Annotated in this window: 45 protein-coding genes (2 of these 45 only partly in view); 24 read left to right on the plus strand and 21 right to left on the minus strand. The window is 47.8% G+C overall.

Annotated elements, in window-relative coordinates:
- Positions 1–205: the 5' end (the start) of a class I SAM-dependent RNA methyltransferase gene (locus H6570_05445; GenBank protein ID MCB9318704.1), read on the minus strand. Its footprint begins 944 nt before the window's first position; only the first 205 of its 1,149 coding nucleotides appear in the window; it begins with the start codon at positions 203–205; its stop codon lies beyond the left edge, outside the window.
- Between the two features lie 5 nt (positions 206–210).
- Positions 211–1,857, minus strand: a complete 1,647-nt coding sequence (locus H6570_05450) for an acyl-CoA carboxylase subunit beta (GenBank protein ID MCB9318705.1) — start codon at positions 1,855–1,857, stop codon at positions 211–213.
- 231 nt (positions 1,858–2,088) lie between these two features.
- On the opposite strand from H6570_05450, the gene H6570_05455 reads away from it, so the two are divergent.
- Together H6570_05455 and H6570_05460 are read left to right on the plus strand one after the other, a co-directional pair.
- Positions 2,089–5,307 carry a TonB-dependent receptor gene (locus H6570_05455; protein MCB9318706.1) on the plus strand — a complete coding sequence of 1,073 codons (3,219 nt, stop codon included), beginning with the start codon at positions 2,089–2,091 and terminating at the stop codon, positions 5,305–5,307.
- 27 nt (positions 5,308–5,334) lie between these two features.
- Positions 5,335–7,140 carry a RagB/SusD family nutrient uptake outer membrane protein gene (locus tag H6570_05460; GenBank protein MCB9318707.1) on the plus strand — a complete coding sequence of 602 codons (1,806 nt, stop codon included), beginning with the start codon at positions 5,335–5,337 and terminating at the stop codon, positions 7,138–7,140.
- Positions 7,141–7,211: 71 nt separating this feature from the next.
- On the opposite strand, the gene H6570_05465 is transcribed toward H6570_05460, so the two are convergent.
- Positions 7,212–8,675, minus strand: a complete 1,464-nt coding sequence (locus H6570_05465) for a trypsin-like peptidase domain-containing protein (GenBank protein ID MCB9318708.1) — start codon at positions 8,673–8,675, stop codon at positions 7,212–7,214.
- A gap of 227 nt (positions 8,676–8,902) precedes the next feature.
- Here H6570_05465 and H6570_05470 point away from each other — a divergent pair, with 227 nt between their 5' ends.
- Together H6570_05470 and dapF are read left to right on the plus strand one after the other, a co-directional pair.
- A complete protein-coding gene (locus tag H6570_05470; GenBank protein MCB9318709.1) occupies positions 8,903–9,109 on the plus strand; it encodes a hypothetical protein in 207 nt (68 codons plus the stop codon).
- Positions 9,106–9,891, plus strand: coding sequence for a diaminopimelate epimerase (gene dapF / locus H6570_05475; protein MCB9318710.1), 786 nt, complete (start codon positions 9,106–9,108; stop codon positions 9,889–9,891). The genes H6570_05470 and dapF overlap by 4 nt, the downstream gene beginning before the upstream one ends.
- A gap of 8 nt (positions 9,892–9,899) precedes the next feature.
- Here dapF and H6570_05480 read toward each other — a convergent pair whose 3' ends face one another.
- Positions 9,900–10,220, minus strand: coding sequence for a tetratricopeptide repeat protein (locus tag H6570_05480; GenBank protein ID MCB9318711.1), 321 nt, complete (start codon positions 10,218–10,220; stop codon positions 9,900–9,902).
- 96 nt (positions 10,221–10,316) lie between these two features.
- On the opposite strand from H6570_05480, the gene H6570_05485 reads away from it, so the two are divergent.
- The 3 genes from H6570_05485 (at position 10,317) to H6570_05495 (ending at position 12,774) form a co-directional block, all read left to right on the plus strand.
- Positions 10,317–11,057, plus strand: coding sequence for an electron transfer flavoprotein subunit beta/FixA family protein (locus H6570_05485; protein MCB9318712.1), 741 nt, complete (start codon positions 10,317–10,319; stop codon positions 11,055–11,057).
- A gap of 24 nt (positions 11,058–11,081) precedes the next feature.
- Complete coding sequence (locus H6570_05490; protein ID MCB9318713.1) at positions 11,082–12,044, plus strand: electron transfer flavoprotein subunit alpha/FixB family protein; 963 nt, start codon at positions 11,082–11,084, stop codon at positions 12,042–12,044.
- 139 nt (positions 12,045–12,183) lie between these two features.
- On the plus strand, positions 12,184–12,774 hold the full coding sequence (locus tag H6570_05495; GenBank protein ID MCB9318714.1) for a bifunctional nuclease family protein: 591 nt from the start codon (positions 12,184–12,186) through the stop codon (positions 12,772–12,774).
- 131 nt (positions 12,775–12,905) lie between these two features.
- On the opposite strand, the gene H6570_05500 is transcribed toward H6570_05495, so the two are convergent.
- The 3 genes from H6570_05500 to lepA all read right to left on the minus strand — a co-directional run bounded on the left by H6570_05500 (position 12,906) and on the right by lepA (position 16,888).
- A complete protein-coding gene (locus tag H6570_05500; GenBank protein ID MCB9318715.1) occupies positions 12,906–13,931 on the minus strand; it encodes a threonine aldolase in 1,026 nt (341 codons plus the stop codon).
- 152 nt (positions 13,932–14,083) lie between these two features.
- Positions 14,084–14,875, minus strand: a complete 792-nt coding sequence (locus tag H6570_05505; GenBank protein MCB9318716.1) for a hypothetical protein — start codon at positions 14,873–14,875, stop codon at positions 14,084–14,086.
- A gap of 222 nt (positions 14,876–15,097) precedes the next feature.
- Positions 15,098–16,888 carry an elongation factor 4 gene (lepA, locus tag H6570_05510; GenBank protein MCB9318717.1) on the minus strand — a complete coding sequence of 597 codons (1,791 nt, stop codon included), beginning with the start codon at positions 16,886–16,888 and terminating at the stop codon, positions 15,098–15,100.
- Between the two features lie 135 nt (positions 16,889–17,023).
- On the opposite strand from lepA, the gene H6570_05515 reads away from it, so the two are divergent.
- On the plus strand, positions 17,024–17,389 hold the full coding sequence (locus tag H6570_05515; GenBank protein MCB9318718.1) for a c-type cytochrome: 366 nt from the start codon (positions 17,024–17,026) through the stop codon (positions 17,387–17,389).
- Positions 17,390–17,442: 53 nt separating this feature from the next.
- Positions 17,443–18,066, plus strand: coding sequence for a tetratricopeptide repeat protein (locus H6570_05520; GenBank protein MCB9318719.1), 624 nt, complete (start codon positions 17,443–17,445; stop codon positions 18,064–18,066).
- A gap of 34 nt (positions 18,067–18,100) precedes the next feature.
- Here the strand turns inward: H6570_05520 and H6570_05525 are convergent, their stop codons facing one another.
- Both H6570_05525 and H6570_05530 read right to left on the minus strand, forming a co-directional pair.
- Positions 18,101–18,949 carry a Ku protein gene (locus H6570_05525; GenBank protein ID MCB9318720.1) on the minus strand — a complete coding sequence of 283 codons (849 nt, stop codon included), beginning with the start codon at positions 18,947–18,949 and terminating at the stop codon, positions 18,101–18,103.
- A gap of 174 nt (positions 18,950–19,123) precedes the next feature.
- Positions 19,124–21,442, minus strand: a complete 2,319-nt coding sequence (locus H6570_05530; GenBank protein ID MCB9318721.1) for a hypothetical protein — start codon at positions 21,440–21,442, stop codon at positions 19,124–19,126.
- 59 nt (positions 21,443–21,501) lie between these two features.
- On the opposite strand from H6570_05530, the gene H6570_05535 reads away from it, so the two are divergent.
- Together H6570_05535 and treF are read left to right on the plus strand one after the other, a co-directional pair.
- Entirely contained in the window at positions 21,502–23,742 is a 2,241-nt protein-coding gene (locus H6570_05535; GenBank protein MCB9318722.1) for a TonB-dependent receptor, read from the plus strand.
- A 21-nt stretch (positions 23,743–23,763) separates the two neighbouring features.
- Positions 23,764–25,422, plus strand: a complete 1,659-nt coding sequence (gene treF / locus H6570_05540; GenBank protein ID MCB9318723.1) for an alpha,alpha-trehalase TreF — start codon at positions 23,764–23,766, stop codon at positions 25,420–25,422.
- A gap of 6 nt (positions 25,423–25,428) precedes the next feature.
- Here treF and H6570_05545 read toward each other — a convergent pair whose 3' ends face one another.
- The 4 genes from H6570_05545 to H6570_05560 form a co-directional block, all read right to left on the minus strand.
- The gene (locus H6570_05545) at positions 25,429–27,828 is read right to left on the minus strand and encodes a gliding motility-associated C-terminal domain-containing protein (GenBank protein MCB9318724.1); all 2,400 of its coding nucleotides are present in this window, start codon (positions 27,826–27,828) and stop codon (positions 25,429–25,431) included.
- A gap of 69 nt (positions 27,829–27,897) precedes the next feature.
- A complete protein-coding gene (locus tag H6570_05550; GenBank protein ID MCB9318725.1) occupies positions 27,898–28,287 on the minus strand; it encodes a cytochrome c in 390 nt (129 codons plus the stop codon).
- A complete protein-coding gene (locus H6570_05555; GenBank protein ID MCB9318726.1) occupies positions 28,274–28,888 on the minus strand; it encodes an SCO family protein in 615 nt (204 codons plus the stop codon). Before H6570_05555 ends, H6570_05550 begins: the two co-directional genes overlap by 14 nt.
- A 3-nt stretch (positions 28,889–28,891) precedes the next feature.
- On the minus strand, positions 28,892–29,305 hold the full coding sequence (locus H6570_05560; GenBank protein MCB9318727.1) for a hypothetical protein: 414 nt from the start codon (positions 29,303–29,305) through the stop codon (positions 28,892–28,894).
- A gap of 83 nt (positions 29,306–29,388) precedes the next feature.
- Here H6570_05560 and H6570_05565 point away from each other — a divergent pair, with 83 nt between their 5' ends.
- The gene (locus H6570_05565) at positions 29,389–30,801 is read left to right on the plus strand and encodes a DASH family cryptochrome (protein MCB9318728.1); all 1,413 of its coding nucleotides are present in this window, start codon (positions 29,389–29,391) and stop codon (positions 30,799–30,801) included.
- Here H6570_05565 and H6570_05570 read toward each other — a convergent pair.
- Entirely contained in the window at positions 30,798–31,451 is a 654-nt protein-coding gene (locus H6570_05570) for an ABC transporter ATP-binding protein (GenBank protein MCB9318729.1), read from the minus strand. The two genes, H6570_05565 and H6570_05570, sit on opposite strands and share 4 nt — an antisense overlap.
- Positions 31,452–31,652: 201 nt before the next feature.
- On the opposite strand from H6570_05570, the gene H6570_05575 reads away from it, so the two are divergent.
- The 3 genes from H6570_05575 to ribB are packed head-to-tail and all read left to right on the plus strand — an operon-like array spanning position 31,653 to position 35,169.
- On the plus strand, positions 31,653–32,885 hold the full coding sequence (locus H6570_05575) for a glycosyltransferase (protein ID MCB9318730.1): 1,233 nt from the start codon (positions 31,653–31,655) through the stop codon (positions 32,883–32,885).
- A gap of 30 nt (positions 32,886–32,915) precedes the next feature.
- Positions 32,916–34,076 carry a glycosyltransferase gene (locus tag H6570_05580; GenBank protein ID MCB9318731.1) on the plus strand — a complete coding sequence of 387 codons (1,161 nt, stop codon included), beginning with the start codon at positions 32,916–32,918 and terminating at the stop codon, positions 34,074–34,076.
- Positions 34,051–35,169 (plus strand): 3,4-dihydroxy-2-butanone-4-phosphate synthase, encoded by a 1,119-nt coding sequence (ribB, locus tag H6570_05585; GenBank protein ID MCB9318732.1) that lies wholly within the window; start codon positions 34,051–34,053, stop codon positions 35,167–35,169. The genes H6570_05580 and ribB overlap by 26 nt, the downstream gene beginning before the upstream one ends.
- A gap of 3 nt (positions 35,170–35,172) precedes the next feature.
- On the opposite strand, the gene H6570_05590 is transcribed toward ribB, so the two are convergent.
- Entirely contained in the window at positions 35,173–36,228 is a 1,056-nt protein-coding gene (locus H6570_05590) for a PorP/SprF family type IX secretion system membrane protein (protein MCB9318733.1), read from the minus strand.
- Positions 36,229–36,356: 128 nt separating this feature from the next.
- On the minus strand, positions 36,357–37,907 hold the full coding sequence (locus tag H6570_05595; GenBank protein MCB9318734.1) for a carboxylesterase family protein: 1,551 nt from the start codon (positions 37,905–37,907) through the stop codon (positions 36,357–36,359).
- Positions 37,908–38,088: 181 nt separating this feature from the next.
- Here H6570_05595 and H6570_05600 point away from each other — a divergent pair, with 181 nt between their 5' ends.
- Positions 38,089–40,206 carry a tetratricopeptide repeat protein gene (locus H6570_05600; protein ID MCB9318735.1) on the plus strand — a complete coding sequence of 706 codons (2,118 nt, stop codon included), beginning with the start codon at positions 38,089–38,091 and terminating at the stop codon, positions 40,204–40,206.
- Positions 40,207–40,216: 10 nt separating this feature from the next.
- On the opposite strand, the gene H6570_05605 is transcribed toward H6570_05600, so the two are convergent.
- A complete protein-coding gene (locus H6570_05605) occupies positions 40,217–41,575 on the minus strand; it encodes a pyridoxal-phosphate dependent enzyme (protein ID MCB9318736.1) in 1,359 nt (452 codons plus the stop codon).
- The gene (locus H6570_05610; GenBank protein MCB9318737.1) at positions 41,575–42,528 is read right to left on the minus strand and encodes a LysM peptidoglycan-binding domain-containing protein; all 954 of its coding nucleotides are present in this window, start codon (positions 42,526–42,528) and stop codon (positions 41,575–41,577) included. The genes H6570_05605 and H6570_05610 overlap by 1 nt, the downstream gene beginning before the upstream one ends.
- A gap of 116 nt (positions 42,529–42,644) precedes the next feature.
- On the opposite strand from H6570_05610, the gene kdsB reads away from it, so the two are divergent.
- Entirely contained in the window at positions 42,645–43,403 is a 759-nt protein-coding gene (gene kdsB / locus H6570_05615; protein MCB9318738.1) for a 3-deoxy-manno-octulosonate cytidylyltransferase, read from the plus strand.
- On the opposite strand, the gene H6570_05620 is transcribed toward kdsB, so the two are convergent.
- Positions 43,378–43,944, minus strand: a complete 567-nt coding sequence (locus tag H6570_05620) for a cytidine deaminase (protein ID MCB9318739.1) — start codon at positions 43,942–43,944, stop codon at positions 43,378–43,380. The genes kdsB and H6570_05620 overlap by 26 nt on opposite strands.
- On the opposite strand from H6570_05620, the gene H6570_05625 reads away from it, so the two are divergent.
- Genes H6570_05625 through H6570_05635 form a run of 3 tightly spaced genes read left to right on the plus strand, consistent with a single transcriptional unit; the run spans position 43,943 to position 47,427 of the window.
- Positions 43,943–45,286, plus strand: coding sequence for a saccharopine dehydrogenase NADP-binding domain-containing protein (locus H6570_05625; GenBank protein ID MCB9318740.1), 1,344 nt, complete (start codon positions 43,943–43,945; stop codon positions 45,284–45,286). The two genes, H6570_05620 and H6570_05625, sit on opposite strands and share 2 nt — an antisense overlap.
- Positions 45,273–46,595, plus strand: coding sequence for a hypothetical protein (locus H6570_05630; GenBank protein MCB9318741.1), 1,323 nt, complete (start codon positions 45,273–45,275; stop codon positions 46,593–46,595). The genes H6570_05625 and H6570_05630 overlap by 14 nt, the downstream gene beginning before the upstream one ends.
- On the plus strand, positions 46,588–47,427 hold the full coding sequence (locus H6570_05635; GenBank protein MCB9318742.1) for a peptide chain release factor N(5)-glutamine methyltransferase: 840 nt from the start codon (positions 46,588–46,590) through the stop codon (positions 47,425–47,427). Before H6570_05630 ends, H6570_05635 begins: the two co-directional genes overlap by 8 nt.
- On the opposite strand, the gene H6570_05640 is transcribed toward H6570_05635, so the two are convergent.
- Together H6570_05640 and H6570_05645 are read right to left on the minus strand one after the other, a co-directional pair.
- Positions 47,424–47,792, minus strand: coding sequence for a translation initiation factor (locus H6570_05640; GenBank protein ID MCB9318743.1), 369 nt, complete (start codon positions 47,790–47,792; stop codon positions 47,424–47,426). The genes H6570_05635 and H6570_05640 overlap by 4 nt on opposite strands.
- Entirely contained in the window at positions 47,779–48,843 is a 1,065-nt protein-coding gene (locus H6570_05645; protein ID MCB9318744.1) for a beta-lactamase family protein, read from the minus strand. Before H6570_05645 ends, H6570_05640 begins: the two co-directional genes overlap by 14 nt.
- A gap of 176 nt (positions 48,844–49,019) precedes the next feature.
- Here H6570_05645 and H6570_05650 point away from each other — a divergent pair, with 176 nt between their 5' ends.
- The 4 genes from H6570_05650 to H6570_05665 all read left to right on the plus strand — a co-directional run.
- Positions 49,020–49,817 (plus strand): queuosine precursor transporter, encoded by a 798-nt coding sequence (locus tag H6570_05650; protein MCB9318745.1) that lies wholly within the window; start codon positions 49,020–49,022, stop codon positions 49,815–49,817.
- 6 nt (positions 49,818–49,823) lie between these two features.
- A complete protein-coding gene (locus H6570_05655) occupies positions 49,824–50,750 on the plus strand; it encodes an amidinotransferase (GenBank protein ID MCB9318746.1) in 927 nt (308 codons plus the stop codon).
- Positions 50,751–50,947: 197 nt separating this feature from the next.
- On the plus strand, positions 50,948–54,220 hold the full coding sequence (locus H6570_05660) for a TonB-dependent receptor (protein MCB9318747.1): 3,273 nt from the start codon (positions 50,948–50,950) through the stop codon (positions 54,218–54,220).
- 806 nt (positions 54,221–55,026) lie between these two features.
- Positions 55,027–57,671 carry the 5' portion of a TonB-dependent receptor gene (locus H6570_05665; protein ID MCB9318748.1) on the plus strand. It continues 580 nt past the right edge of the window, so only the first 2,645 of its 3,225 coding nucleotides appear in the window; its start codon is at positions 55,027–55,029; its stop codon lies beyond the right edge, outside the window.

The raw sequence follows: 57,671 nt of genomic DNA on the forward strand, positions 1-57,671 counted from the left end.
GCTGGCGCAGGGTGCCGGCTAATATCGTTTCCAGGATGGAAATAGCAGTATAAAGCCGGTAGTTGGCTTCGTATAGGAAACGTTCCGGAGCTTCCACCTGGACGGCCCGGGTACGAACCTCCACGTTAGGATAACCCAGTTCTACGATCTCTTTGGCACAAACATCCTCGAGTCCGGCCAGTGTTTTTACGGTATATACTGGCATATCGGTCAGGTCTGAAAAACTCCCACGTTAAATGGTTTAACATTAGCCTGATTGGCTGCTTCTATCCCGGCGGAGATCCATTTCCGTGTCTCCAGCGGGTTGATGATGGCATCTACCCACAAACGGGCGCCGGCATAATAAGCCGTTGTCTGCCGGTCATAACGTTCTGAAATAGTGCGGAACAATTCAGTTTCTTCTTCGGAAGTTGTCTTTTCTCCGTGTGACTTCATGGATGCCACCTGAATCTGAGTCAGGACTTTCGCGGCCTGTTCTCCACCCATTACGGCGATTTTAGCGGAGGGCCAGGCTACGATCAATCTCGGATCGTATGCTTTTCCACACATGGCATAATTTCCTGCTCCGTAAGAATTTCCCATCACGATGCTGATTTTCGGGACGGTACTATTAGCTACAGCATTCACCATCTTGGCTCCATCCTTGATGATACCGCCTTGTTCAGATCGTTTGCCCACCATAAAGCCGGTCACATCATGCAGGAAAATCAGGGGGATCTTCTTCTGATTGCAGACCAGGATGAACCGGGCCGCTTTATCCGCTGAATCGGAGTAAATCACTCCACCAACCTGCATTTCCCCATTGGAAGCCTTTACCACTTCGCGGTTGTTGGCAACAATCCCGACAGCCCAGCCATCGATCCGGGCATAGGCACAGATCATTGTCTTACCGTAATTTTCTTTGTATAAGGTCAATTCAGACCGGTCTACCAACCGTTTTAAAAGTTCAATGGTCCGGTAGGGCTTGTTGTGATTTTCAGGGAACAGACCCAGGATCTCAGTTTCTGGAAATTCCGGAGCGACCGGTTCAATGCGGTCAAATCCTGCTTTTGGGCGTTCTCCAAATTGGGACACCAGTTTTTTAATAGTATCCAGGCATTCGCGGTCATTAGCTGCTTTAAAATCCACGATCCCGCTGATTGCCGTTTGCGTGTCGGCCCCGCCCAGGGTTTCTGCGTCAATATCTTCACCGATGGCGGCTTTCACCAGGTAAGGGCCGGCGAGAAAAATAGATCCGGTCTCAGCCACGATCAGGGACTCATCACTCATGATGGGGAGGTAAGCGCCCCCGGCTACACAGCTGCCCATAATCGCTGCAATCTGAGGAATCCCTTCGGAGGACATCCGCGCATTGTTGCGGAAAATTCGTCCAAAATGTTCCTTATCCGGGAAGATCTCGTCCTGCATGGGGAGAAATACCCCTGCACTGTCTACCAGGTAGATGATGGGCAGATGATTCTCATAGGCTATCTCCTGAGCCCGCAGGTTCTTCTTGCCGGTCATCGGAAACCAGGCCCCGGCTTTCACCGTAGCATCATTGGCAACAATCACACACTGTCTGCCGGAAACCCTGCCGATACCCACGACTACTCCGGCAGCAGGACATCCACCGTGTTCTTCATACATTTCATAGGCAGCAAAGGCTCCAATTTCCAGGAAATCAGTGGCATCATCCAAGAGAAAGTTGATCCGCTCCCGTGCGGTCATTTTACCTTTTAGATGTTCTTTTTCAATTTTTGACTTACCACCACCTTCATAGATTAGCTCCAGTCTTTTTTCCATCTGCCTGACGGCCAACTTCATCGCATCTTCATTCTGATTGAAGGCCAGGTCATTGATCACGGACTTGTTACTCATCTATGCTGTCTTGATTTGACGGCTGAAAAGATACTAAGAATTGTAGCACTATCGGCTTTCTCGCTTAAAGGGCTTGTAATTTACAAAGGTTCACAGAAGTCGAATTAATAATTAATTCATATTAAGATCACAGGGTGTTTACGCAGGTTCCAGAATTTTGCGGCAAAGCTCACCAGGTTTATTAGTTATTTTGTAATATGTAAATATCTTTATTACACATAAATAGTCTGTATGATCATACCATTACACACCATTAAGCACTTTCTGAGGCTTGGTGTTCTGCTATTTGTCCCGATGTTGCTGCACGCTCAAAACATTAAGGTGAGTGGGGTGGTGCTGGACGATGAAACGGCTACGCCTCTTCCCGGGGTTACCATTAATCTGAAGTCGACCAATACCGGGGTCATTACGGAAGCGGATGGGACCTTTCAAATGGATGTCCCCACCGATGCTATCCTGATTTTTTCCTACATCGGGATGAAATCCCAGGAAATTGCGGTCAATGGCAGAGCCTATCTCGAAGTGCGCTTGCTGACCGACGCGGTGAACCTTTCCGAGGTCATCGTGGTCGGATATGGAACCCAGAAAAAGGCGAACTTGTCCGGGGCCGTCGATCAGATCAATACCGAGCAGCTGGAAAACCGGCCGATCAGTAATCTATCCCAGGGGTTGCAGGGTTTGGTACCCAATTTCAATGTGGATTTTACTGGTGGCGAGCCGGGAGCCGCAGCTCAGTTCAACATTCGCGGATTTACTTCGATCAATGGAGGTAGCCCATTATTTGTAGTCGATGGTGTGCCTTATGACGATGGCGAATTGAATGTGCTGAATCCCAGCGACATCGCTTCCATTTCGGTTCTGAAAGATGCCTCGTCAGCGGCCATTTATGGTGCGCGCGGCGCCTTTGGGGTTGTCCTGATCACGACCAAAACCGGCAAGCAGGACAAGATCTCCTATTCCAATTATCTATCGGTGGCCAGTCCGACCGTTCTGCCGCATCCGGTCACTGACCCTTACATCTTCCTGCGCATTGCCGAACTATCTACCAATAATACGCCCTGGGATTACAACAACTATTCGGATGAAGAATACCTGTGGGCCAAACAAAGATCCAACGATCCTTCGGTTGAATCGGTACGCCTGGATCCGAACAATCCCAATCAATACGTGTACATGGGAAGTGAAGACTGGAATGATTATTTCTTCAAACGCAACTCATTTTCCCAATCCCACAATGTCTCTTTCAGTGGTTCTAAAGACCGCTTCAACTATTACATCTCAGGGAATATTTCCGGTGAAGATGGGTTGAATAAGCTGGTGACCGATAACTGGAGCCGTAAAGCATTACGCAGCCGTCTGGGATTTACTCCCAGAAAATGGCTTGACATTGAAAACAATACCAACATTTATCAGACCGACCGGGATGCTCCGGCCTATTCATTACCCAATGTTTATGACCTGAGACCTGTTGATGTGGCGACCAACCCGGACGGATCCTGGGCCAACACAGACGCCGGTCGTACGGCTGCCCGGATCGTAGACGGAGGAAGGTATACTGAAGCCACTTACGGTTTTCAAACCATGAACCGTGCCAATGTCAGACTTTTTGACGGCTTGCTGACACTCACCGGCGATGCAACCTTTAAACGCATTTTTGGTAAAATACATCAGGATGGCAGGCCTTATTCAATAGGTTATGGCCCCTCGGATGTGCGGTTGGAAGGTGGAGAAGGTTACGCACTGGAGCGCAGAAGCTCGGATGCCTATAATGCCTATAATTTTTATGCTACCCTGAATAAGACGGTGGACATCCACCAGTTTCAGGCGATCCTGGGGTACAACCAGGAAAGCTATGTGGAGGATGAAGCACAGGCCCGGCGTGACAGGCTGATTGTCGGATCGCTGCCCTACATTGGTGTGGCATCCGGTGAACAGACCGTCGCTGTAGAGTACGTGGATTGGGCAGTGCGGGGTATTTTTGGCCGGCTGAACTACATCCTGGACAACAAATATATTTTTGAGTTTAACGGACGATATGATGGTACATCCCGCTTCCCGAGTAATAATCGCTGGGGATTCTTTCCATCCGTATCCGCTGCCTGGATTGTAAGTGAAGAAGACTTTTTCAGTTCAATCTCCGGAATTGTTTCTACCCTGAAATTACGGGCTTCTTACGGTTCCCTGGGTAATCAATCCGTCGACGAATACGGATACATCCTGAATCTGCCATCTGGAACTACAAGTTACCTGATCGATGGCGATTATCAGCGTTACATTGGCACACCCGGGTTAAGTGTGGACCCCAATAATTATTCATGGGAAGTGGTTCAGACAACCAATGGCGGACTGGAATTTGGCCTCTTCAAGGATCGCATCTTTACCACCTTTGATTATTACATACGTAATACCAAAGGGATGCTTGCACCGGGAGGAGAATTGCCCGCAGTACTCGGGACTGCGGTTCCTGCCGGCAATGTGGCTGACCTGCAAACCAAAGGATGGGAATTAAGCATACAATTGCGTAATAAATTACAAATCGGTAATAAACCACTTGACTACCAAATAGCTTTGACAGTGGGAGATAGTAAATCCGAGATCACCCGGTATCCGAACGACGAACTTCTGTTCAGCGGGGCCTATTATCCCGGACAACAGATCGGAGAAATCTGGGGACTGCAAAGTGATGGTTTGTTTAAATCGGTGGATGAGATCAACCAGCTGGATGAAACCAACATCATTCCCTGGGGTGCACTGGCTATCGTACCCGGTTGGCCAAAATACATTGATCAGGACGGAAGCAAAACCATTGAAAAAGGGATTTCTGTCAACGATCCCAAAGATTATGTGATCATTGGCAATTCACAACCCCGGTACCGTTTTGGAGCAGACATCAATGCCAGCTGGAATGGTTTTGATGCAAGGGTCTATTTTCAGGGTGTCGGTAAGCGGGATTATTATCCCATTCATTACTTGTTTTGGGGATTGTACCAACAACCTTATGCGAATGTTTATCCGCAATTGCTGGACTTCTACCGGCCCTCTGACGACAGTGAAAGTGACCGTTCACAACATTCACAAGCCTATCTGGATGCCGGCCTGGACCGCGCCAATACGGATTCTGAATACCCCATTCTGCAGGCCTGGTTGGCTGACTACCGGGTGGATAATGGTTTGGCTATTCCGCAGACCAGGTATCTGTTGAATGCCGCCTATATCCGCCTGAAGAACATCACTGTAGGCTACACCCTGCCTGCATCTTTGACGAATCGGGTAGGAGTCAGCCGGTTGCGCATCTTCCTGAGCGGGGAGAATATTTGGGAGTCTTCCCAGGTTTCCAAAACCGTGGACCCGGAAGCCATAGCGACTGCTTATTCCAATGGAGGCGCCTGGGCCGGATATGCCTATCCTTTCCAGCGCAGGTATTCAGTAGGTATCAACCTGGACTTTTAATCGATTACCCATATCAAAATAAGAACCATGAAAAAAGGATTATATATTTCAATCACTATTCTACTCATCCTGGTATCTGCTTGCCAGAAAGACTTTCTTGACCGGGTACCGCAGGATTCAATTTCTACGGAGGTGTTTTTCAAAACTGAGGAAGACCTCAAGTTGTATACCAATGGGTTGTTGTCCATCCCAAATGCCTGGGGACTCTATCTTGCAGACCAGGGGTCCGACAATGCGGCCACCACCGGTGCCGTTGAAATCAAGACCATCATGACCGGAAATCCCACCTCTCAAAACCTGACCAGCGGATGGGACTGGAGCAGACTGCGTTCCATCAACTTTTTCCTGGACAATTACGAGCGGGCAGCGGTCAATTCTTCGGTCAAAGATCATTATGCCGGCATTGCGCGCCTATACCGAGCTCAGTTTTATTTTGATAAAATAAAAAGGTATTCGAATGTGCCCTGGTACGATCATGTCCTGAGTACGGCCGATGAAGATGAACTTTACAAGACCCAGGACCCCCGCGAAATGGTGGTAGCCAATATGATGGATGACCTTCAGTTTGCTGCCGATCACATGTGGGAAGAAGTACCTACCGGGACGCCAGGCAAGTGGGTGGCCGTTTTCATGCAGGCCCGGATAGCATTGTATGAAGGTACTTTTCGCAAATACCATCCGGAGCTTAACTTACAGGGAACAGCCAATGAATTGCTGACCATGGCCCGGGATGCTGCTAAGAAGATCATGGATTCGGGCTTGTTTTCGATCTATTCAACCGGCGACCCAGCCAAAGACTATTACCAATTGTTCGTTAGTGGAGATCTGTCGGGTAATCCGGAAGTAATCCTGTCGAACATTTACGATTATTCGAAGTCCCGAAATGCCGGCTATCGCTATGAAATTCAGGATTACGAACAGAGCCCGTCCAGGGATCTGATCCAGAGCTACCTTATGGCAGATGGCTCGCGGTTTACCGATCTCAGTGGTTATCAAACCATGCAATTCGTACAGGAGTTTCAAAACCGTGATCCCCGGTTAAGTCAAACCATGGCTTATCCCGGGTGGATCAACTATGCCGACCGGCAAAGCACTCCAAACATCCAGGAGCTGAATAAGAACTTTACCGGTTATACCATGATCAAAGGCTTTGTCAACTCAACCGAACAAGCCGAATACGAAAGTGTGGATCTGCCGGTTTTGCGCTATGCCGAAGTTTTATTAACCTATGCGGAAGCATCTGCAGAATTAGGCACGCTTTCTCAATCCGATCTTGATAATACGGTCAATGTACTGAGGGACAGGGTAGGGATGCCTCACCTGGATATGGCTATCGCCAATGGCAATCCGGATCCATTCCTGGTTTCCAAATATCCTGATGTGTCCGGTAACAACAAGGGAGTGGTCCTTGAGATACGCAGGGAAAGACGTATCGAGTTTGCGCTCGAAGGGCGGCGCTTCGATGACCTGATGCGCTGGCATGCCGGTAAACTACTGGAGGTCAAACCGGTAGGTATGTATTTTCCCGGGTTGGGAAAGTATGACCTGACCGGCGATGGTGTACCGGATATAATCCTCATTAGCCAATCGGAGTCAATCCCGGACGCAGACCAGAAGGAGACAAATTCGCTGGGGATGAAGCTGGTTTACTACAAGGCAGGATTTATTGATGATGATGTCACCGTCTTTCTGGAAAATGGATCGGATGGTGGCCAAATCGTAACAGAAAAACTGGACCGGGTGTTCTCAGAGCCCCGGGATTACTACCGGCCGATACCCTTCAGTGAGACTTTGTTGAACCCCAATCTGGTTCAGCCATTTGGTTGGAACTGATCCATGGATTTTAAATAAAAAAGGCAGGCATCCCGACGGGATGCCTGCCTTTTTTATTGCGGAGTTCAGTATTAGTTTTTCCAGATCTGGTAGGTATATTCTCCTTTTGCGAATTCGTAAAATCCGTCGATGGATACCAGCCCTTCCGCATTTTGGAGTGCGCTTTTCAACTCATCGGCATTGCTTACCTTGACTCCGTTTACGCCGGTGATAACGTATTCTTTCTGCATGTTGGCACGGGAAATCGGAGATCCGGCTTCGATTTCAGTTACCCGTATTCCTTCTTTTCCAAGTCTTTTCTTCTCGGAGTCTGAAAGATCTTTGACAGTAATGCCCATTTCATCGAATATCGAGCTTTCCACCAGGGTATTGTTAACTACACGGGCATTCATATTTTTCAGGAGTATCTTACTTTTTACTTTTTTCTTATCGTGGACATACTCTACTTCCACCAGATCGCCAGGTCTCATCCGTCCAATCTGGTCCTGTAGCACTGAAATGGTGGGTGTTTTGATCCCATTAACTGCAACGATTACATCCCCGGATACCAGTCCGGCTTCCTCTGCTCCACTTTTTGGATTGACACCATAGACGAATACACCTTCGGCATTTTCCAGTCCCAGGTTCTCTGCCAGATCGGTAACGCGCCGGAAATTCAGGTCCTGAGCGAGGCCCATATCTACATTGCGGATCTGGACACCCAGAAGTCCTCGCTGCACCGAACCGTATTCACGTAAGTCACTGATCACCTTTTGGGCGAGAATACCCGGTATAGCGAATGAATAACCTTCGTATTTGCCGCTGAGGGTGACTATCGCGGTATTGATTCCGATCAATTCACCATTGGTATTGATCAGGGCGCCTCCGGAGTTACCCGGATTCACAGCAGCATCGGTCTGAATAAAAGCTTCGATCCGGTATTGGTCGGATATCAGATTGAGGTCCCGTCCTTTGGCACTCACGATACCGGCGGTAACTGTAGACTGCAGTCCCAGCGGATTCCCTACTGCCATTACCCACTCACCGATCTGAAGTGAATCGGAATTACCGAAAGTCAAAAATGGAAGTTCATTTTCCGTGACCTTAACCAGGGCCAGGTCGGTGGTCGGATCGGTACCGATTACCCGGGCATCGTATTGCCGGTTATCGTTTAAGGTAATATTGATTTCTTTGGCATTTTCGATGACGTGATTATTGGTAACGATGTAACCATCTGAAGATACGATGACGCCTGAACCGGATGATCTGGAGAGGCTTCCCCACCGGTCATTGGTCTGCTGGATGGCTTTGATGGATACTACGGCGGGAAGGGCATAATTTGCTGCTGCCGTGAAATCATTGGGTGTTGAAGCCCGGTAATTCCGCTGGACGGTGCCGGAAAGCAGGATGTCGTTGATACCAACCTGATTGGTGGTAGGCTGTGCAACCTCTTTGACGACAACTTGCTGGGGCTTGGCAATGAAATTGCTGTAAACCACCACACCGATCAGCGCTCCCAGCAGTGAAGCCAGTATTAGTTGCAGTGTGTTTTTCATAAGCACAAGAATTCGGATGTTATCGAATCACAGTGTCGGAGGGCTTTGGGCGCTCCATAGTTTGGTTCTCTTTATCTATTTTCGCGACAAATAGCGGTCCAATAAATAAAAATAAGGGCTTTGACCATGAAACGAAAGGGCATTTTAACCTTTTAAATCATTTTTAACGAAAATTAAGGGCACAATTTTAGGTTGGCCTGTTAGCTTTCTTGAAATTTCATCAGATCATGAAAAAATGGAATGACCGCCTTAATGAGATTGAATCTTCCGAGAAGGAGTACATTGGAAATTTCTTCGGCTGGCGTTTTTCAATCATTTCAGCAACCCTCATTGTACTTTTGCTTTTGCTCATGTTGTGGAGTAAACAGCGTAATGAGCGTATGGGCATTAATCCCGTGCAGGATAGCATCACCATAGTAAATCCGGAACGATGAATATTCCATTTACCAAATACCACGGCACAGGAAATGATTTTGTCATGATCGACCAAACCCGGCATCAATGGCTCGGAACCGGAGATCAGGCGCTGGTAGCTATGCTGTGTGATCGCCATTTTGGCATCGGTGCGGATGGATTGATTTTGCTTGAACCCGGGGCCTCCGGCGATTTTGAGATGCTCTATTTTAATGCGGATGGTGGTGTTGGATCGTTGTGTGGCAACGGATCCCGGTGTACCGTGCATTTTGCCCGTGCCTGTGGATTGCCACTGCTAACAAATACCTTTCTGGCTGCTGACGGGATGCACGAATTCCGGATCGATGATCGAGGCTGGATTGGGATTCATATGGCGGACCTGGAGGTAGAACCAGGAACTGGCGATGATTATATTCTCGACACAGGGTCACCGCACTTTGTTCAGTTTTGCCGCGATCTGTCCCATGTAAACATACTTGAGGATGGTAAGGCAATCCGTTATCAGCCGCGATTTCCTTATGGGATCAATGTCAATTTTGTCCATTGGGATCAGCACACCCTGCAGGTTAAGACCTATGAGCGGGGTGTCGAAGCTATGACGTTATCCTGTGGTACCGGCGCTACAGCCAGCGCTCTCGCTCTGGCTCTTCACGAAGGATTGCAGGGAGAACAGGTTATTCCGGTGGAGGTGCCGGGAGGATCGCTGGAAATTCATTTCGATCGACTGGGTTCAAATCAATTTTCGGACATCTGGCTCTGGGGACCGGCTAGTCCGGTTTACAGCGGTACCTTTCCAGTCTAAATACTGCGTCATAAATCCAGGCTGGCATTGGTCCGGGCATTCATCAATTCACTCAGCGCATGGTGATCACCGGTGGCACGAGCTCTGGCAATACCCAGATCGAAGCATTCTATAGCCAGCTGCGGTTCACCTGATTCTGCCAGTAACTGGCCCCGGTGAAAATATACTCCCAGATAATCCGGGTCTTTTTGCAGGGTCTTTTCATAATAAGCAAGTGCTTCATCCACATCGTTGTGGGTCTCGTATTCTTTGGCCAGAGCGAAGAGAATAAACGGCTCATCCGGTTGGGATTCAAGCAACTCCAGAAGCTGTTCCAGGCGTGTAGGCATGTGCAATTAAATTCGTTTTTTGACTTTGAGTCAACTTTCTCTTGGATATGAAGTTATAGCATTATATTTGCCATAGCTGCATTTGAATTCAAGACTATGAAGATACTTGTTTGTGTGAGTAAAACGCCTGAAACAACTGCAAAGATCGCTTTCAGCGCGGATGGCAAAGCATTCGCTTCAGCAGGGGTTAATTTCATCATGAACCCATACGATGAATGGTATGCCCTGGTGCGGGCACTGGAAGTCAAAGAACAACTCGGTGGAGAAGTGGTTATCCTCAGCGTTGGTCTTGCCGATAATGATACTATACTGCGCAAAGGGCTAGCCATAGGTGCGGATAAGGCCATTCGGATCGATGCAGAACCGGTTTCTTCTGGAATGGTAAGCGCTCAGATCGCAGCTTATGCCCGGAACCAGGCGTTTGACCTGGTCTTCCTCGGTAAGGAGACCATCGATTACAATGGTTCTGAAGTAGGAAGCATGCTGGGAGAGTTGTTATCAGTACCATTTATCTCTTACGCCAGTAAGCTGGAAATGCAGGGCAACACGGCTACCATTTACCGTGACATTGAGGGCGGGGAAGAGATCCTCGAAGTGGATACACCTTTTGTGCTCAGCGCTGCAAAAGGGTTGGCAGAGCAGCGTATTCCCAACATGCGTGGTATTATGATGGCGAAGTCAAAACCCCTGGAAGTTATTGCTGCGCAGCCATATGAACCAAAGGTTGAGGTCGTGTCGTTTTCATTGCCACCAGCTAAAAGCGGTGTCCATCTAGTCGATCCGGATAACATGGATGAACTGGTCCGGCTATTGCATGAGGAGGCTAAAGTAATCTGATCATACGCTCATAAAATCATCAATATGAATGTCTTAGTCCTGGCCGAGCACCAACAAGGCAACTTTAAAAAATCTGCTTTTGAATCCATCACCTATGGCAGGCTGGTGGCGGCATCCTCAGGCGGCAAAGCCACGATCCTGGTCCTGGGGCCAGCAGCCGACCTGAGTTCGCTGGCACCTTATGGTATAGCCCATGTGATCCAACTGACAGATGCGTCACTGGCTACCCTGGACAGTCAGCTGTATACCGAAGCAATTGCATCTGTTATGCAACAGACCGGAGCGGATTTATTAATCTTATCCAATTCGTCCACGGGTAAACAGATAGCCGGGGGACTGGCTGTTCGCTTACGGGCTGGTCTGGTGTCCGGTGTGAATGCATTACCCCAGTCGGGTGAAGGCTTCATCGTTGGTAAAAACGTCTTTTCCGGAAAAGCGAATGAATTATTGGAGATTAAGAGTCCGATAAAAATCATTACCCTGATGTCTAATTCCGTTCCGGTTTCCACTCAGCCGGTATCCCTGGAGATAGAATCGAAGTCCCTCGGACTGCAGTCTGGAAAAGTCCGGGTAAAAAAAGTGGAGCGTGTGGAAGGAACCGTTCCGCTGCCTGAAGCCGAGCGCGTTGTATCGGCCGGCCGGGGGATGAAAGGCCCTGAAAACTGGGGTATCGTGGAGGACCTTGCCACAGTCCTGCAAGCTACTACAGCTTGCTCACGACCGGTAGCGGACTCCGGTTGGCGTCCTCATCATGAGCATGTGGGGCAAACGGGATTGGCCATCAGGCCCAATTTGTATATAGCTGTTGGTATATCAGGAGCGATTCAGCACCTGGCGGGAGTCAATAACTCCAAAACGATCGTTGTCATCAACAAAGATCCGGAGGCTCCCTTTTTTAAGGCGGCAGATTATGGCGTGGTAGGTGATCTTTTCGAAGTGGTGCCCAAGCTGACCGCCGCTGTGAAGAAATTCAAAGCAAGTCATTAGTTTAGGATCATGCTCTGCTTCAGGTTGTCTAAGGAGGAAAGATTTTTGGATTCATACCAGAAGGTAGAATCCTAAATTAGAATCTATTTCGTTTCTTTGCTGTTTATTGTAAAGCAGTTAATCGGGACTAATGACGGATATGACAAAAATCGAATTGGATATTGTCGCTATTTCGCATAGTGTATCCCAATCCCATAATTACGCGGTAGTTTTAAGCGAGATCAATGGCAATCGACGCCTTCCCATCGTGATCGGGGGCTTTGAAGCACAGGCCATTGCAGTAGCCATGGAACGAATGGCTCCAAATCGTCCGCTCACACATGACCTGTTTAAAAATACCCTTGAAACATTTGATGTCGGGTTGCAGGAAGTGATCATTTCCAATTTACTGGATGGTATCTTTTATGCCCGGCTGATCTGTGAGCGTAACGGAGAGATCTACGAAATCGATAGCCGTACTTCGGATGCAATTGCTCTGGCTGTACGTTTCAATTGCCCCATTTATACCTACGAATTCATAATGGAATCAGCAGGTGTTGTTTTGGATGGAGACAAGGAAGAAGGGGAAACTCGGCCGGAACCCAAGATGCGTAAGGATATCAACTCATTCTCACGCTATTCACTGGATGACCTGAATGATATGCTGACCGAAGTGCTTGCCGACGAAGATTACGAGAAAGCAGCTAAAATCCGTGATGAAATAAACCGGAGGAAGGTTGAAGGCGATTGATATCGCGTGACTTTATCCAAATAATCTGAAATAAGACTTCCCGGTTGACAACCGGAATCTCAACTCAGTTTTGACTGTGATTTTTGCCATTCAGAACTTTCGAACGGGCTTCATGCATCCGGAATGGCGACTCAGAATGTTTTGAGTACTGCCAAAGTTTCTGCCAACATCTCCTCTGTAAAATCCAAATGCGTCACAAATCGCACGGTAGCCGGGCCCAGAGCGACCGCTTTAATGCGATGACTTAATAATTTTTGGAGGAATTTATCCGCGTTGTTTTCCTTCAAATGGAATACGATGATGTTGGTATGGACAGGTTCCACACGGTCCACGATTTCCATAGTCTCTAATATTTTCCCTAATTGTTTTGCTCTGCGGTGGTCTTCTTTCAAACGCTTCACATGGTGATCCAGTGCATAGATCCCGGCGGCAGCCAAATAGCCAGCCTGACGCATGCCGCCACCCATCACCTTGCGGTAACGCCGGGCTTGTTTGATGAAATCCCGGTCACCGATCAGTACCGAACCAACCGGCGCCCCCAATCCCTTGGAAAGGCAGACGGAAATGCTGTCAAACAGGTCACCAACCGACTTCGTGGAATCGCCGGTTTCGGCCAGGACATTAAAAATGCGTGCGCCATCCAGATGGAACTTCATCCCGGCATCCCGGGTTGCACGGGACAGGGCTTCCATTTCGTGGAGGGTGTAATACGACCCACCTGCCTTATTGCATGAATTCTCGATGACCACCAGGGCGGAATGGGGGAGGTAATCCTGATCCGGCCGCACCGCAGGTTTGATCTGATCCGGATCCAGTTTGCCATTTTTCCCCGACAACAACTGGATGGCAATTCTTGAATTGTAGGCATATCCCCCTACCTCGTATTGATAAATGTGAGAAGATTGTTCACAGATCACCTCATCCAATGCCCTGGTGTGTACCTTGATGGCAATCTGGTTGGTCATGGTGCCGGATGGACAGAAAAGAGCGGCTTCCTTTCCAAAAAGGCTGGCTGCTTTCGCCTGCAGAGCATTGACCGTAGGGTCCTCACTGAATACATCATCGCCAACTTCGGCATTAAACATAGCCTGAAGCATGCCCGGGGTAGGTTTGGTAACGGTGTCAGACATCAGGTTTATCCATTCAGCGCCATCCATGATTTATGCATTATTTGATTTCGCACTGAAGGTACAAATGCTGACAGGCAAAAAAAGGTGCCAGGCACATTTTGTTGCCGCCAAGATATTTGGGTGGAAATAAACTGAATGAAAAACCAATGCGGTCAGGCAATGCTTGTCATCCCGAAAGGTTAGTACCAGGTCTTACCCTGGGAATTGACAAGATGTAGGCTGATGGCACCCGGATAAGCCTGGTGAAGCTTGTTAACCCAACCACTGATCTCTTCATCGGAAAGCTCCTCCACGAAAATGAATGCTTTCGAGACTGGCAGGTTTTTGTCGAGTCCCGGCAGGGTAATGGTCGTCCTGTTTTCCATCACGAAATGACCGTAATTACCACTTTTGATGTTCGCTTCTTTGTTCATCCCTCCGAGTTCCTGGACCAGCAGATCGGCATCCGAGCTGTATTTTGCATTGGAAAAAGCCACGTATCCCCAAATCAGATCGTCGGGCACGCGCAACATTTCAGTCCGCTCAATGACGAAACCCAGTGGTTTTTGACATTCAAAGAGGTACCGGTCAGGTGTAACAGTCAAGGTGCCATCACTGTACAAGTCTGAAGCTACCCGCACTTTAAGGTCATAAGTGCCAGGGGTCAGGACGTCAATGGTAATCAGGGTATCCTGGATCTTCATCTCTTCGGTACAAGGCTCATCGGCACTCCACTGATTGATATTAAATGATATGGTTCTGCCATTTCGGAACGCGTTGTTGTGGATGATGGCCTTGCAGTTTTGTTCCTTAAGCGTAGCAACCCGTATCTGGATGGGCTTGTAGGGTGCGTCGAGTTTTTCAACCAGATCAAGGTTAAACTCCGGTTCTACATTGTCGACTATGGTGACGTCATCTCTGAACCAGGAACAGCCGGTTGAAAATACCAGAAAGCACAAAACAATGAACCCGATGGGTAAAAGGTGCCTCATATATTTTGGAAATAATTTGTGTCTAACCCTAAAACGAGTGAAACGAAATGATGCTGCTTCTTAAGCAGGAAATTTTATTGAGTTGATGAATAAATGGGTTACTGAGGTAGTAATTGGATTAGTTAATGGGAAGAACCAGAATACCATAAAACCATAAAACCACAATACCATAAAACCACAATACCACAAAACCACACAATACCACCTTCAACCGCAAACACGTTATTCCAGCTTCAACACATCCAGGAAGGCCTTTTGAGGTACTTCGACGCTACCGATCTGCCGCATCTTTTTCTTTCCTTTCTTCTGCTTTTCGAGCAACTTGCGCTTCCGGCTGATGTCACCACCGTAGCATTTGGCGGTTACGTCCTTACGCAGTGCGGAGATGGTCTCCCGGGCGATGATCTTAGCGCCGATGGCAGCCTGAATGGCAATCATGAATTGTTGTCGGGGTAACAGATCTTTCAGCCGGGCACAGATCTTGCGTCCGAATGCGTATGCTTTGTCCCGGTGAACCAGCGCGGATAGGGCATCAACATTCTCATTATTTAGCTTGATATCCAATTTGACCAGATCCGACTGGCGATAATTAATCGGCGTATAGTCGAAAGAGGCATAGCCTCGCGAAATGGATTTGAGCCGGTCATAAAAGTCGAACACGATTTCTGCCAGCGGCAATTCAAATGTCAGTTCCACCCGGTCCTGAGTCAGGTAATGCTGTTTGGTCAGAGTACCTCTTTTTTCCAGGCACAGAGTCATGATCACTCCGATGTATTCTGGTTTCGTGATAATCTGTGCTTCGATATAGGGCTCCTCCACATAGTCCAAAACACTGGAATCCGGCAGATCATTTGGCGTGTGAATCACAATCTTTTCCCCTCTGGTATTGTACGCGTAATAGGAAACGTTTGGGATGGTGGTTATGACTTCCTGGTCAAATTCCCGGCTTAATCGTTCCTGCACGATTTCCAGGTGGAGCATGCCCAGGAATCCGCAACGGAATCCAAAGCCCAGCGCTGCAGATGTCTCCGGTTCAAAGACCAGGGAAGCATCGTTGAGCTGCAGCTTCTCCAAACTGTCCCGAAGATCTTCGTAATCCTCATTTTCAATGGGAAATATACCCGCGAAAACCATTGGCTTGACATCTTCAAAACCTTTGATGGCATCTTTACAGGGATTTTCCACTTTGGTGATGGTATCGCCGACTTTGATCTCACGGGATTCCTTGATCCCCGTAATGATGTAACCTACGTTACCGGCCTCCAGTTCTTCTTTAGGCTCAGGGGTGAATCGCAATACACCCACTTCATCCGCCTGGTATTGTTTGCCAGTATTGACAAACCGTACCTGGTCTCCTTTACGTAGTGTCCCATTGAGGATCCTGAAGTAGGCGATGACGCCTCGAAATGAATTGAAAACGGAGTCGAAAATCAAGGCTTGCAACGGTGCTTCCGGATTTCCTTTGGGTGCCGGAATGCGTTCGACAATAGCGTTGAGGATTTCCTGTACGCCCTGACCGGTTTTTCCACTCGCCAGCAGGATTTCATCTTTACCACAGCCGATCAGTTCGATGATCTGATCCGATACCTCATCGATCATGGCGCTTTCCATATCTATTTTGTTCAGGATCGGTATGATTTCCAGATCATGTCCGATGGCCAGATAGAGGTTGGATATGGTTTGCGCCTGGATACCTTGCGTTGCATCGACCAGTAACAGCGCTCCTTCACATGCTGCTATCGATCTGGATACTTCGTATGAAAAATCCACGTGTCCAGGGGTGTCGATGAGATTCAGCGTATAGGTTTCTCCATCCGTATGGTTGTAATACAATTGGATGGCATGAGACTTTATAGTGATGCCACGTTCGCGTTCAAGATCCATGTCATCCAATGCCTGAGCCTGCATATCCCGCGTGGAGATGGTCTGGGTCACTTCCAGCAACCGGTCAGATAGGGTGCTTTTGCCGTGATCGATATGCGCGATGACACAAAAATTGCGGATCTTCTTCATAGGGTGTAAATATACGCCATAAAAACAATGCCTTATGATGGCTGCGGTTAAATCAACTTTAAGTTAAATTGAGCGCAAAAGTAAGGATTTCGGCAATTATGAAGAAGCTTACTTTTACTATCTGAATAACATCATATGGCACGCAGAAGTATGTATAATTGGTTATTGCCCACAAGTATGCCTGTTCTCGTTTTTATTTTTTTGGTCATCCTGGCCCTGGGTTGTGTTTCCGCATTGCCTGCCGTAGACCTGGAACGTGCAACTGCCGGGCGGCAGGTTTACGAACAATACAATTGTTTGCAGTGCCATGGTTATGATGGAAACGATAAGATGGACTTGAAAAAAGCATTGCATAAAAAAGGCTTGGAAGATCTGAAAGCTTGGATACTGGATCCCGGAAAGTTTAAGCCGGGCACCGAGATGCCTGCTTACGGAGGTGTTTTGAGTGATCGCGAACTGGAGGATGTGATTCAATACCTGCGCCAACTTGCCGGGCAGTGAGTTTATGAATCCCTCGTCTGAAATCTAACCACTAAAAACCCTATTTTTGCTTCATGGCCAAGATCATTAACTATCAACCCAATCAGTGGCCCGGACGTAAAGTCGGATTTCGAAAAGCCAATAAAACAAAGGCCGAGCAACAGGAAGCGGAAGGCCAGCTCAATTTATTTCAGGCGACGGACCCCGATGAAGCTATTGAGACCCCGCAGGTTTCTAAATTGCGTAAGCTGACATCCCATCGTACGCCTTTTGAAGAAGCGCTTTTTCTGGATGAGATGGGTGACCCCAGAGCCGAAGCCCGGTATCTTGATGCCATTGCTGCCAACAGTTCCAGTGCAGATGCCATTTGCAATATGGGAATTATATATGCTGGCAAAGGAGAAACGGCCAAAGCGATCGGTGCTTTCACCAAAGCCTTAAGTCTTCAGCCCAGGCATTTGGAAGCACATTACAATCTGGCTAACGTCTATTTCGATGCAAGTAATTACGATCTGGCGATCGTCCATTATGAGGTTGCCCTTGAAATTGATCCGGACTTTGGTGATGCCTGGTTTAATTTAACCATTGCATTCCTGGCTACCAAAATGCATAAAAAAGCCATGGACGCCTATCTACAATACCGGAGATTGGTTCCTGCGGATCAGGAAGATTTACTTAGTGGATATTTGAAACAATAGTACCAATCAAGTTTCAAGGTATTGCGGACTCCGTTCAGGATATCTTGCGGATTTTCTCCTCCTGTTTTTCTTCTTTAGCTTCACCAGTGGCTTTTTTCATTGGTTTCATCTGAGACTTTGCCTGACTGATACTGGCTTGAAGTGCGGCCATAATATCCACAACCGGAGCATCTTCCTCGACGCGGGCGATGACTTCCTTTCCGGCTATCTTGGCGTCAATGATTTCCATAAGAGCTTCCCGGTAGCGATCTTTTAATTCCAGATCGGCAAAAGGTTTGGTCATGGTGTCAACCAGTGTATTGGCAAGATTAAGCTGTGCTTCGTCAATTTTTACATCGCCAATTTGTGGCACCTGATTCATAGACCGTAGTTCCTCCGGATACCGCAATTTATACAGTAACAGGCCGGACTCAAATGGTGCTATCAGGACCACATTTTCACGATCCCTCAACACCACGCGGCCGATACCCATCTTGTTCGACTTGCGCAATGTTTCCATGAGAAGTCCGTAGGCTTGCTGGGCAACCTCTCCATCAGGTCCTGCAAAGTAAGGAGCGTCAAAGAGTGTGTGATGAACTTCAGAAGCATCCACAAAGGCTTCGATGTCAATGACTTTTGTGCTTTTGAGTTTTATTTTGTCAAAGTCTTCGTCCTGCATGATCACAAAATGATCAGGCTCGTATTCATACCCTTTCACGATGTCCTGTGTTTTTACAACCTCACCACATTGTTTACATTTCTTATCGTAGCCGATTGCGCCGTTGTCTTCCTTATGCAACTGTTTGAACGAGATGGTAGCAGAAGACTCTAAGGCACTATATATGCGGATGGGGATGGTCACCAGGGAGAACCGGATATAACCTTTCCAGATGGCTCGAAGCATAATATGATATTTTTTGATTATGTATCAATTATTGTGCCTCTTTGAGTTAATTATGTGTTCAGGTGTTTAAGTGCTTAGGTGTTTACGTATTTCGTGTTCCCGTTTCAAACCCAAACCTTACAACTGATAACCCAAATCCCAAATCCCCAATCTTAAATCTTAAATTTCTACCGCTTACCTGTCTTCCATCAGGCTCTTGAACACGGGCTCTCTTAATGTGCCCTGATCGGTGATGGAGGCATATTCGACCTCGCAGATTAGTTCCGGTTTCACCCAGGTACTAACCTTATCATCCGGTGTAGGGGTATCAAATGGTTTTGACACGATGGTTAAGGTATCAAGCCTTTCGCGCAGGTATTGCATAAAGTCGGTGTCGAAACCAGTACCCACTTTGCCCCTGTATACCCAACCCTGGTCCTGCTTTTGCAGCAGGTGAAGTGCTCCAAACACGGATGCTCTTTCTCCCTGTCCTTCTGTGAAACCCGCGATGTAACATTCCATGGTATCGCGAAACTTGAGTTTATACCAGTCGGAAGAACGTTTGCCCTGATAGTAAAAACTGTCAGCCCTTTTCGCCATAATACCTTCGAGTCCCATTTTCTGGGCAGCATCGTAAAGGGCAGCGCCATCCTCCACATCGGAACTGAACCGGAAGGGAGACCCTGATTTGATCAGGTCCTGCAACCAGGCTCGCCTCCGTGCCAATGGCTCCTGCGTAATACTTCGGCCATCCAGGTAGAGGGCGTCAAAAAGATAGCAAACGACAGGTGCTGATTTGGAAAGTCGCTCAATCTTGCCGGCATGAGATTGATGCAACCTGCTGATGACCTGCTTGAAGACCGGTCTGCCCACCTCATCAAGACGAACGATCTCTGCATCAAGGACAGCATTGGATGCTTTCAGGTAGGAGAGGGATGACACTAATTCGGGAAACTGTTGGGTCAATTCACGCCCGCTCCGGCTAAGGATACGTATTGAGCCCTCATAAATAAGTATCAGTGCCCTGATACCGTCCCATTTAACTTCAAAACGGAAATCTGATCCGGTTGGGATCCTGGTGGTTTGTTCCGCAAGCATGACCTGCCAGGTGCTTTCAAACGGATGATGTAATGCTGGCGAAACCCTTTCGAGTAGCCACTCTTTTTCTTTCATATGGTGGATGCGGTATTCAGCTTCCCAGCGTGAACCGGTGAGTTGAAAGTAGAATCCATCTTTTTTATCCTTAGTCTTCCGATATTGGCCGGAAGCGAATATCCACATGGAACCGGCACCGTACTGACCCTTTGGAATTTCACCTTCAAAGGTCAGGTAGGCCAGGGGATGCGGCTCGGTCTCCACTGCGAGGCGTTTGATGCCCGGTTCCGGTGGTAATCCACGGGGGACCGCCCAGGACCTCAATACGCCATCTTCCTCCAGCCGCAGGTCGTAATGCAGCGTAGTGGCATGGTGACGGTGAACTACAAAAGCGTGTCCTGTTCCGGAGGTGACTGCGGGAGGTGGCTCGGGCGTATTGGAAAAATCACGTTTGGCAGCATATTCTTCCAACTGCTCCGGAGTCTTGTGTTTTACACCGTCCGGATTGAAGGGCGTTGTCGTTTTTTGCACCCGATGTGTATGGATAGACACCGCCTGGCTGTGCATACCTTCCCAGGCATCCCCATTTGTTTCCACATGATCCAACGCCTCCCTCAGAAAAAAACTCTGAGAAGATCCGATATCCCCTAATGTTTCCCAGCTAACTGGCATGGATACCGGTGCCCCCGGCTTGCCCCGCAGGCTGTATGCACCTACCACTGTTTGCGTTTCCCGGTTACGGTATATATCGATTAACAACTTTTGCTCACGCTTATCCTTACGCAGCTGCAGCGTCCCGAGTTGCGGATATTTTTTGATGAAGCTTTCGGAAAGATCTTTCGCCGCCTGGAATACTTCTCCATGGGTGTTGGACGGTGCAATTGGGCAGAAGAGATGCAGGCCCTTGCCTCCACTGGTCTTCACAAACGGGTGGTAATCAAATTCCAGCAGGTGTTCCTTGAGCAGGTAGGCAATTTGTTTCACTTGTTCGAAGGTCATATCGGGTGCCGGGTCAAGGTCAAAAACCATCAGGTCGGGATGCTCCGGGTCCTGTTTGGTGAATTCCATGATGTGCATTTCCAGACAGGCAAGATTGGCCAGCCAGACCAGGGATGCTGCATTGGTAAGGAAAATGTAGTCCTTCTTTTCCTCCTTGCCCAGACGGATTGATTCTATCCAGTCCGGTGCCCAGGATGGGCGGTCTTTCTGGAAGAATTCGTGGCTGGCAATTCCATCCGGGTACCGGACAAGCGAAAGGGGACGGTATTTGTTGTGCCGGAGAAAATATGGTGCAATTTTCAGGTAATACTGGATGACCTCGGCTTTGATGATCTGTTGGTCAGGAAAGAGGACTTTCTCCAGGTTGGACAGTTTAATACGGTGTCCATCGATTTCCACAACTTGCGTATTACCCGCCATACCTTAAAGGTAGTAATCATCGTTGGTTTGCATGGGAAGGTTTAACTTTGCCAACACGTATGCATCCAGGCTTAAAGTTTTGTTTTTGGATTCTTTTTCTGGCAGGGACTTCTGCCTCGGCCCAAAGCGGGATCATCAGAGGTCATGTGATTGATCGCGAGTCAGGGGAAGCATTGTCTTTTGCCCTGGTTCAGCTCAATCGCCAGGCTACAACCACCGACGACGAAGGTTATTTCAGTTTTTCCCATTTGAAGGATACCCTGTACGAACTTTCAGTCCAATATCTCGGATATCAGACCCTTACCCAATCCATTGACCTCGCGGCCGGTGAAGTATGGTATCAGAAGATCCGGTTAAACAGCGATGCCATCAATCTGGGGACTGTAGAAGTAACCGGAAGCAATCAACAAATTCCCGTTTCATCACTAGGGAATTATTGGATCACACCGGATCGTATCCAGCAAATGCCCTCTTTAGGGCAGGGAGACCTGGCTCAATTTCTGACCCAATTACCCGGTGTCATCACAACCGGTGACCAGGGAGGACAATTGTATATTCAAGGCGGTGATCCCCATCAGAATTTATTGATCATTGATGGGATACCGGTTGTTAATGCATTCCATTCACTGAGTGCTTTTTCGGTTGTTCCGGCTGATGCCATTCAACAAGTGACCTTATATGGATCAGCCTATCCCGCCAATTTTGGGGGCCGGTTATCTTCAGTCATGGATTTGCGTTTGCGGGAAGGAGCCAGCAAGCCGCTGGAAGGGATGGTCGGTGTTGACCCGCTATCAGCTCAGGTAAGGTTGCAGGGAAGGATTTATGCCAGAGGGGACCAGCAATGGACCTGGCTGGTTGCGGGGAGAGAAGCGCTCTGGCCTTACTTAAAGGATGCCATTCCGGCTACCTACCGTGATGCCCTGGACTTTAAATTCCGGGATATCACCATGAAAACGACCTGGCAGGGGGAGAATGGATCCAAGTTATCCTTTACCTCTTTACAGATCAGTGACGAGGTGCCATTGGCTGCCAACACCTCAGTAAGCTGGCAAAACCAGGGTTATGGCATGCAGTTCCGGGTACTGCCCCTCCAATCGGACTACCTGATTGGTGGGAGTGTGGGATACAGCGATTACCGTCTGAACTTTCTGGAGGAAGGAGTACCCCGTTCTACCGGTTACAAGCAAGCCAATGCTCAGCTATGGTTTGCCAACGGTCATGCGGAAAATAGACTGGAATATGGGATTGCTTTGAATGCTATCCGCAGTGATCTCACCTTTAAAAACTACCGGAACATTACCTTTAACCGCAGCGATAATGCCTCAGAGTTGGCTGTTTACGGTCTTTATGACCGATCCTGGCAGCACTGGCGGATTGAGCCCGGACTGCGACTGCATTACCACGCTTCGGTCTCCTACCTTTCCTTGGAACCCCGGATTCTGGTGCAGTGGAAGCCGTTACCTCAGTGGCAATGGACCCTTGCCGGAGGGAGGTACAGTCAAAATCTGGTGACTGCCCGGTCCAATCAGGACGTGGTTCATTTTTTCCAGGCTTTCATTACCGGTCCGGAAGGCCTGCTGTATAATAATTCAGGGGAAACAGTACCCTACAATGTACAGACGGCATGGCATGCAGGCACCGGATTGCAATGGCAGCACAATGGCCTCACCCTCAAGTCGGAAGTGTATCTGAAGTGGTTTGATCAATTGATAGAAATAAACCGGGATAAGCGCAAGGTGGCAGATCCTGATTTTGCCACCGAACAGGGGTTGAGCTATGGGGTATCTTTGGCTGCTGAATGGACAAACCGCCACTGGAACATGGGAGGCCATTATACCTATGCGCATGCGAACCGGACCATAAGTGGTGGCTGGTTACCCGCAATATTTGACCGGCGACACCAGGCCAACATCCTCTTGCGGTGGTCCTCAGGCGATCCGGGATGGTATGCTAGCATTCGCGGACAGGTGGGCAGTGGATTTCCATTTACCCGTACTGCCGGGTTTTATCCGATGTTGAATTGGGAAGACGGCCTGTTTACGGACGTGGCCGATGCCGGAAACACCATTGCAGTCCTGTATGAGAAACCCCTTTTTCAGGGAAGGCTACCGGATTATCTCAGGTGGGATGTCCAGCTGGGTAAACAATGGAAATATAGCTGGGGAGGGCAACTGGATGTTGCGCTTTCTTGTATCAATGTATTCAATCGGAAAAATATATTTTACTTTGACCGCATCCATTATCAGCGGGTGGATCAATTGCCTGTTTTGCCCTTGATCGTGGTGCAGTTTCATTGGTAATCAAGTACTTAATGTTCAATGATGAAGCATTTGTCAAAAATCATGTACCTGGCTGTTGCAGGAATTCTGATCGTTGCCTGCCAGCAGGATGCCGGTAAAAAGTCTGAAGTTCCGGAGACTACACCAACCATTTTATCTCCTCCGACCGCCCAGGATGCTCCTGATCTGGTGGAAGGAGCCCTATTCCATGATGTAGAGATGGCGCATCTTTATCCGGATTCCAAGACTTTTGCAGACGCAGGTCCGAAAGGAAACATCGAAGAAATTATTCGAAAATACGACCATGAGCGTCCACTTGACGGAGATAAGTTAAAGGCATTTGTTGAAGGGAATTTCAACCTCCCTGCATCAAAGGCAACGGATTATCAGTCGGATAAAGGACAGGATCTGGGCGAGCACCTGAAAAGTCTTTGGCCGATCCTGACCCGGCAGCCGGAGCCACAGCAGCCGGGATCGCTGATTGCCCTGCCTAAGCCCTATGTGGTGCCCGGAGGACGTTTCCGGGAAATCTATTATTGGGATAGTTATTTCACCATGCTTGGATTGTCAGTCTCTGACCGATGGGATCTCATCAGGGATATGATAGAAAATTTTGCATTTCTGATTGATACTTACGGTTTCATCCCGAATGGAAGCCGCACGTACTTCTTGACCCGGTCACAACCTCCATTTTTTTCATTAATGGTATCCCTGCTGGCTTCTAATGACGGGCCAGAAGTATATAAAAAGTATTATCCCGAGTTGTTGAAAGAATACCTTTTCTGGACGGATGGCATTGACAAGATACCGACGCCGATGACTGCTTACCGTCGTGTGGTCCGTGCCCACAATATGGGCGTCCTCAACCGTTATTGGGACGATAGTCCGCGTCCCAGACCCGAATCTTACCGCGAAGATGTTGAGTTGGCGAAAAATAGTGCGGATGCTGACACGGTCCTTTATCGAAATATCCGGGCAGCTTGTGAATCGGGCTGGGATTTCAGTTCCCGTTGGATGCGGGACGGAGCAAGGGATCTGAGTAGCCTTGTGACCACAGAGATCATTCCTGTTGACCTCAATGCTTTACTTTATCATCTGGAAAAGGTATTGGCGTTAGGCGCAGAACAATTGGGAGACCCTGAAGCCGTGTCCTATTACCAGCAGCGGATGCAGTACCGTGAAGATGAATTGCGGAAACTCTGCTGGGACAATATCAATGGTTATTTCATCGATTATTGGTGGGCACAAAAACGACCCGCCGGCAGCCCTTCACTGGCCGGGGTCTATCCCTTGTATATGGGGATAGCCACGCAGGAGGAAGCAGAGAAAACAGCAAAATTCCTGGAACGGTTATTCCTAAAACCGGGAGGCCTGATGACAACCCTGCTCAATACCGGTCAGCAATGGGATTCACCAAACGGATGGGCGCCCTTACAATGGATGGCTATTGTCGGATTAAGAAATTATAACCTGGATGACCTTGCCGACGCCATAAAAGAGCGCTGGATGCGGGTCAATCAGGACGTCTATCGCAATACGGGGAAGATGACCGAAAAATACATCGTTACCGACCTGACCGGAGAACAGGCCGGGGGCGGAGAATATCCAAATCAGGATGGCTTCGGCTGGACCAACGGCGTATGGCTCGCCCTGCAAGCAAATCTGGATTTGCGGTGGGGATCGGTAGAGGGTCCCAAATAAATCGATTCAACGGATCAGGATAACCGTCCCGTTCCGTTGATCAATGGAACCGTCGATCAATTTGAATTTCATGATGTAAGCGTAGGTATCCGAGGGAGCTTTTTGACCTCCCTGAGTGCCATCCCAGCCATCAGGACTATTTCCCTGATAAACCAATTGACCGAAACGGTTGAATATCAGCATGTCATCCAGTTCGGCGCCACGCAGGTTAACCGGCCGAAAGCGGTCATTCAATCCATCTCCATCAGGCGTAAATGCGTTGGGAATATCCACATGATATTTGGGAATAACCCACCGGATGGAAACGATGGCAGCTCCCGGGCATCCGTTGGGATCGGTGAAACTGACCATGTAGGTTTTTGTACCTTCTTTGTCTTCTGATACCTGGATGCTTTTTCCCGAACCAATGTTTTGATTTCCCTGGGTCCAGCTAAAATCGGTGATTCTGGGATCGGTCTCAACGGTCAGGTTTATGATCGATTTGACATAGGCACTGTCACTAAGCGGGTCCACTACAATTTGTGCGCCTGTGGGAGGGAAATTACTCATCGTTGCACTGCCACTCTGGGGACAACCCAATTTGGTTCCCTTGATGGAAGCGTTGATATCCATGGAAACCATGTATTTGGGCATATCGCACTGCTTGCAAAGATTGATGGGATCTCCGCTCCATTCATTCTTACCGATCATGAAGTCCGGATCATTCAGCTCCGGGGCGGAAAGTTGTACCATTTCGCCGGGGCAGACGACCGTATCCATCGGGAAGATGTCGATGATCGTATCGATGGAAGGGATCTCCAGGAAGTCCTCCTGCATACAAGCATGATTGACGGTCTTCCGTGTATAGGTAATGGTGTCAGGCTGAGCCACAAGGCGCAGGTTGAGGAACATATTTTCATCCATGGCAATACCCTGATCCGGTGTCCAGGTGAATGCGATATCCGGGTATTTAGCCTGGTCATACGATGGAGAAATCAATACAATGTCGTCTCCTTCACAATAGGGAGATTTGGGAGGTACCGCCCAGATGGTATCTATTTTGGGTAATGAATCTACGCGAACATAGATGGAATCGAATGCTACACAACCGGTAGCATTGGAGGATATTTTTAAGATGTAGGTCGTGGACACTTCGGGCATAAAGCGAATGGAGCTGCTGCCGTTGTAAATCACCGTGCTGTCACTGGGAGAAACTGTTATTGTCAGGTTGAAATCAGATGCGTTCAGGTTAACTACCCGGTCATCTCCGAGACAAATTTCAACAGTATCTTCAGCATTCAACTGAATGTCGATGGGTATGATGTTGATGGTGACCATATTGGTGTCGGCACAATAACCACGCGCAGAGGTTGAGATGACCTGGTAAGTAGTGGTGTCTTCCGGCCGGGCAACCGGGCTGGCAGAAGTGGAGTCATCAAGATAGGTGCCGGGTTTCCACTCGTAATCGGTGGTTTTATCCAGGGTAGGATAGGCCAGCAGGTATGCCTCGCCCTGACAAATTGATGTGTCGCCTCCGGTGAGTAATGCCGGTGAAAATGGATCTACCTGAATCGAGACCGTATCGGATATGGTGCAGTTAGCCAATGGGATCAAGGCAATATAGGCGATATCCTGGCTGGGTGTGACCATGATTTCACTCGCTGAAGGATCAGCAATACCATCCGATGGTTCCCAGTGGAATGCAGGGCCGCTCCCAATTCCATCAACGGTGGCTTTGAGTCGTACGGAAGTTCCTTCGCATATCTGGGTCGGATCCAATGCTTCAGCGGTAATCGTTTGTGCGGAAACATTTAATTCCAGGGTGTCCGCAGAGATACAGGTTCCGGTTGTTCCGGTCACAATAATTCGATCTGAAGAGCCTGTTGTCGCAATGACTGAGGCCGATGCGGGATCGTCAAACGTGGTGGAATTTCCAGACCATTGATAGGAAACGGAATTACTCGCGGAGAGAGAAACCGGAATACTGGCGCATATAAACAGCGGGTTGGTCTCATTGATCTGAACCTTCAGATCCCCGGTCTCCAGTACTGGTATGGTCATTTGTTGCAGTGCATTTCCGTTGAGGCTGAAAACAAGCATTATTTCTTCCTGTTCGATTGCTTCATCCGGAATCCCTGAAAGTGTAAAACATTTTTCGCCTTCTCCCGGGATGAAACTGATGTGATCAGGCAGGCTGGTGGTATAATCCGAGATGTTGGTCGCTGTGCCTCCGAATGATACATCAATGGTAACCGGTGAAGTAATAGGTTGTGTCAGTTGAAGGCAGATGGTATCGGGAATGGTCGCGCATCCTTCGGTCAACCCTGCAGCCCCGATACTGGAAACATAGCGCACCGCGAGATCTTGCGATGCCAGATTCAAACTGAAGCATAAGGACAAAAATAGAGGGAGGATGAATTGCTTCATATGGTTCCGATTATAGATGCGTTCAAATTTTGCAGCGTAATATAGAACTAAAACGTAAGATATTAACAATTATTGACAAGCCTTAACGGCCTTCACAACCTCTTGCTCACTGACAAAACGGGGATCCACCGTCCATTGCTTTTTTACATAATTGATCAAATTGGCTATCTGGGTTTCCGTCAGGGTATTGAATGATGGCATAGCTACAAATGATTTGGTGGTATCGACAGTTTGTCTGCCATTATACAGCAGGCATGCGAGGTCCTGATAAGGGCCGCGGATTACCGGTGACTCATTGATGGCGGGAATGATACCCTGCAAACCGCTACCATCCGCCATATGGCAATTAACGCAATGTTCGGCATACAATGATTCCCCTTCTTCCGGGACACCGCAATTCCAGGAAAGTGCCACCAGGCTGATAATCAGAATGAAATTTGCACGATTATTCGCCGCCATTATCCAATAACCATTGCACATCTTCCATAAATCGGTCTACTTCTTTGGGGTCTGTGCCATTACAGAAAGAGCGCACATGAGCATTTTTATCGACCAGGATCAGTCGGCCACTGTGGTCAAATCCGCCGGGAGCATCCGGATCCTCCAAAACAATGCTTACATAATCTTTGGATATGGCATGTAATTCATCCTTGGGTCCTGTCAGAAAGACCCAACGATTCGGATCTGCTTCAAGATTTTGGGCATATAAGTGCAGGCGTTCCGGCGTGTCTCTTTTCGGATCAATGGTAAACGAGACCAGGAGCAGGTCCGGATAGTTATCAAAGCGGTCGTATAGCCTTAGCTCCTGCTTTTTAACAATGGGACAAATGGAAGGGCAGGACGTGAAAAAGAAATCAGCGATCGTAACCTTACCCAGCAGGTCTTTATTGGTCACAACCTGGCTATCCTGGTTGATGAATGAGAAATCCCGGATCACCGGATAGATGGTGTCTCCGTCTGATGTGGTTTCAATATTGCCAATGATGGGCAATGGTTTTTTTTCCTGACAACCGGAAGCCATGACGGCGATCGCCAGGGTAATGAACACTAAATATCTCATGAATTATTTTTTATACTGGTCTACCAATTTCTGAGCGGATTCCATACTGGAAGTCATGGCTTCACCTACCACCTTTATGGACTCCTTTTTATCGTCAAGGTAACGCAGGGCTTCACTTTTATCGGTTCCAGCCTCCGGCTTCTTGAACTGATTCATCCACTCCCACATACCTTCTTCTGCATCTCCCAGTTGTTTGAGGCATGACTGCAAAGAATCAAGGCCGGACTGGCTGATGGTGCTGTCTTTGACAATTTCCTGAAGGGTCATTTCAAGCCCGCTCATGGTACTCATCTGCGGCATCACTTCATCGTGCAGAGCCAATACCTGTGCATAGGCATTCTCTATGGCATGATCTTCCTGGCAACTGAAAACTGCCATTAAAAGAAACAATACCCCAATTTGGTATCCTGTTTTCATGGTCCTGGTAATTTGCTGCAATTTTAAAACAAATTGTATTAAAGCAGGTTGATTAGATAGCACGGTTTCTATACTTCCCGGGTATGAAAAGAGCATTGGTGTGGTTTAGACAAGATTTGCGCTTACACGATAATGAGGCGCTCCAGGATGCCTTGGAGTCGGCTGACGAGGTATTCGGAGTGTACGTATTTGACACCCGGAATTTTAAGGGAAAAACCAGGTTTGGCTTCCCCAAGACTGGGGAACATCGTGCCCGGTTCATTATCCAGGCCGTAGCCGATCTTAGAAATCAGTTGCAAAAATTAGGCTCGGATCTGGTTGTCCGGACAGGCCATCCGGAAAATGAACTCTTCGATCTGGCCAAGGCATTGAAAACCAATTGGGTCTTTTGTAACCGGGAACGGACCCGGGAAGAAGTGCTGGTTCAGGATGCCCTTGAACAGCGTCTGTGGTCTATAGGACAGGAAGTGCGCTATTCGCGGGGGAAGATGCTCTATTATACGGCGGACCTGCCCTTTCCGGTCACGCACGCACCCGATGCATTTACCCAGTTTCGGAAAGAAACCGAACCCATTACCCCCGTGCGCAAGCCCTTGCCTGACATGGTTCAGGATCTCCCTCCTCTGCCTGCTCATCTGGAAGCCGGCACTTTACCTCAATTTAGTGATTTTCATCTGTCCGAAACTCCGGGGACATTTCTTCCGGGCGGTGAATCGGCGGCACTGGAACGCTTAAATCATTACCTGTGGGAGACACGATCGATTGATCATTACAAGGAAAGTCATAATATATTCGACGGGGTGGACGCATCGAGCCACTTCTCTGCCTATCTTTCACAAGGATGTCTGTCGCCAAAGACTGTCTACTGGAAGGTGAAAGAATATGAATCCGCTTTTGGATCGAGCGCCTCAACAGAGGCATTAATCCATGAGTTGCTGTGGAGGGACTACTACCGCTTGATGGCCAAGAAACATGGCAACCTGATTTTTCAGCAACAGGGAATCCGTGGCCATCGGGTGTCTGGTTTGCGGGACTGGGAATTGCTACATCAATGGATCTCCGGCAAAACAGGTATTCCGGTTGTCGATGCAAACATGCGGTATTTCCGGCAGTTTGGATTTATGTCCGATCGCGGTCGTCAGCTGGTATCCGGTTTCCTGGTCCATGACTTGAAGCTGGATTGGCTGCTGGGCGCTGAATATTTCGAATCCCAGTTAATTGACTACGATCCCTGTTCAAATTATGGAAATTGGCAGCAGGTCGCCGGCATTGGGCCAGATTTGCGGGAAGAGCGCAGTTTTAATTTATACAGCCAGGCAAAGCGGTATGATCCCCGGGGCGATTTTGTGCGGGACTGGGTACCGGAACTGGCCCGTCTGGAAGGCGCAACCATCCATCTTCCCGATCAGGCTGACCAGGAGGTCCTACGTGGGGCAGGGATTCGCCTGGGGATCACTTATCCATTTCCATTGATTGAAACCGACCGCTGGATCTAGTCCAGGATCTTGCCATCCTGCATGGTCAGAACCCGGTCACAAAGCTCTGCGAGTTCCATATTATGGGTTACAATGATAAAGGTCTGTCCAAGGTCATGGGCAAGCTGACGGATCAGGGCGTGAATATCTCTGGAAGAGAGGGTATCCAGGTTGCCTGTAGGCTCATCGGCCAGGATGATATCAGGATTGTTGATCAAGGCGCGAGCGATGGCCACACGCTGCTGTTCACCTCCCGAAAGCTGAGCCGGTTTGTGGTCAAGACGATCCTCTAAACCAAGGTAGGTTAACATTTCCCTTGCCCTAGCTTCGGTTTTTGAACGGTCAGCCTGGTGAATAAGCGCCGGTATGCAGACATTTTCAAGGGCGGTGAATTCGTCAAGCAAATGATGAAACTGGAAGATGAAGCCTATTTTTTCATTCCGGAATCTTGCCAAATCATTCTTGACCAGTTTTAGGATGTTTTGCTGCCCGATGATGATCTCTCCGGATGTTGCCCGGTCAAGAGTACCGAGGAGGTGTAGCAAGGTACTCTTGCCAGCGCCTGATTTACCGACAATAGCAATGAGCTCACCTTTGCGAATAGTCAGGTCCACACCTTTCAACACATGCAATTCACCATAAAACTTCTGTACATCCTGTGCCTGGACAATGATCTCTGCTTCCTGCATATACTTGGGTGGATAATTGTGATCCGACTGTAAATAAAATAAAATTTAATGCGTTATTTAAACGATTCAACGATTCAGGTGGTCTTTATGGGAGAGAAGGCCAGAAGAGTTTTGCAATAAACGACAAGGATTTGGTACATTGCTCCTATCTTTGTTATCACAGGCCGGTCCGAAACCATCCATATGAAGATTCTTCAAGTCTGTAAAAAGTTTCCATATCCTCTTAAAGACGGAGAATCTATCGCCAATACGTACATCAGCCGGGCACTTCAGCAAAAAGGATGTTCCATTACCCTGCTGGCTATGAATACCAGCAAGCATTATGTAGACCTGCAACAGTTACCGGAAGATTTTGACCACTATACCCAGATTGAAACGGTATACATCGATAACAACATCTCATACATTGAGGCATTTAAACATCTGATTCTCAATAAGTCTTACAATGTAGAACGATTTATTTCCGCTGCCTTCAAAGAAAAACTGGTGCAGCTATTACAGGATCAGGAGTACGATGTTATCCAGCTGGAGACTGCTTATTTGTGTCCTTATATCCCGGCGATCAGGGCGAATTCAAAAGGATTGATCGTCATGCGTGCCCATAATGTGGAATACGAGATTTGGGAGCGAATGTCGGATAACTATGCGTTTGGGCTCAGAAAATGGTATTTCCGGCACATCAGCAAGCAGTTAAAACGCTTTGAGAAAGCCTACCTGGAAGATTATGATCTGCTGGTAACGTTCACCGAGCGGGATTTGCAGCAATACCGTAAAATGGGTTATCACGACGGGGTTCATTTATCGCCGATAGGGTTGAATCTTGAACATTATTCCGGGGGCCGCAGGTTGGCGGATCAGCCAAACAGGCGTATCGGATTTATTGGGGCATTGGATTGGATGCCCAACCAGGAGGGGCTGTTTTGGTTTATGCAGGGGATCTGGCCGAAGGTGGAGGCAAGCATGCCCGAAGTTGAATTGCACATCGCCGGAAGGAATACACCTGGCGAAGTGAAATCACTGGGCAATGACAAAGTTATCGTTCACGGTGAGGTTTCAGATGCACTTGAATACATGCGTCAATTCCCGTTATTGATCGTCCCATTGTGCTCTGGCGGAGGGATGCGCGTTAAGATCCTTGAAGGCATGGCACTTGGCAAACTGGTAATCACGACTTCCCTGGGGGCCGAAGGCATACAGGCAACCAATGGCAAAGAGATCGTAATAGCGGATGATCCTCAGGAATTTGCTTCTGCCATACAGTACTACCTGAACCATCCGGAAGATCTAAAAGATATAGGCGAAGCTGCCCGTCAGTTCGTAGAAACCCATTTTAATAATGAACGCATCGCCCTGGAACTTCTGGAAATTTATCGTCAGGAAGTGATTAAGCACACGGTGGCTGATGTGCACACCTAAAGAGATTGCTACCTTTGCGCGGTGAAAATTTTGATCGTAGCACCTCGCATACCCTTTCCCATCGAAAAAGGCGATAAGCTTCGACTATTTCATCAGATCCAGTTTCTAAGCCAACATCATGAGATCATCCTGATCGGACTCACCGAATCTCCGGATGATGACCTTTCGCCATTGAAGCAATGGTGTAGTGCGGTGCATCCCATCCAGCTAAAGAAATGGCAGATTGTCTTAAATCTGGTTCGTGCTCCGGGACGGGGATTGCCGATACAGGTGGGTTATTTCTACAGCAGGCATATCAAATCTCAGATTCAACAGATCATTTTCAAACACAATCCGGATGTTATCTATACGCAGCTGATTCGCTCCGCTATGTATACCCGCAATTTACCTTTTCCGAAGGTGATTGACTTTATGGATTGTTTTTCTCTGAACACGGAAAGACGCGCTAAGCAGTCTTCCCTTGCCGAACGATGGTTTTGGCATTGGGAGAGCAGACAAGTACGGCGTTTTGAAAAACATTGTTTTTTTGATTACGATGCCCAGGTCATCATTTCTGAATTCGACCGCCTGGCCATGCCTTTGCATGCAAAACACCGCATGCAGGTTATTCCTAACGGGATTGATACCGCCTATTACCAGCCTCGTCCTTCGGTTACTAAACGGGTGGATGTGTTGTTTGCCGGAAATATGGGGTATTACCCCAACATCAAGGCTGCACAATACCTGATCGGGGAAATCAAACCCTTAATTACTAATAAAATGAGGTGGCAGATCGCCGGAGCCCGCCCGGACCCAAAAGTGAAACGACTTGCGGCGCCGGACATTGAAGTGACCGGTTGGATAGAAGATATCCGTTCTTCCTATGCCGAAGCAAGACTATTTGTGGCGCCGATATGGGAAGGGGCAGGACTGCAAAACAAGATCCTGGAAGCGATGTCAATGGGGTTACCCACCATCACAACACCCACCGTCAATAATTCCATTCAGGGCATACCGGGACAGCACCTGATGGTAGCACAAAACCCCGCAGAATTCAGGGATGCTATCCGGACCTTATTAGAAGATGAAGCGTATTACCTGCAAATAGCAGAAAATGGACGTAATTTTGTGCGGAACCATTATCAGTGGAACTTGTTTAATGAACAACTTGAAAACTTGTTAGTGCATGTCGGTCAGTCTAACGAATCATGAGATTCTTTTAAATACAGTGGAGGAAGCAATAGCAGATATCAAAGCTGGCAAGGTGGTGATCGTCGTGGATGATGAAGACCGTGAAAATGAAGGGGATTTCATCTGTGCCGCGCAATGTGTGACACCGGAAATTATCAATTTTATGGCGACGCATGGACGTGGTCTGATCTGTGCACCGCTGGATGAAAGAAGGGTGGAAGAACTGGGTTTGCCCATGATGGTACAGGATAACACGGCATTGCATGAGACGGCATTTACCGTTTCTATTGATCTCATTGGCCATGGATGTACGACTGGAATTTCTGCACACGACCGCGCTTCCTGTGTGCGAGCCCTGGTCGACCCGAAAGTAAAGTCGGAGGATTTCGCCCGTCCCGGACATATATTTCCGCTTAAAGCCAAGACTGGCGGGGTATTGCGCCGAACCGGGCACACTGAGGCCGCCATCGATCTGGCCCGGCTGGCAGGATTTTACCCGGCTGGCGTTCTGGTCGAAATACTCAATGAAGATGGGACAATGGCCCGGCTACCCCAGCTGATTGAAATTGCCGCCAGGCATGACCTCAAAGTGATTTCGATCAAAGACCTGGTTTCTTACCGGATGCGGCATGAACGCATCGTGAATGAAGTATATTCAACTCATCTCGATACCCAGTTCGGACAACTTGAAGTTAAAGTATTTAACCAGATTACCACCGGAGACACTCACCTGGCTGTCATTCGAGGCAATATCAAAAACCATGAGCCGGTATTGGTGCGGGTACACTCCTCTATGGGAACAGGCGATTTGCTGGCTAACTTGCTGGATGACAACAGCCAGGTAATGCAGAAAGCCATGGATCGCATCGTGGAGGAAGGAACCGGAGTCATCTTGTTCATGCGCCATGGTGATGGAGAATCCATCATCAACCAATTGAAGAATTGGACCGGGCAGACCGTTCCGCACGGCGCTCCCCAACGAGACTTTGGCATCGGTGCCCAGATACTTCGTGAGCTGAATATTTGCAAGATCAAATTACTGAGCCGTCATCCGCGCAAACGCATTGGATTAGAGGGATATGGACTGGAAATTGTAGAAGTGGTTCAGTTATAAGCACTAGAACTCGGGGCAATAGATCCCGTCACTATCCGTGTTCCCGATAACGATGAGTGAAAACTCAATGGAACCCCGTTGACCGAATGCAGAAGCGATTCCGCTGATGTTTGTATCATAGCTTAAACCTACCAATACTGCACCCAGCTTCAAACCTCCAAAAGCAGTCAGGCTTTCAGCTCCAAATTTTTCCATTTGATTGGTAAATCGTGTCCAGGCTCCCAGGTACAAAACCCGTGAACGGTCAGAAGTCAGGTCAAATAAAAACTGACTACCTGCCTGTAACGCCCGATGTGGACCCTGATTGATGTAGGATACCCTGGGGGATATGGCAAATCCGTCTCCTGCCGGCATTTCAGCCTGGGCGTAACCGGTCAACCGGGTAAAAAGGTTGACTTTGTTTGGTATAACGGCGGCATCATCCAGCTGGCGGAAGAACGAGATGTTAGTCGTTGCAAAGTGGTGCATCGCAAGTCCTGTGACGAATTTAATCCCGTCAGTGGGCGATCTTCCCAGATTAAGGCCCACTGCATAATCGCTGTATCCATAATTATTTTCAGCTGCGGGCTCCTGAGTAGGGTTTGAGTATCCGGAACCTTCTAAAAACTGATCTCCAAAACGCAGGTAGTCGTAATTGACATTTTTCTGGACGATACCTGCCTGGAAGCCCAGAGAAAGAACAAGCTGGCTGGGCACATCGAGTGTCTTGTGATAGGCGCCGAAAAGGGAGATCTGGTTGGTGTTAAAATCAAATCCTCCCAATTTGTCGGCAAAAAACTGGACGCCGGCACCAACCCGATCATTGCTGAAGAAGGATTTACCTTTGAGTTTTACATTGACATCTGCGCTCAGCGCAAAGCTGGAAAAAGGATTTTCCAAAGCCATGGGCCATTGAGAACGGTAAGTCACTGACGTCCGGTAATCTCCCAGGAAAATTCCCGTCAGCGCAGGGTTTGAATACATGGGATTAGCAAATTGCTGGGAGAAATAACGGTCCTGGCCCTTTACGGAACTAAAACACACGAGCAAAACAATCGTCAAGCCGGCGAATCGTTGCATGTACACAGTTTATTGAATAACGATTTCAAACAGATCATATTGGCATAAAGGTATTCAATTTCCATGCTCAACTTTCCTGCGTACCGACGAAAGTGTTCAGAATGGCCCGATATCTGGCGGTTAAAGCCTCAGTGGTTTTGATAATAGTTTTCCCAAAATTGAATCTGCGGCAGGGTAGGGAGCGGTTCGCTGTGGCTGACCGTATCAATAATCATGGTTAGGTTGGATTTGGTTTCAAACGCAGGCCAGTCCGGCAGATTTTCACCATTAGGATTACCAGTACGCACGAAATTGACCCAATAAGATGAAAGCAGGTTGGCAATTTCATGGTCTATTGCTTTCCAGGGCCGGTCTACCGTATTCAGATTATCGTAGGCATAAACTATTTCACCGCTATGGAAGGCGCCAAAGGCCGTACTTGCATCATAAGCCGGCAAGCTGCGGTTGAAGTTGTATACGTAAGCCGGCTGGCCGTTGGCTGAATGCATCCTGGCCCAGGTGTACACCTGAACCCCAAACGATTCATCCCGGTTTATGGCTTTTTGGACGGCATCCGATTGCGCTTGTGAGTTATTAGGGTACACCTCCCAAAGTTGAGATACTTCTTCACCAAAACGCTTTTCCATCGTGGACCGGAATGCATCCTGATTAGCTGGTGGCCCCATGATGACGTCATTCCCATTCCATCCGGCTAGCAAGGCAAATTTGTTTTCCTTCGCAGCCTGATAAATATCCATTACGGTGCCGGGTAGAACATAACCATCGGATATGGGCCAGGAAATACTGCGGTAGGTCGAAAGGATTTGTTCGGCCGGCAAATTGCGCAATGCTTCCAGATCGGCTGCCTGCATCGTGCGGGCATATTCCAATCCTGCATTTTCCGCGGACTTAAGGTCAGCAGGCCCTCGTCTGGGATTTGAATAAAAATTCGCTCCGCTTTCACCGATAGCACGGATAAACAGGCCTTTAGCCATGGGAGAAGCCGTTAAAAAATTAACAGCGAAAGAACCTGCGGACTGACCGGCGATGGTTACCTGGCTCGGATCGCCACCAAACGCAGTAATGTTGTCTTGCACCCACTTCAGTGCGGCGATCATATCCAGCAGGGCGTAGTTTCCGGAGGCACCGTACCCTGATTCAGCCGTAAGTTCCGGATGTGCAAAAAATCCAAAGCTTCCGACGCGATAGTTGATGCTGACGAATACAATCCCTTTCTGGGCCATGGCGGTACCGTCGTAGATGGCGCACCCGGTGCCACCGGATTGAAATCCTCCACCATAAATATAGACCAGTACCGGCCTTTTTTCATTGGGGTCTTTGGCTCCGGTCCAGACATTCAGGTAAAGGCAGTCCTCACTTATGGGGCTTTCAGGAATCAGGAATTCTCTGGACCAGTACATGAAAGGCACAGGTTTGGATTGCATCGGGCTCGGCCCAAATGAGGTGCATGCACGCACACCTTGCCAGGGGATGACCGGCTGGGGAGCACGCCACCGGTTATTGCCAACCGGCGGGGCGGCGAATGGAATACCTTTGTAAGTATGAACCTGAGCCTGGTCAAGGTATTCACCGGAAATTAGCCCTCCGGTGACCGCAACAGGATCCTGAACCATCACATTTTCCCGGCAATTGCCGAAGAAAAGAAGAAAGCTGAAGATCAATTGAAAATAGGTTGTCATAGACATATGCATTGGATAACAAAGTACATTCTTAATTTCGGAAATGGATTGAAATTGACAGGAAGGAATTAATTTATACGGGTGAAGTCGACAAATCCCGGATAAATCGATAAATCAATTTAATTTGGATAGTCTTAACCTCCAAATGATCTAAAAAGAATCGATGGGTGCCCAATCTAAAATGCCATCCAGGCGCAAATCCAGTTCGAAAAACCAGGTATTAATCTTAAAGCTGCCCTGGCTGGAATCAAGAGAACAACAAATTGCCTGGATCCTGTTGGGATTGATGTATCTGACTTACGTCATTTGGGGCTTGTCCAGCAGCGCGACCTGGGATGAAGATTGTCCAACCCGTTATTTCAATGCCCTTGCTGCAATCCATGACCCCTCTCAGTTTATTTCTTTCTGGAACCGGCCGCTGTTCATCGTTCTTTTTTTCCTTCCGGTGCATTTAGGAAAGGCGATTATACCGATCATGATGTCGGCCATTTCCGGAGCGGGAGCTTATTTTTTGTACAAAAGCAGCAAGTTGCTAAAATGGAATTTTGCCTTTATGGCTATTCCTTTTCTGATGCTTCAACCGTACTTTCTTGGAGTGGGGAGGGATGCGATGACAGAACCCTTGGCTGCAACCATTATCAGTGCAGGCATTTATCTGGCCCTTGAAAAGAAATGGTTGCTTTTTGCCCTTGTCGGCGCATTACTTCCTCTGGCGCGTGCAGAGATGTCCGTTTTACTGATTCTTTGGGCATGGGTCCTTTTAATGAACAAGCAATGGAAAATGATACCCCTTCTCGGAGCAGGAGTACTGCTCTGGGATCTTGCAGGCTGGGTTATCGAAGGAGATCCGCTCTATGTCGTTAATACGGTCCTGCATGGTGCCCCGGATGAGAACCGGTATGGTCATCAACCGGCGGATACTTACCTAAGGAGATACTTTTACGTAATTGGTCCTACCATTTTCTTTTTCTTTCTTCTGGGCATCCTGGGAAGAATAAAAAGCAAATCAGTCAGCTGGCTGATTGATGGTCAATTTTATCTTGGTTTTTTGGTCTATACCCTTTTTGCGTGGAAGGTGAACCTGGGTCAGTCTGCAGGATTTTTAAGGAATCTGATTCCCATTTCACCACTATCCGCGATGATCGCTTTATGGGGATTGAACGAATGGATGCTTGGTATGACCGGTAACCTAAAAAAAACCAATTGGACGCTTATCCGGGCAGGTGCTGTAATCAGCTTAATACTAACCGGATTTTTCTTCAGAAATCACATCAGACTGCACCATTTGGTGGAAGATAAACTGGATTATTTTAATCTGCCCATTGTCGGAATTTTAACACTGGTTACTTTTATCGGGCCACTATTTCTCCGCAAGAAGGACAATAATAAATGGTACCTGGTTGTTCTGCTCGGGCTCACGTTTACACTGCTGGCTTCTCACACGTTGATAACTGAAAACCCTCAGGCCAACTCCAATCTCGAGCGTCAGATGATGGAAAAAGTGGTTAATATCTATAAAGAATTGGGATTTGAAAGTGCCCCTATGACATTCGCTTCACATGGGTGGTTTTACTGGACAGCTGGTTATAATCGCAATGATTCCAAATTCTCACTGATGAAACTCGAGGAAATTGAGAAGGCGCCTGAAGGAAGCATTTGTATCTGGGAAAGTCATTTTTCAAACCGGCTGGGTTCCAATGTGCCGGAAGGCAAGCTTGAAGGGAATAAGAATTTTGTGCTACTGGCGAAAGTATTTTCACAGGATATCAATAACCAGGCACTCATTTTTGTCAAAACAGATGGTAAAGAGCCAGCTGAAAAGGTTATTGATGATGCGATTGCCAAGCATCCGGATATCGCTGAACTGTATGTCAGAAGAATGGAGCTGAATGAAAGGAAAGGATTCTTGGATCAGGCGAGGGCCGATCTGATTCAGGCCAGTAAAGCCGAACCAGAAAATAGTTATGTAACCTGGTTGATGGCCAGTGAACTGCGTAATCAGAATAAAAATGACCTTGCCTTAAATCTTTTGAATCAGCTCATCGAGGCAAATAATAACAATTACAACGCACTGATGATGAAAGGCAAATTGTTAAATACAACACAGGATTACAAATCGGCAGTTGAAGTCTTTAATGCCATGATTAAACTGAATGCCAATCAGCCAGACCCGTACATTGAACGTGGGTTAAGTTATACTCAGCTGGGCAAGAACAGTCAGGCTTGTAATTCTTTCAAAACGGCACTTAAGCTCAAATCCAGCCGCGCTCAATCTTACATTGATCAGTATTGCAAGTAAGACCACGGTATCACACCGCGTGGATCAGGTCGTACTGGGTGATGATATTATAGCCACCCTGACCATCCTCAACCAGCACTGCCGGCGTTTCGCGGGTGATGTAGCGGTGCAGTTCTTTTAATTTAATGGTACGGTCCACCAGCGGGAAAGGAGGACCCATGATACCGGATACCGGCTCATCTGCATGCTTCATCGGATTGTCCAGCAGGTATTTCAGGATGGCGGTCTCAGTAATGGATCCGATGACTTTGCCTTCCTGCATAACCGGAACCTGAGAAATATCAGCAGATTTCATCATTTCAAAGATGTCTCGCACCCGGTCTGATTCCTTCACAGCGATAAATTCATCACCTTTTTTAGTGCCGAGGATGTCTCGTACGGACTTTTCATGATCCAGGAAGCCTCGATCACGCATCCAGTCGTCATTGAAGATTTTAGCCACATAACGACTGCCGTGATCATGAAAGATGATTACCACCACATCGTCAGCAGTGAGCTGATCAGCCATTTGCAGCAATCCAGCCAGCGCAGATCCTGCTGAATATCCCAACAGCAAACCTTCTTCCCGGGCTAACCGCCGCGCTGCCAGAGCGCCATCTTTGTCGGTGACTTTTTCAAAATGATCGATCAGACTAAAGTCGACATTCTTAGGAAGGATGTCTTCTCCGATGCCTTCGGTGATGTAGGGGTAGATCTCCTTTTCGTCGAATATCCCGGTTTCCTTATATTTCTTGAATACCGAGCCGTATGTGTCAATACCCCACACTTTGATGTTGGGATTTTTCTCTTTCAGGAATTTGGCGGTACCGGAAACAGTACCTCCCGTGCCAACACCAACGACAAGATGGGTGATCTTTCCTTCGGTCTGATCCCAGATCTCCGGTCCGGTCGATTCATAGTGGGCCTGAGTATTCGCTAAATTATCGTACTGATTACACCAGAATGAGTTGGGAATTTCTTTACTCAGCTTGTCGGCCACGGAATAATAGGAGCGCGGGTCATCCGGTGTGACATTGGTCGGGCATACGATAACTTCTGCACCCAACGCTTTCAGCATGTCGATTTTCTCTTTCGACTGTTTATCGTTGGTGGTAAATATACAATGGTAGCCTTTGACCACCCCGGCGAGGGCCAGGCCCATGCCCGTGTTCCCGCTGGTGCATTCGATGATGGTCCCGCCGGGTTTTAGCAATCCCTGCGCTTCGGCAACTTCGATCATCTTCAGCGCCATCCGGTCTTTGATGGAATGGCCCGGATTATAGGTTTCCACTTTGCCGAGCACGAGAGCTGGTATATCCTTGACAACCTTGTTTAGTTTGATCATCGGGGTGTTGCCGATGGTTTCAAGGACATTCTGGCAATAGTGCATTATTTTACGATTTGGGGCGCAAGATATTTAACTTTTACGAAAAATTTGGAGTCCACCGCCCCGAGGAGGTTGGCAACTCCGGGGGATACGATAATGCATACATTGTTCGGATAAACGGCTTCGGGCATATTGGCAATAACCTTGGCATATACCGTCTTGTTGATCATTGGATTGGTGATCTGAACAGTAGAGCCGATGGGAGCATCACGCATCATCGCATATAGGTCGCTCTTCTGACGGATGTCTTTATTCCAGAGGGCTACTCCCCTTTGCTCGTCGTAAGCATAGGAGATCTTGGGAGTAGTAAAGGCGTCCTCCAATTCGGTAACCTCCTCACGGATGGAAGGTTTTTCGCTCGGTAGTCCGGTTGACTCATCGATCGATAATGGCTTGCTGGCGGAAAGAATAGGGGCTGACTCCTGATTTTCAATAGACTGATTAACTAAAATCGGTTTGTTCACGGGATTAACAGAAGCCGCCCCCTGAATGCTGATGTATCCTACGAGTAGTTTTTGATTGATGGATAATGTATTGTCTTCGAGGTGGTTAAGTGCCCGGATAGTTTCAATGCTCTGGTTGAAGTATCTTCTGGCAATCCGGAATAAATTGTCAGAACTGCGGACCGAATAAAACACCGGAACGTATTCATTGGGATTGCCATCGCGCGTGGTGACCAGCAGGTGCTCATCCAATGCAACAATGACGGTATCGTGTACCGCCAATACCCGGTTGCGCAACCAGGGGTTGTAGTCATAGATTTGATAGACATCCAATCCATAGAACCGAGCGAGTGAATAAAGCGTTTGCTTTGCTTCAACAATGTGGTTGAAGACCTTTTGATCATCGGGTGCAATATGCACGATTATGGTATCCTTAAGCGTGAGGTAACTGGTTGGGTTGCCGGTTGCCCAGGACCACTGAGCCCATAACAGAAGCGGTAAAATCCAGCGCATAGGTTCTATTTCTAACAAAAATATGTTAAAAAAATGTAATATGTAAATAATTGGAACATTTTTTAACATTCAGACCTTTTACAGATACCTTTGACCTTCCTGGAATACGCTGATTTATGGCAATTGTTATCATACCGGCCCGATTGAATTCTTCCAGGCTACCCGAAAAAGTCATTCTGGACCTGGAGGGTAAGCCGGTCCTTCAGCATGTATACGACCGGGTACGTAAAAGTAAATCAATCGACCGGGTTATCATCGCTACCGACGATGAGAAAGTGGTCCGCGTTGCATCCGGTTTCACCGATCAGATTGTGATGACTTCACCCCATCATCCCAGTGGAACGGATCGTATTGCTGAAGTTGCCGGTGGTCTTCATGTTGCTTCGGATACCATCATCATCAATGTCCAGGGCGATGAACCTTTCATTGAGCCCGATGCGATTGATGCATTGGTGAGCGAGATGACGTCCCATCGCTGGCAGCTTGCGACACTGATCCACCGGTTAACCCTCCCGGAACAATTGGTTAACCCCAATCTGGTAAAATGTGTCCGCGGAGAAAAAGGACAGGCATTGTATTTCAGCAGGGCTGCAATTCCTTTCCTCAGGGATATACCATTCGAACAATGGATTGATCAGCAAGCTCACTTCCGTCATATCGGTGTCTATGGATTCCGCAAGGATGTGTTGTTGTCGCTGGCCGGGCTTCCGCCGGTGACTATTGAGATGCAGGAGAAACTGGAACAATTGCGCTGGTTATCCCATGGCTACACCATTCATGTGGTGGAAACAACTTATGAACCCATAGGAATCGATACGGCTGAGGATTTGCTGGCTGCAAGTATCCGGCTCAGGAAAGCAACACATCTCCACTGAAATAAAAAGGTAGTAAGATCTGAACACTTTCAATCCGCATGACAGGACCTGCCTCACCCTGAAGCAGCAATTTGATTGTTTTTTTTTGCTGATGTTCCACCTCGATCAACAATTGGCGGCAAGCCCCGCACGGAGTGACCGGTTGAAGGATGGGGTGATCTGCTTTTTTAGCCCGGATGGCAATCAGCTCAATGGATTCATGCGGATAACGGGCTTTCGCAAAGTGGACTGCAACCCGTTCTGCACAGGAACCTACCGGGAAAGATGCATTTTCCTGATTGCTGCCGCTGATAACCTCACCATTTTTTAATAATACGGCAGCGCCAACTGCAAAATGACTGTACGGTGAATAACTGGTTTCTGTAGCCTTCCAGGCTTGTCCCAGCAAGTCCCTTTCCTCTCTGCTCAATTCATCAGGATCTGAAATGAGAGTGTACTGATACTGTAAGGTTTTTTCTTTCAATCGCAGGGCTTGAGGTTTGGAAAATAGAGAATAAAACGCAAAATGGATATTTTTGCAGCCGAAATCAATACATTTCATGGTAAAGATTACAGTGATAGGTGCAGGGAGATCGTCGACGGCGCTGATCGATTATTTGTTGAAACAAGCCGAATCTCATCCGTGGACCATCCAGGTGGTTGACCGGGAATACGACCTGGCATTGAAGAAGATAGCTGGCCATCCGAAAGGGGAAGCCATCAGACTATCGGTTCTCAATCCTGAAGAACTGGACCTGTTGATCAAGAACAGCAACCTGGTCATATCACTCTTGCCTCCCAATTTGCATTATCAGGTTGCCCTACTGGGTATCCGTAATCATTGTCCGGTACTTACAGCGTCCTACCATACCAAGGAGATGTGGGGGCTGGATCAGGAGGCTCGCAAAGCAGGCGTACTCATCATGGGAGAGCTGGGCCTCGATCCCGGCATCGACCACATGTCGGCAATGCAAATGATCGATGCCATAAAAGAAAAAGGGGGGACGATCCGGTCCTTTGATTCGGTGACGGGTGGACTGATGGAAACGGATGCAGTCGCCGGGAATCCCTGGCGTTATAAGATCACCTGGAATCCCCGTAACATCGTTCTTGCTGGCCAGGGTACCGCCCAGTACCTGGATTCTGGTGCCATCCGCTGTGTGCCCTACTATTCCATTTTTGAACATACCAAAGGGTGGGACCTTGGACCTGCAGGTATGTTTGACTCCTACCCGAACCGGGATTCGTTGCAGTATATCGGACTTTACGGACTGGAAGGAATAGACCGGATTTACCGTGGGACCTTGCGCTATACAGGATTTTGCCGAGATTGGCACTGTCTGGTCCGCCTGGGACTGACAGAAGATAAGACCAGTTTACACCAATTAGGAGGAGCTACCTGGGCTTCCTACGTACGGCGTTTTGTTCCGGATTCTGGGCTGGGATTAGCCGGAGATGTTGCTGAATTTCTCGGAGTGACAGAGCAGGACGAACGCATGGCGGCTTTAAAATGGCTTGGTTTATTCGGTGAGGGGCAATTGCCCGTTGAATCCGGCACTCCGGCGGACATCTTACAGGTATTGCTTTTGGATCGATGGTCTATACAAAAAGGAGATCATGACCGTATCCTGATGCACCACCAGATCGACTATGAGCTGGACAATCACCGATACCGGAGAACTTCCACTATGGACGTACGGGGTGATAATGATGAACGGACCGCTATGAGCAAAACGGTTGGCCTTCCTCTCGGCATTTTGGCAAAAAACATCCTTACGGGCACTGTTTTCCCCAGCGGGGTGCACATCCCGGTCCGGCGGGACTTTTATGAACCGATCCTGCAGGAACTCGCGGTAGCTGGAATTGGCTTTGACGAAACACAGGTTGCTCTTGAGGAGGATTGATAAATGGTACCACTGGTTAAACAATCCGGTGCTTGCTTTGCAGGGTTACCAGGCCAGCCAGCAGATCCTTAGTCTGGCATTTAGCATTTTGCTGGCCAAAGTTTTACAGGACACCGCCCAGATCGGATTCTTTGAGATGCTGGTTTTTCTGGCATTTCTGCTGACTTATTTTTGGATGACCGGAGTAAGTCAGTCTTTTATGAGGAGTACCGACGCAGAAGATCCCGACCGCTATGGCAAATGGCTGTTTACTTATCTTTTTATGATGGCCCTGAATGTCCTGGTTTTCGGGTTGTTGTACCTGGGCCGTGGTCGTTTTCTGCCTTTTTTGCTCGGACAAACCCATGTTCCTTACCTGGCAGAATATTCCCTCTACCTGCTATTGACCATACCCACACTGGCTTTACCGTTGCTCTGGGTCCTGGAACGAAAGGCATGGCACATCTGGTGGTTTGCAGCAGGCTCCTGGCTGCTTAAGTTTTTGGCGATGGCCATTCCGTTGCTCCTGGGCTGGGGGCTGCAGTCGGGTATCCGCTGGCTGATTGGGGCCGGTTTTTTGATGCAACTATCCCTATTGACTGTATTATGGAAACGGAGATTTGCTATTAAAAAATGGAGATGGTTCCGGTTGATCGGGCAGGGTAGTTTGCCACTTATTCTCTATGCCTTGATCGGGGCATTGGCGATGGCGATTGATTCGGTATTAATTGGCCGGTATTACGCAGACGAACGCATTTTTGCCATATTCCGCTATGGATCAAAAGAACTCCCTTTTGTCGGAGCCCTGGTGGGTGCCTTGATCCAATCGGTCTTGCCCCTTTATTACCGTGATGAACAGTCAGGAAACCATGCTCTTCGTGAGGGGAGTCTAAAACTGATCCATGTCTTGTTTCCACTTTGCATAGTACTGGTGTGGATCAATCCATGGCTTTTTCCGCAATTGTTCTCTTCAGCTTTTGCGGAAAGTGCATTTTTATTCAATATTTATCTCCTAACCCTGGTCCCGAGGTTGTGGCTGGTGCATACCGTTTTCATTGCCAGGCACCAACATCGCGCTATGGTATTGATTTCGGCTTCGGAGCTGGTAATCAATGTTGTGGTCAGCATTCTGGCGATGCAATGGATGGGTATGTTCGGCGTAGCAGTCGGTACGGTGGTAGCCTATCTGTACGAGAAAGTTATGATGAGTATCGTAATTGGGAGGCAGGGAGTTGCCCTGAACTCCATTGTTCCTACCAGGCTATTCACGGGATATAGCCTGTTATTGATCACTTCGGTCGTGGCCGTTTGGATGCTTTGGCATGGATGAGTTGATTAAAGACCGGAGTTCATGGAAAGCTTGGTTTGACAGCCAGGAGCTTGTGGTTTCACCCAGGGAAGTCACCTGGTACGAGCGCAGTTTGTGGGAAGATGTGGTCATGCCAATCTTAGCGAATGGACAAAAGGTTACAACCTCGATGTTGATGCCTTACATAGAAAAACTGCGACAAGGCGTCCCTCTTGCCTATGTGTGCGGACGGATTTATTTCTTTGGACTCCCTTTCCAGGTGGAACCTGGTGTACTCATTCCCCGTCCGGAAACAGAAGAACTGGTTGCCTGGATTCTGGAAGATCACCCCGCCGGTAAGCTATCTCTTCTGGATATCGGCAGTGGGTCAGGGGTGATTCCGGTAACTTTGAAAAAAAAACGGCCAGAATGGAACCTTTACGGGATGGAAAAAAGTAATGATGCCCTGCAGATATCGAAGCGGAACGAAGCATTAAACCGTGTTATCATAAATTGGATTCATGCTGACCTTTTTGATCCCACGGCTCTTATGCACCCGACCAGGATGGATGTGGTCGTGAGTAATCCTCCTTACATTCCGTTGAATGAACGCCCCATGATGGGAGAATCCACGTTGCGGTATGAGCCGGAAGAAGCACTCTTCGTGGATGGGGATGATCCGCTGCGTTTTTACCGGAAAATACTGCAGGTTGCTGAAACCACCGGTGCTGGTTGGGTCTACTTTGAATTGAATGAATTTCTCACCGGCAATTATCAAAACTGGGTTGCATCCTGTCTTGGTTGGGAGGCAACGTTCAAATTGGACATGCAGGGAAAGACACGCATGTTGCGCATGATCAGAAAGCCGGTTTAACCACCTCCTTTCTTGGTGTCTTTGTAACCGAGTTTTAGCAGGTGCTCAACAGATTTGGTAACCTGATCGCCCTGCAGGATGATTTCCCCATCTTTCGCACTTCCGCCAACACCACACAGCTGCTTTAATGTTTTTCCAATACCGGAAAGTTCGTTTTCCGGCAACGACTCTAACCCCTTGATTACGGTTGCAGTCTTGCCGCCGCGGTGCTTTTTCTCCAGGATTACCCGAACTCTAAGCCCCAGGTCTTTCGATCCTTCCTCTTCTTCACCCAGCAGGCCGCTGAATAACGACCCCATTGTCTCCGGATGGGTAGTGTATACCAGAGCATGGTCTCCGGATTTTTGGTTCTTATTCTTTTTCATCAGGCTTTTTTCTTTTCCAGGAATCATTGATCATTCGCAAAATTAATAAACCCAGATCATTCGTCTCTTCCGGAGACTGGCCCAGGATCATCACTGCCGTTTGGGTGGCCGGTACAAATCCCAGATAAGCTTTGTGCCCTCCGGTTTGTCCGCTGTGGGTGTAGATCTGACTTCTGCGCACCGGTTTTAAAACATACCAACCTCCTGCCATATCGATCCGGCCACGCAAATGGGTTTTCAGAGTGGGTTGGAACAAATTTTCAAAGCGGGGATCTCCAGCATGATTCAGCAACCAATGGGCGTAATGCATCAGGTCATTCATGGTGCCCGAAAGGCCGAGTGAAGCCTGATAGGCAGGCACATGCCAAGGAATGGCCACTATGCCATTGCGTCGGTAGCCGGTAGCTGTGACTTCGGGCTTCGGCGTTATTATTCCCGTGTTGATCAGGCCTAAACCATTACAAAAATCATTGATCTGGGCTTCGTAAGGCTGGTCAAAAAGCATTTCCAGTGCAGCCTGGATCATGGCATACGGATGGGGGCTGTAACGAAATGTCCCGGGCTTGAAGGGAATCCTGGAAATTGCTGAAATGAGATCTGGAAAAGCAATGTTACCATATGGATTGTCAGGGGATTGGTCGGCTGCCAGTCCGGGAATTACCCTGGGAAGCCCGGTGGCATATTGAAAACATTGCCTCCAGGTAACCTCCTTCCAAGTCCCCGGCAATGATATCCCGCTGATGGCTATCGGATCGTCTAAATCCAAATTTCCTTTGTCAGCAAGTTCTGTTAAGTAATGCGCTGTAAATACCTGACTCAATCCACCCAGCTCGAAAACCATATCGCCATTCAAACTATCGGCTGGCGTGCCCGGATAGTCCAGGATCCAATGGCGGTCTCCGTCAATGATTCCAATGATAAATCCATGATGATTTCCGGTGGGGATATCTGTGTCGTACCGGATGATTCGATCGATTTGCCCTCGTAGTGATTGGTAGCTGATCGCATCCTGACCCATGCCCTGCTGTATAAAAAAAGTTACCAGCAGCAAGGCTATTAAATTTTTGCATTTGAATCGGACCTGGATCACCATATCATTCATGAACGTCCGGGTTGTTCAATAGATTATTGAAGATGCTTCGATAAATTAGCCAATCCATGAAAGTGAAAAGAGGGCAATATCTGATTCGCAACGTACTTTTGATGTAGCAGGAAAAGGAATGATCTATGGAAATACATAAACAATGGTATACCAATAAAGCCACATTGCTATTTATGATCCTTGGTGGTTTTTTCATCACCAATGCATTGATCGCAGAACTGATCGGTATCAAGATATTTTCATTGGAAAAGTTGTTTGGGTTGCAGCCTTTCAACATGACTTTGTTTGGCGTGACCGGATTGGGCTTTGATCTGACAGCGGGTGTCATTTTGTGGCCGGTGGTTTTCATCATGACGGACATTATCAACGAATATTTCGGACGTCGTGGGGTACAGATGCTTTCCTGGATGGCCGTCGTTATGATTCTTTATGCTTTCCTGATGTTCTTTCTGGGCATCCATCTTCCTGCCAACGACTGGTGGCAGTCCCAGAGTGGTATCGTGGAAGCCAGCCCGGAGCGTTCCATTCCCAATATGGACCTGGCATTTAAAAAGATCTTCGGTCAGGGGCTATGGATCATCATTGGCTCCATGGTGGCATTTCTTCTGGGGCAGTTGGTGGATGTGGTTGTCTTTCACTGGATACGAAAAAGAACTGGTGAAAAATACATGTGGCTGCGTGCTACCGGATCCACACTGGTATCCCAGTTCATTGATAGTTTTGTGGTTTTGATCGTAGCCTTTTACATTGGTTCCAACTGGGATTTGGTCCGGGTTTTGGCCATAGGGTGCGTCAACTATATGTATAAATCGGTCATGGCGGTCATCCTGACACCGCTGATTTATCTGGGCCACGATATGATTGAGCGCTTTTTAGGTCACGACCTGGCTCATGAATTAAAAACCCTGGCCGCAAATCAATAGATAGCTATGGAGTCAGTCATTACAGATACGGTCATGATGATCCGTCCGGCTCATTTTGGTTTCAATGAAGAGACGGCGGCTAATAATGCCTTTCAACGGCATGAAACACAGCGTTCGCAGGCAGAAGTTGAGGTGCAGGCACGGACAGAGTTTGACGCTTTCGTACGCCGGCTTCAGGCAAGCGACATCCGCGTGAAAGTTATTGCGGATACCGCTGAACCGGTTAAACCGGATGCGGTGTTTCCGAATAACTGGATCAGTTTTCATGCAAATGGCAAGATCATTACTTATCCGATGTTTTCGTCCATCCGGCGTCAGGAGCGTCGCCCGGATATTGTCCAGTCTATCCAGAAGGAGTTCGGATACAAGACGGTGGTCGATTACAGCCATTGGGAGAAAGACGGGAAGTTTCTGGAAGGCACCGGAAGCATGCTTTTCGAGCGCCGTGAGGGGTGGGCATTTGCTTGTGTCAGCCCCCGGACACATCCGGATCTTTTTAAGTTGTTTTGCCGGGAACAGGGGTTTCAGCCGGTGTTATTTGAGGCTGAAGACGGGCAGGGACAGCTTATATATCACACCAATGTCATGATGGCAATGGGGGAGACGTATGCCGTAATTTGTCTTGATGCAATTCCCGGATCCAGTGACCGTGAGCAGGTTACCTCATCCCTTAAAAAGTCTGGAAAATCCATCATTGAGATCAGCCTTGAGCAGGTAAATTCCTTCGCCGGGAATATGCTTTTAGTCCGCAACAAACATGGGATTCGCTACCTGATTATGTCGGAACAAGCTTTCCTTTCGCTGAACTCAAGTCAGATCAATTTGCTGGAAAAAGATGTCTCCATATTACAGGCTCCCATTTATACCATTGAGAAGTTGGGTGGAGGAAGTGTCCGTTGCATGTTGGCCGAGGTTTTTTTGCCAAAAAAATAATTTTGAGTGGGCTTTTTTGCCAAAAAAATAAAGCATTAACCACTATAAATTAGTTCTTTAAATATTAACAATACGTTAATATTAACTATATAAATGTATCTGCATTCTCCCTAGCTTTGCTGCCGAACTAATCTCAATTCAAATATTCAGTCATGAGAATTTCCACCATTAAATTCTTAGGCAGATACAAGCTAGGCATGTGTCTCCTGATCATCGGTTTTTTGACCTTGGGTTCGAACCTCAGCGCCCAGGTTACCACCTCCTCCATGGTGGGGAGAGTAATAGACGAGAACAAAGAGCCCCTTATTGGAGCTACCGTAATCGCCGTACATACTCCATCGGGAACCCGATATGGGACGGTGACGAATGATGATGGCCGTTTTACCATTCCTACCATGCGTATCGGCGGGCCGTACCAGGTATCCGTAAGCTATACAGGTTATGAGGATATTGTTCAGGACAATATTTACCTGAGCCTGGGAACTGCCACCAACCTGGATTTCACCATGCATACCGAAGTAATGGTAATTGAAGGCGTGGTGATCACCTCAAGCCGTAGTGATGTCTTCAGCTCGGATCGTACCGGAGCTGCTACAACCATTACGGCAGATCAGTTGAATACCCTACCTACCGTCAGCCGGAACTTCCTTGATTTTACGAGGCTGACACCTCAGGCCAGAGGGTCTTCCATTGGAGGCCAGGACAACCGTTTAAACAATATTACCATCGACGGCTCCCTGCTGAACAACAGTTTCGGTCTGGCCGGCGAACCTGGTGGACGGACTGGTATTGCACCCATTTCACTGGACGCTATCGAAGAGGTACAAGTAAACATTGCACCATTTGATGTGCGCCAATCCGGATTTATCGGCGGTGGCATCAATGCTGTAACCCGTTCCGGTACCAACGAATTTACCGGTTCTGCATTTTACACCTGGCGGAACCAGAATCTCACCGGTATCCATGCCGGGGAGACCACGCTCATCCGGGATCAGAACCAATTTACCAACAAGCAATATGGATTTCGCCTCGGTGGCCCGATCATCAAGAACAAACTTTTCTTTTTTACCAGCGTAGAATTGGAAAGACGGGCCAGCCCTTATCAGGATATTGCCAATAAAGGAAACGACCCGGTAGAAGGAAATACGACCCGGGTACTGGAATCAGATCTGAAAGCGGTTTCCGATTTTCTTAACACCAACTTTGGTTATGAGACCGGCATTTACCAGGGATACGATCTGAATACCACCGGAGATAAATACCTGGCAAAACTGGACTGGAACGTCAACGATAAAAACAAATTCAGTCTGCGCTTTAACCGGCTGGATTCGGAGGCCGATCAGCTTATTTCCAACTCCACATCACTTGGATTCGGGAATCGCCGGACCAACGGCCGGGCCATGAGTTATCGAAATTCCAACTACATCATTTTTGATAAGATCACGTCGGTAATCGGTGAACTCAATACACTGTTTAGCAACAAGCTATCCAATAACTTCATTGCCGGCTGGACTTTCCAGAATGAAGATCGTGGCACCTACGGTACCTTTTTCCCATTAATAGAAATCCAGAAAGAGGGCCAAACGTACATTTCTACCGGTTTTGAGCCATTTACACCCAATAACCAGTTGGAATATACCACCTATCAGTTGCAGGATAACCTGTCCTGGTATTTGAACAAGCATACACTGACTGCAGGACTTAATATTGAGCGATTGAAATTCCGTAACGTATTTTTCCCCGGCGCACAAGGGGTTTTTGTTTACAACAGCCTGGAAGACTTTTACAGCGATCTGACGGATGCAAAAGCCAACCCGAACCGGACCGTATCACCTGTGGAATTGCGTCGGTTCCAATACCGGTATTCGGCATTGCCCGGCGGGGCTGAACCCGAACAACCTACCCGGGTAACCTACGGCGGGCTCTACCTGCAGGATGAAATGGCTGTCAGTAGTAAGCTGATGGTCACAGCCGGTATCCGCATGGACGTGCCTATTTTTGATGACACCGGATTTGAAAACCCTGAGGTATTGACGCAAACTTATCGGGATCCGAGTGGCAATCCATTGAAAGTGAGTACAAAGAAACTTCCGGATCCTCAGTTTTTATTCTCACCCCGTGTTGGATTTAACTGGGATATGAGAGGTGATCGCACCGCCCAGCTCCGTGGTGGATCCGGTATCTTCACCGGCCGGCCGGCATTCGTCTGGATTTCCAACGTTGTAGGCAATAACGGTGTACTTACCGGTTTTGAACAGATCGATAAGACCACCACACGGCCATTTACGACGGACCCAGGCAAATTCATTACCAATCCATCTTTGCCTTCTTCTTATAACATTGACCTGGTTGACAATAACTTTAAATTTCCCCAGGTATGGCGTTCAAACCTGGCGTTGGACAAAAGACTACCTGGAGATTTTGTAGGTACCCTTGAGCTGATCTATAGCAAAGACATCAATGGGATCAGCTATTGGAATATCAACCAGGAGAGCGCATCAGGCACCTTTACAGGCCCGGACAAACGTCCTACATTTCCTGGGTTGGGACTTTCTGGAACGAATCTGAATAACGCCATCCGGATCAATGATAATGTGACCGGAGCCGTATACCTTACCAATGAGAACATTGGTTCTGCGCTTAACTTCACCGCATCTCTGGAGAAACGATTTAGTGATGGTTGGTTTACCAAAGTTGCTTACAATTTCGGTTCTGCCCAGAACCTGGTCGATGCTGGTTCCATTGCAAGTGGATCATACAACAGCATCGTGAGCGTTAACGGTAATAACTATCCTGACCTGGGTTATTCTTCCAACGACCAGCGCCATCGTCTTTTCGGAGCCATCTCCTACCGTTTTGAATACCTGAAATTCGGTGCAACGCAATTGGGTTTGTTCATTAACGGTGCAACGCAAGGACGGTTCTCCTATGTGTATAACCAGGACATGAACGGAGACGGGATCAATGGAAACGACCTGATCTTCGTACCGAACAATGCCAGTGAGTTGACGTTTGTAGATTTTACCAGTAATGGAGTGACCTTTACTGCAGCACAACAAGCTGCCGCATTCGATAAATACATCGACCAGGATGCTTACCTCAGCACCCGCCGTGGTCAGTATGCAGAACGCAATGGAGCACTGCTTCCCTGGTTATGGAGAGCAGATTTTTCATTTTTGCAAGAGTTTTATGTGAACACCGGTGGTAAACGGAATACCCTGCAGTTCCGTGCAGATATTCTCAATTTTACCAACCTGCTTAACAAGAGCTGGGGTGTATCAGATAAAGTGATCAACAGTCGTCCATTGTCTTTCTCGGGTGTTACCGGAGAAGGAGCGCCAAGCTATAAAATGGTTACCACCGGATCTGGTACTTCTACCAAACTGTTGGATCAAACGTTACAAAAAGATGCCATTTTCGCCTCGGATACCTACAGTATCCAATTTGGAATCCGGTATCTGTTCAATTAAGCCCATGGCATAGAATTAAACGATTCTGGTCCATTACAAGTAAGAAAGAGCTGCTTTTAATAAAAGCGGCTCTTTTTTTGCGCCGGAAGCAATTTTTTTTCGTGCCGATTATCACCGAATAATCACCTTATCTGTTGACGGATCGGCTCTTTTCATCGAGTTGGATTTGTACCCATTTGTATTAAAATGCCAAAAAAATTTTGGCCAACAATAGAATTATTGAAAAATGATTGAAGTATAATTGACAAAATAGTAAATATCATTTGGTCTATGAGGTTTTTTGAAATACCTATCTTCTTAACATTGAGCTAATTAAAAGTTAACATTACACTTATATTGGGTTTTGCGATATCTAATCATAGTGACTACCTTTACTTCAAGTTAAAACCGTAAACCTAATTTCTCAGCCATGAAAAGATTGTTCACCTCCGTAAGGCTGGTATTTCCTGTTATTGGAAAGGCCGCCTCAACGTCAGTTTCTGACGTCTTTCAGGTTAGGTCGAATCAGCATATCTCACCAGATGCTGACCTCATTACAGGAACTACTACTGTTGCAGAAGATTATGCCCCTGGCGGATATCAATCCGGCGAGGTGCCTCTTTGCTGATATTCCCTTTTTTCAAGGTTTTCCAGTTTGGATGTAATGCAGAAAAGTGGTTACGGTTTTTGCATTTGCTTTTAATTGAATTTTTAAATATTGATATATGTTAAAGATTGAAAATTAGCCTTTTGTTATTTATATATAGCGATAAAGACACTTGAAGGCGAAGGTTCAGTCATTTTATTAACAAAATTTTCCAAGGACTATGAAAAAACTTTTACTAAGTCGGTTTTACCTGGTCTTGCTCTTGCTAGCATCAGCTGCAATGCTTCAGCAGGGACTTCTAGCCCAGGGTGTTACAACATCGTCGCTTACCGGTTCGGTAACCGATGTTTCCGGTGAGCCATTGATCGGCGCCAATATTGTCGCCATCCATTTGCCCTCCGGTACAACCTATGGTACCGTTACTGACCTTGACGGATCATTTACCATCCCGAATATGCGTGTTGGTGGTCCGTACAAGATTACAACGACGTATACCGGTTTCGGTGATAACGTAACAGAGGGGATTATGCTTCGTCTGGGTGAAGCCCAGAAAATGGATATTGTCCTCGAAGATCAACCCATTGAGTTGATGGGCATTGAAGTCGTGTCCTCCCGGGGCGCAACCGGGCAAAATGCAGGAGCGTCCACTCAAATCACTTCAGCAGAGCTGGATGCATTACCAACCCTGAACCGGGATCTGAATGACTTCACCCGGTTGACACCACAAGCCAGTACTTCAGTCAGTGGTATTTCATTTGCCGGCGTTAACAACCGGTACAATGCTATTTATATTGACGGTGCTGTCAACAACGACGTATTCGGTTTGGCAGCTTCGGGTACCAATGGTGGTCAAACCGGTATCTCGCCAATCAGCGTGGACGTGATTGATCAGATCCAGGTGGTTCTTTCTCCATATGACGTAACCCTGGGAGGGTTTGCCGGTGGTGGTATCAATGCGGTTACCAAGTCCGGAACGAATACCTTTTCAGGAACGGCTTACTTCTTCAACAAAAACCAGGATCTGGCCGGTAAGACGCCAGGTAAACTGATTGATCGCATTGGTGGCGATCGCACAAAACTGGCTACATTCTCTGAAAAACTGTATGGCGCTTCTTTGGGAGGTCCTATCAAGAAGGACAAAATTTTCTTCTTTGCCAATGTGGAGATTCAGAAAGATGAAACGCCTTCTCCGTTTGATTTTGGTACTTACCGGGGCGATTCCGATGCCAGTGGACTGAATGAGCTCACCTCATTTTTAAAAAATACCTACAACTATGACCCGGGAGATTACGGAAGCAAACTGGATCAGCTCGACGGATTAAAATTGTTCGGTAAGCTGGACTTTAACCTGAGCGACAAGCACAAACTGACCGTACGTCATCAGTATACCAAAGCGATCCAAACAGACCAGACCGGTAGCAGCAGTACCACACTGAACTATTCGAATGATGGTATTTATTTCCCGAGTACCACCAACTCGTTTGCTGCCGAATTAAACTCACGGTTCAGCAACAAAATGTCCAATAACCTGATCCTGGGTTTCACCAGTGTATTGGATGACCGTGATCCGATTGGCGGTGATTTCCCATTCGTACGTATTCAGGACGGAGCAGGTGCCATCCAGTTTGGTAGTGAAGAATTTTCTACTGCCAATGAGCTGGATCAGAAGATCATCACCCTCACTGATAACTTGAAATTGTATCGTGGCGACCATACTTTCACCATCGGTACACACAATGAGTTCTACCACATTTACAACACGTTTATTCCACAGAACTATGGATCGTACGATTACGCCAATGTAAAGGACTTCCTGGATAATGCCACACCAACCGATTACGACCGCTCGTATTCATTGGTTGACGGTATTACCGGTGATGGAACAGCAGCAGCTGCAGACTTTAATGCCATGCAACTGGGTATTTACGGTCAGGACGAGTGGTCCATAACCAATAAATTTACGCTTACTGCTGGTCTGCGTATCGATGTGCCATTCATTACTTCTGATCCCAAGATCGACCCTTCATTTAACACCACCACCTTGCCGGCATTGCAGGCAAAGTACGACATTGCAAATGACATCGAAGGAGGTAAAGCTCCGGATGGTCAGATCATGTTTTCTCCAAGAGTCGGGTTTAGTTATGATATGAATCGTGACAACAGGTCCGTCCTGCGTGGTGGATTGGGGATATTTACCTCAAGAATACCTTTTGTTTGGCCGGGAGCTATGTTCAACAACAACGGCCTTACCCTGGGGTATGTCGGTTCTGCGCCGAACGGGTTTATTGCCAATGTTAACGAACAATACACCAATCCCCAGTTCACAATACCATCCGGTCAGGTGGATCTGTTTACCAAGAACTTCAAATATCCACAGGTATTCCGTGCCAACCTGGCATTTGATAAAGCGCTGTTGAGTGGCTGGAGATTCTCCATCGAAGGAATTTTCACCAAAACACTAAACAACGTGGTGTATACCAATGTCAACTCGGATCCTACCGTTAGTCTGAACTGGGCAGGGAAAGATAACCGTCCGGTATACACCAGGAAAAGCATTGACCCGACCTACAGCGCCATCTACGTGGGTAGCAATACCCATGAAGGCTACACCTATAATTTCTCCGGTATGGTCAGTAAGCAATGGCAGTCCGGACTGAACTTCATGCTGGCTTACACCTATGGTGACGCTACGGCTGTCAATGAAGGTACCTCTTCACAAAACTCCTCTCAGTGGCGTGGACAGGTAAGTATCGATGGAAGAAACTTGCCTGTGCTGGGCCGTTCGGATTATAGCCTGGGATCCCGTCTTATCAGCGCACTTTCTTATAAAGTGGACTGGGTGGAAAGCGGAGCATTTGCAACCAC

The organism is Lewinellaceae bacterium, from assembly GCA_020636135.1.
In the GTDB taxonomy this organism is placed as follows: Bacteria; Bacteroidota; Bacteroidia; order Chitinophagales; family Saprospiraceae; genus JAGQXC01.

What these genes read in the sequence shown, in the direction of transcription:
- H6570_05480 (MCB9318711.1), bottom strand. Translation starts at nt 10,220, where the DNA reads ATGCCTACACGCCTGGAACAGCTTCTGGAGTTGCTTGAATCCCAACCG.
- H6570_05655 (MCB9318746.1), top strand. Translation starts at nt 49,824, where the DNA reads ATGGAGTCAGTCATTACAGATACGGTCATGATGATCCGTCCGGCTCAT.
- H6570_05575 (MCB9318730.1), top strand. Translation starts at nt 31,653, where the DNA reads ATGAAGATTCTTCAAGTCTGTAAAAAGTTTCCATATCCTCTTAAAGAC.
- H6570_05490 (MCB9318713.1), top strand. Translation starts at nt 11,082, where the DNA reads ATGAATGTCTTAGTCCTGGCCGAGCACCAACAAGGCAACTTTAAAAAA.
- H6570_05485 (MCB9318712.1), top strand. Translation starts at nt 10,317, where the DNA reads ATGAAGATACTTGTTTGTGTGAGTAAAACGCCTGAAACAACTGCAAAG.
- lepA (MCB9318717.1), bottom strand. Translation starts at nt 16,888, where the DNA reads ATGAAGAAGATCCGCAATTTTTGTGTCATCGCGCATATCGATCACGGC.
- H6570_05605 (MCB9318736.1), bottom strand. Translation starts at nt 41,575, where the DNA reads ATGCACTATTGCCAGAATGTCCTTGAAACCATCGGCAACACCCCGATG.
- H6570_05660 (MCB9318747.1), top strand. Translation starts at nt 50,948, where the DNA reads ATGTGTCTCCTGATCATCGGTTTTTTGACCTTGGGTTCGAACCTCAGC.
- H6570_05600 (MCB9318735.1), top strand. Translation starts at nt 38,089, where the DNA reads ATGCCATCCAGGCGCAAATCCAGTTCGAAAAACCAGGTATTAATCTTA.
- H6570_05545 (MCB9318724.1), bottom strand. Translation starts at nt 27,828, where the DNA reads ATGAAGCAATTCATCCTCCCTCTATTTTTGTCCTTATGCTTCAGTTTG.
- H6570_05565 (MCB9318728.1), top strand. Translation starts at nt 29,389, where the DNA reads ATGAAAAGAGCATTGGTGTGGTTTAGACAAGATTTGCGCTTACACGAT.
- H6570_05590 (MCB9318733.1), bottom strand. Translation starts at nt 36,228, where the DNA reads ATGCAACGATTCGCCGGCTTGACGATTGTTTTGCTCGTGTGTTTTAGT.
- H6570_05525 (MCB9318720.1), bottom strand. Translation starts at nt 18,949, where the DNA reads ATGCTTCGAGCCATCTGGAAAGGTTATATCCGGTTCTCCCTGGTGACC.
- H6570_05520 (MCB9318719.1), top strand. Translation starts at nt 17,443, where the DNA reads ATGGCCAAGATCATTAACTATCAACCCAATCAGTGGCCCGGACGTAAA.
- H6570_05560 (MCB9318727.1), bottom strand. Translation starts at nt 29,305, where the DNA reads ATGAAAACAGGATACCAAATTGGGGTATTGTTTCTTTTAATGGCAGTT.
- H6570_05555 (MCB9318726.1), bottom strand. Translation starts at nt 28,888, where the DNA reads ATGAGATATTTAGTGTTCATTACCCTGGCGATCGCCGTCATGGCTTCC.
- H6570_05455 (MCB9318706.1), top strand. Translation starts at nt 2,089, where the DNA reads ATGATCATACCATTACACACCATTAAGCACTTTCTGAGGCTTGGTGTT.
- H6570_05495 (MCB9318714.1), top strand. Translation starts at nt 12,184, where the DNA reads ATGACAAAAATCGAATTGGATATTGTCGCTATTTCGCATAGTGTATCC.
- H6570_05530 (MCB9318721.1), bottom strand. Translation starts at nt 21,442, where the DNA reads ATGGCGGGTAATACGCAAGTTGTGGAAATCGATGGACACCGTATTAAA.
- H6570_05550 (MCB9318725.1), bottom strand. Translation starts at nt 28,287, where the DNA reads ATGGCGGCGAATAATCGTGCAAATTTCATTCTGATTATCAGCCTGGTG.
- H6570_05450 (MCB9318705.1), bottom strand. Translation starts at nt 1,857, where the DNA reads ATGAGTAACAAGTCCGTGATCAATGACCTGGCCTTCAATCAGAATGAA.
- H6570_05500 (MCB9318715.1), bottom strand. Translation starts at nt 13,931, where the DNA reads ATGGATGGCGCTGAATGGATAAACCTGATGTCTGACACCGTTACCAAA.
- H6570_05640 (MCB9318743.1), bottom strand. Translation starts at nt 47,792, where the DNA reads ATGAAAAAGAATAAGAACCAAAAATCCGGAGACCATGCTCTGGTATAC.
- H6570_05465 (MCB9318708.1), bottom strand. Translation starts at nt 8,675, where the DNA reads ATGAAAAACACACTGCAACTAATACTGGCTTCACTGCTGGGAGCGCTG.
- H6570_05620 (MCB9318739.1), bottom strand. Translation starts at nt 43,944, where the DNA reads ATGAAATGTATTGATTTCGGCTGCAAAAATATCCATTTTGCGTTTTAT.
- kdsB (MCB9318738.1), top strand. Translation starts at nt 42,645, where the DNA reads ATGGCAATTGTTATCATACCGGCCCGATTGAATTCTTCCAGGCTACCC.
- H6570_05535 (MCB9318722.1), top strand. Translation starts at nt 21,502, where the DNA reads ATGCATCCAGGCTTAAAGTTTTGTTTTTGGATTCTTTTTCTGGCAGGG.
- H6570_05595 (MCB9318734.1), bottom strand. Translation starts at nt 37,907, where the DNA reads ATGACAACCTATTTTCAATTGATCTTCAGCTTTCTTCTTTTCTTCGGC.
- H6570_05625 (MCB9318740.1), top strand. Translation starts at nt 43,943, where the DNA reads ATGGTAAAGATTACAGTGATAGGTGCAGGGAGATCGTCGACGGCGCTG.
- H6570_05505 (MCB9318716.1), bottom strand. Translation starts at nt 14,875, where the DNA reads ATGAGGCACCTTTTACCCATCGGGTTCATTGTTTTGTGCTTTCTGGTA.
- dapF (MCB9318710.1), top strand. Translation starts at nt 9,106, where the DNA reads ATGAATATTCCATTTACCAAATACCACGGCACAGGAAATGATTTTGTC.
- H6570_05650 (MCB9318745.1), top strand. Translation starts at nt 49,020, where the DNA reads ATGGAAATACATAAACAATGGTATACCAATAAAGCCACATTGCTATTT.
- H6570_05610 (MCB9318737.1), bottom strand. Translation starts at nt 42,528, where the DNA reads ATGCGCTGGATTTTACCGCTTCTGTTATGGGCTCAGTGGTCCTGGGCA.
- H6570_05635 (MCB9318742.1), top strand. Translation starts at nt 46,588, where the DNA reads ATGGATGAGTTGATTAAAGACCGGAGTTCATGGAAAGCTTGGTTTGAC.
- treF (MCB9318723.1), top strand. Translation starts at nt 23,764, where the DNA reads ATGAAGCATTTGTCAAAAATCATGTACCTGGCTGTTGCAGGAATTCTG.
- H6570_05470 (MCB9318709.1), top strand. Translation starts at nt 8,903, where the DNA reads ATGAAAAAATGGAATGACCGCCTTAATGAGATTGAATCTTCCGAGAAG.
- H6570_05515 (MCB9318718.1), top strand. Translation starts at nt 17,024, where the DNA reads ATGGCACGCAGAAGTATGTATAATTGGTTATTGCCCACAAGTATGCCT.
- ribB (MCB9318732.1), top strand. Translation starts at nt 34,051, where the DNA reads ATGTCGGTCAGTCTAACGAATCATGAGATTCTTTTAAATACAGTGGAG.
- H6570_05460 (MCB9318707.1), top strand. Translation starts at nt 5,335, where the DNA reads ATGAAAAAAGGATTATATATTTCAATCACTATTCTACTCATCCTGGTA.